59 protein-coding genes and 1 riboswitch (1 of these 60 cut by a window edge) are annotated in these 53,671 nt (G+C 67.1%); of the genes, 32 read left to right on the forward strand and 27 right to left on the reverse strand.

Translation table 11 applies throughout. From position 1 onward, the window contains the following. Positions 1-39 precede the first annotated feature (39 nt). Positions 40-396 carry a VOC family protein gene (locus AC3WJI_RS10410; RefSeq protein ID WP_492757194.1) on the reverse strand — a complete coding sequence of 119 codons (357 nt, stop codon included), beginning with the start codon at positions 394-396 and terminating at the stop codon, positions 40-42. Between the two features lie 140 nt (positions 397-536). Here AC3WJI_RS10410 and AC3WJI_RS10415 point away from each other — a divergent pair, with 140 nt between their 5' ends. Further along, entirely contained in the window at positions 537-1,049 is a 513-nt protein-coding gene (locus AC3WJI_RS10415) for a TetR/AcrR family transcriptional regulator (protein WP_492757195.1), read from the forward strand. A gap of 26 nt (positions 1,050-1,075) precedes the next feature. On the opposite strand, the gene AC3WJI_RS10420 is transcribed toward AC3WJI_RS10415, so the two are convergent. Genes AC3WJI_RS10420 through AC3WJI_RS10430 form a run of 3 tightly spaced genes read right to left on the reverse strand, consistent with a single transcriptional unit; the run spans position 1,076 to position 4,843 of the window. Further along, on the reverse strand, positions 1,076-1,882 hold the full coding sequence (locus tag AC3WJI_RS10420; protein ID WP_492757196.1) for an EamA family transporter: 807 nt from the start codon (positions 1,880-1,882) through the stop codon (positions 1,076-1,078). 23 nt (positions 1,883-1,905) lie between these two features. After that, positions 1,906-3,201 carry a metal-dependent hydrolase family protein gene (locus AC3WJI_RS10425; protein ID WP_492757197.1) on the reverse strand — a complete coding sequence of 432 codons (1,296 nt, stop codon included), beginning with the start codon at positions 3,199-3,201 and terminating at the stop codon, positions 1,906-1,908. A gap of 58 nt (positions 3,202-3,259) precedes the next feature. Next, a complete protein-coding gene (locus AC3WJI_RS10430; protein WP_492757257.1) occupies positions 3,260-4,843 on the reverse strand; it encodes a cisplatin damage response ATP-dependent DNA ligase in 1,584 nt (527 codons plus the stop codon). 106 nt (positions 4,844-4,949) lie between these two features. On the opposite strand from AC3WJI_RS10430, the gene AC3WJI_RS10435 reads away from it, so the two are divergent. The 3 genes from AC3WJI_RS10435 (at position 4,950) to AC3WJI_RS10445 (ending at position 6,624) form a co-directional block, all read left to right on the forward strand. Then, a complete protein-coding gene (locus AC3WJI_RS10435; RefSeq protein ID WP_492757198.1) occupies positions 4,950-5,621 on the forward strand; it encodes a hypothetical protein in 672 nt (223 codons plus the stop codon). Between the two features lie 33 nt (positions 5,622-5,654). Further along, positions 5,655-6,191 (forward strand): hypothetical protein, encoded by a 537-nt coding sequence (locus AC3WJI_RS10440; RefSeq protein WP_492757199.1) that lies wholly within the window; start codon positions 5,655-5,657, stop codon positions 6,189-6,191. 124 nt (positions 6,192-6,315) lie between these two features. Continuing rightward, positions 6,316-6,624 carry a hypothetical protein gene (locus AC3WJI_RS10445; RefSeq protein WP_492757200.1) on the forward strand — a complete coding sequence of 103 codons (309 nt, stop codon included), beginning with the start codon at positions 6,316-6,318 and terminating at the stop codon, positions 6,622-6,624. Between the two features lie 252 nt (positions 6,625-6,876). On the opposite strand, the gene AC3WJI_RS10450 is transcribed toward AC3WJI_RS10445, so the two are convergent. Together AC3WJI_RS10450 and AC3WJI_RS10455 are read right to left on the reverse strand one after the other, a co-directional pair. Next, positions 6,877-7,371, reverse strand: coding sequence for a Dps family protein (locus AC3WJI_RS10450; RefSeq protein ID WP_492757201.1), 495 nt, complete (start codon positions 7,369-7,371; stop codon positions 6,877-6,879). A 103-nt stretch (positions 7,372-7,474) separates the two neighbouring features. Further along, the gene (locus AC3WJI_RS10455; protein ID WP_492757202.1) at positions 7,475-8,041 is read right to left on the reverse strand and encodes a TMEM165/GDT1 family protein; all 567 of its coding nucleotides are present in this window, start codon (positions 8,039-8,041) and stop codon (positions 7,475-7,477) included. A 73-nt stretch (positions 8,042-8,114) separates the two neighbouring features. On the opposite strand from AC3WJI_RS10455, the gene AC3WJI_RS10460 reads away from it, so the two are divergent. The 3 genes from AC3WJI_RS10460 (at position 8,115) to AC3WJI_RS10470 (ending at position 9,375) form a co-directional block, all read left to right on the forward strand. Next, positions 8,115-8,693: a DUF2059 domain-containing protein gene (locus AC3WJI_RS10460; RefSeq protein ID WP_492757203.1), complete on the forward strand. Its 579-nt coding sequence runs from the start codon at positions 8,115-8,117 to the stop codon at positions 8,691-8,693. Positions 8,694-8,816: 123 nt separating this feature from the next. Then, entirely contained in the window at positions 8,817-8,984 is a 168-nt protein-coding gene (gene rpmG / locus AC3WJI_RS10465) for a 50S ribosomal protein L33 (RefSeq protein ID WP_025560997.1), read from the forward strand. Between the two features lie 100 nt (positions 8,985-9,084). Next, positions 9,085-9,375, forward strand: a complete 291-nt coding sequence (locus AC3WJI_RS10470; protein WP_492757204.1) for a hypothetical protein — start codon at positions 9,085-9,087, stop codon at positions 9,373-9,375. Positions 9,376-9,433: 58 nt separating this feature from the next. Here AC3WJI_RS10470 and AC3WJI_RS10475 read toward each other — a convergent pair whose 3' ends face one another. Next, a complete protein-coding gene (locus AC3WJI_RS10475; protein ID WP_492757205.1) occupies positions 9,434-10,693 on the reverse strand; it encodes a hypothetical protein in 1,260 nt (419 codons plus the stop codon). Positions 10,694-10,812: 119 nt separating this feature from the next. Beyond that, positions 10,813-10,923, forward strand: a riboswitch (TPP riboswitch). Positions 10,924-10,958: 35 nt separating this feature from the next. On the opposite strand from AC3WJI_RS10475, the gene thiC reads away from it, so the two are divergent. The 3 genes from thiC (at position 10,959) to AC3WJI_RS10490 (ending at position 14,591) form a co-directional block, all read left to right on the forward strand. Beyond that, positions 10,959-12,893 carry a phosphomethylpyrimidine synthase ThiC gene (gene thiC / locus AC3WJI_RS10480; RefSeq protein WP_492757206.1) on the forward strand — a complete coding sequence of 645 codons (1,935 nt, stop codon included), beginning with the start codon at positions 10,959-10,961 and terminating at the stop codon, positions 12,891-12,893. Positions 12,894-12,962: 69 nt separating this feature from the next. After that, a complete protein-coding gene (locus AC3WJI_RS10485; RefSeq protein WP_492757207.1) occupies positions 12,963-13,328 on the forward strand; it encodes a hypothetical protein in 366 nt (121 codons plus the stop codon). Between the two features lie 375 nt (positions 13,329-13,703). Continuing rightward, a complete protein-coding gene (locus AC3WJI_RS10490) occupies positions 13,704-14,591 on the forward strand; it encodes a hypothetical protein (protein WP_492757208.1) in 888 nt (295 codons plus the stop codon). A 54-nt stretch (positions 14,592-14,645) separates the two neighbouring features. Here AC3WJI_RS10490 and AC3WJI_RS10495 read toward each other — a convergent pair whose 3' ends face one another. Then, the gene (locus AC3WJI_RS10495; protein ID WP_492757209.1) at positions 14,646-14,918 is read right to left on the reverse strand and encodes a hypothetical protein; all 273 of its coding nucleotides are present in this window, start codon (positions 14,916-14,918) and stop codon (positions 14,646-14,648) included. A 393-nt stretch (positions 14,919-15,311) separates the two neighbouring features. Between AC3WJI_RS10495 and AC3WJI_RS10500 the strand changes: the two genes are divergently transcribed. The 6 genes from AC3WJI_RS10500 (at position 15,312) to AC3WJI_RS10525 (ending at position 18,113) form a co-directional block, all read left to right on the forward strand. Then, positions 15,312-15,839 carry a hypothetical protein gene (locus tag AC3WJI_RS10500; protein ID WP_492757210.1) on the forward strand — a complete coding sequence of 176 codons (528 nt, stop codon included), beginning with the start codon at positions 15,312-15,314 and terminating at the stop codon, positions 15,837-15,839. Between the two features lie 102 nt (positions 15,840-15,941). Beyond that, positions 15,942-16,196: a DUF5654 family protein gene (locus tag AC3WJI_RS10505; protein WP_492757211.1), complete on the forward strand. Its 255-nt coding sequence runs from the start codon at positions 15,942-15,944 to the stop codon at positions 16,194-16,196. Positions 16,197-16,217: 21 nt separating this feature from the next. After that, complete coding sequence (locus AC3WJI_RS10510) at positions 16,218-16,724, forward strand: 2'-5' RNA ligase family protein (protein WP_492757212.1); 507 nt, start codon at positions 16,218-16,220, stop codon at positions 16,722-16,724. A gap of 68 nt (positions 16,725-16,792) precedes the next feature. Continuing rightward, positions 16,793-17,269 (forward strand): DUF1579 domain-containing protein, encoded by a 477-nt coding sequence (locus AC3WJI_RS10515; protein WP_492757213.1) that lies wholly within the window; start codon positions 16,793-16,795, stop codon positions 17,267-17,269. A gap of 76 nt (positions 17,270-17,345) precedes the next feature. Further along, positions 17,346-17,738: a DUF6632 domain-containing protein gene (locus AC3WJI_RS10520; protein ID WP_492757214.1), complete on the forward strand. Its 393-nt coding sequence runs from the start codon at positions 17,346-17,348 to the stop codon at positions 17,736-17,738. A 42-nt stretch (positions 17,739-17,780) separates the two neighbouring features. Then, on the forward strand, positions 17,781-18,113 hold the full coding sequence (locus tag AC3WJI_RS10525) for a LysR family transcriptional regulator (protein ID WP_492757215.1): 333 nt from the start codon (positions 17,781-17,783) through the stop codon (positions 18,111-18,113). A 263-nt stretch (positions 18,114-18,376) separates the two neighbouring features. Here AC3WJI_RS10525 and AC3WJI_RS10530 read toward each other — a convergent pair whose 3' ends face one another. The 5 genes from AC3WJI_RS10530 to AC3WJI_RS10550 all read right to left on the reverse strand — a co-directional run bounded on the left by AC3WJI_RS10530 (position 18,377) and on the right by AC3WJI_RS10550 (position 21,211). Continuing rightward, positions 18,377-18,784, reverse strand: coding sequence for a hypothetical protein (locus AC3WJI_RS10530; protein ID WP_492757216.1), 408 nt, complete (start codon positions 18,782-18,784; stop codon positions 18,377-18,379). Between the two features lie 108 nt (positions 18,785-18,892). After that, positions 18,893-19,270, reverse strand: coding sequence for a DUF2141 domain-containing protein (locus AC3WJI_RS10535; protein WP_492757217.1), 378 nt, complete (start codon positions 19,268-19,270; stop codon positions 18,893-18,895). Next, positions 19,251-20,027 carry a sterol desaturase family protein gene (locus AC3WJI_RS10540; protein WP_492757218.1) on the reverse strand — a complete coding sequence of 259 codons (777 nt, stop codon included), beginning with the start codon at positions 20,025-20,027 and terminating at the stop codon, positions 19,251-19,253. The genes AC3WJI_RS10535 and AC3WJI_RS10540 overlap by 20 nt, the downstream gene beginning before the upstream one ends. 30 nt (positions 20,028-20,057) lie before the next feature. Then, positions 20,058-20,609, reverse strand: coding sequence for a DUF2585 domain-containing protein (locus AC3WJI_RS10545; protein WP_492757219.1), 552 nt, complete (start codon positions 20,607-20,609; stop codon positions 20,058-20,060). Between the two features lie 11 nt (positions 20,610-20,620). Further along, positions 20,621-21,211 carry a TetR/AcrR family transcriptional regulator gene (locus AC3WJI_RS10550; RefSeq protein WP_492757220.1) on the reverse strand — a complete coding sequence of 197 codons (591 nt, stop codon included), beginning with the start codon at positions 21,209-21,211 and terminating at the stop codon, positions 20,621-20,623. Positions 21,212-21,288: 77 nt separating this feature from the next. Here AC3WJI_RS10550 and AC3WJI_RS10555 point away from each other — a divergent pair, with 77 nt between their 5' ends. The 5 genes from AC3WJI_RS10555 to AC3WJI_RS10575 all read left to right on the forward strand — a co-directional run bounded on the left by AC3WJI_RS10555 (position 21,289) and on the right by AC3WJI_RS10575 (position 26,160). Beyond that, positions 21,289-21,903, forward strand: coding sequence for a glutathione S-transferase family protein (locus AC3WJI_RS10555; protein ID WP_492757221.1), 615 nt, complete (start codon positions 21,289-21,291; stop codon positions 21,901-21,903). 111 nt (positions 21,904-22,014) lie between these two features. After that, on the forward strand, positions 22,015-23,175 hold the full coding sequence (gene crtY, locus AC3WJI_RS10560; RefSeq protein ID WP_492757222.1) for a lycopene beta-cyclase CrtY: 1,161 nt from the start codon (positions 22,015-22,017) through the stop codon (positions 23,173-23,175). Next, on the forward strand, positions 23,172-24,650 hold the full coding sequence (locus tag AC3WJI_RS10565; protein WP_492757223.1) for a phytoene desaturase: 1,479 nt from the start codon (positions 23,172-23,174) through the stop codon (positions 24,648-24,650). Before crtY ends, AC3WJI_RS10565 begins: the two co-directional genes overlap by 4 nt. Continuing rightward, a complete protein-coding gene (locus tag AC3WJI_RS10570; RefSeq protein WP_492757224.1) occupies positions 24,647-25,228 on the forward strand; it encodes an LOG family protein in 582 nt (193 codons plus the stop codon). The genes AC3WJI_RS10565 and AC3WJI_RS10570 overlap by 4 nt, the downstream gene beginning before the upstream one ends. Next, a complete protein-coding gene (locus tag AC3WJI_RS10575; RefSeq protein WP_492757225.1) occupies positions 25,225-26,160 on the forward strand; it encodes a phytoene/squalene synthase family protein in 936 nt (311 codons plus the stop codon). Before AC3WJI_RS10570 ends, AC3WJI_RS10575 begins: the two co-directional genes overlap by 4 nt. A 130-nt stretch (positions 26,161-26,290) precedes the next feature. Here the strand turns inward: AC3WJI_RS10575 and AC3WJI_RS10580 are convergent, their stop codons facing one another. Continuing rightward, positions 26,291-26,530 carry a hypothetical protein gene (locus AC3WJI_RS10580; protein ID WP_492757226.1) on the reverse strand — a complete coding sequence of 80 codons (240 nt, stop codon included), beginning with the start codon at positions 26,528-26,530 and terminating at the stop codon, positions 26,291-26,293. A 94-nt stretch (positions 26,531-26,624) separates the two neighbouring features. On the opposite strand from AC3WJI_RS10580, the gene AC3WJI_RS10585 reads away from it, so the two are divergent. Then, positions 26,625-28,445, forward strand: a complete 1,821-nt coding sequence (locus tag AC3WJI_RS10585; protein WP_492757227.1) for an ABCB family ABC transporter ATP-binding protein/permease — start codon at positions 26,625-26,627, stop codon at positions 28,443-28,445. 147 nt (positions 28,446-28,592) lie between these two features. On the opposite strand, the gene AC3WJI_RS10590 is transcribed toward AC3WJI_RS10585, so the two are convergent. Continuing rightward, positions 28,593-28,865 (reverse strand): GNAT family N-acetyltransferase, encoded by a 273-nt coding sequence (locus AC3WJI_RS10590; RefSeq protein ID WP_492757228.1) that lies wholly within the window; start codon positions 28,863-28,865, stop codon positions 28,593-28,595. A 38-nt stretch (positions 28,866-28,903) separates the two neighbouring features. On the opposite strand from AC3WJI_RS10590, the gene AC3WJI_RS10595 reads away from it, so the two are divergent. After that, entirely contained in the window at positions 28,904-29,854 is a 951-nt protein-coding gene (locus AC3WJI_RS10595; RefSeq protein ID WP_492757229.1) for an alpha/beta fold hydrolase, read from the forward strand. Here AC3WJI_RS10595 and AC3WJI_RS10600 read toward each other — a convergent pair. Together AC3WJI_RS10600 and AC3WJI_RS10605 are read right to left on the reverse strand one after the other, a co-directional pair. Continuing rightward, a complete protein-coding gene (locus tag AC3WJI_RS10600; RefSeq protein WP_492757230.1) occupies positions 29,832-30,446 on the reverse strand; it encodes a hypothetical protein in 615 nt (204 codons plus the stop codon). The two genes, AC3WJI_RS10595 and AC3WJI_RS10600, sit on opposite strands and share 23 nt — an antisense overlap. Positions 30,447-30,508: 62 nt before the next feature. Continuing rightward, positions 30,509-31,960, reverse strand: coding sequence for an ATP-binding protein (locus tag AC3WJI_RS10605; RefSeq protein WP_492757231.1), 1,452 nt, complete (start codon positions 31,958-31,960; stop codon positions 30,509-30,511). A 148-nt stretch (positions 31,961-32,108) separates the two neighbouring features. Here AC3WJI_RS10605 and recQ point away from each other — a divergent pair, with 148 nt between their 5' ends. The 5 genes from recQ to AC3WJI_RS10630 all read left to right on the forward strand — a co-directional run bounded on the left by recQ (position 32,109) and on the right by AC3WJI_RS10630 (position 37,305). After that, the gene (recQ, locus tag AC3WJI_RS10610) at positions 32,109-33,884 is read left to right on the forward strand and encodes a DNA helicase RecQ (protein ID WP_492757232.1); all 1,776 of its coding nucleotides are present in this window, start codon (positions 32,109-32,111) and stop codon (positions 33,882-33,884) included. 34 nt (positions 33,885-33,918) lie between these two features. Beyond that, positions 33,919-34,350, forward strand: coding sequence for a protein tyrosine phosphatase family protein (locus AC3WJI_RS10615; RefSeq protein ID WP_492757233.1), 432 nt, complete (start codon positions 33,919-33,921; stop codon positions 34,348-34,350). Beyond that, positions 34,347-34,736: a hypothetical protein gene (locus AC3WJI_RS10620; protein ID WP_492757234.1), complete on the forward strand. Its 390-nt coding sequence runs from the start codon at positions 34,347-34,349 to the stop codon at positions 34,734-34,736. Before AC3WJI_RS10615 ends, AC3WJI_RS10620 begins: the two co-directional genes overlap by 4 nt. A gap of 92 nt (positions 34,737-34,828) precedes the next feature. Continuing rightward, complete coding sequence (locus AC3WJI_RS10625; protein WP_492757235.1) at positions 34,829-35,794, forward strand: sterol desaturase family protein; 966 nt, start codon at positions 34,829-34,831, stop codon at positions 35,792-35,794. Continuing rightward, entirely contained in the window at positions 35,728-37,305 is a 1,578-nt protein-coding gene (locus AC3WJI_RS10630) for a GMC family oxidoreductase (RefSeq protein WP_492757236.1), read from the forward strand. The genes AC3WJI_RS10625 and AC3WJI_RS10630 overlap by 67 nt, the downstream gene beginning before the upstream one ends. A gap of 284 nt (positions 37,306-37,589) precedes the next feature. Here AC3WJI_RS10630 and AC3WJI_RS10635 read toward each other — a convergent pair whose 3' ends face one another. The 6 genes from AC3WJI_RS10635 to AC3WJI_RS10660 all read right to left on the reverse strand — a co-directional run bounded on the left by AC3WJI_RS10635 (position 37,590) and on the right by AC3WJI_RS10660 (position 44,971). Beyond that, positions 37,590-39,014 (reverse strand): ammonium transporter, encoded by a 1,425-nt coding sequence (locus AC3WJI_RS10635; RefSeq protein ID WP_492757237.1) that lies wholly within the window; start codon positions 39,012-39,014, stop codon positions 37,590-37,592. Between the two features lie 8 nt (positions 39,015-39,022). After that, positions 39,023-39,361 (reverse strand): P-II family nitrogen regulator, encoded by a 339-nt coding sequence (locus AC3WJI_RS10640; protein ID WP_492757238.1) that lies wholly within the window; start codon positions 39,359-39,361, stop codon positions 39,023-39,025. A gap of 152 nt (positions 39,362-39,513) precedes the next feature. Continuing rightward, positions 39,514-40,212 carry an aldo/keto reductase gene (locus AC3WJI_RS10645; protein ID WP_492757239.1) on the reverse strand — a complete coding sequence of 233 codons (699 nt, stop codon included), beginning with the start codon at positions 40,210-40,212 and terminating at the stop codon, positions 39,514-39,516. Positions 40,213-40,292: 80 nt separating this feature from the next. After that, a complete protein-coding gene (locus AC3WJI_RS10650) occupies positions 40,293-40,445 on the reverse strand; it encodes a hypothetical protein (RefSeq protein ID WP_492757240.1) in 153 nt (50 codons plus the stop codon). Next, on the reverse strand, positions 40,445-41,236 hold the full coding sequence (locus AC3WJI_RS10655; protein ID WP_492757241.1) for a hypothetical protein: 792 nt from the start codon (positions 41,234-41,236) through the stop codon (positions 40,445-40,447). Before AC3WJI_RS10655 ends, AC3WJI_RS10650 begins: the two co-directional genes overlap by 1 nt. Positions 41,237-41,281: 45 nt before the next feature. Continuing rightward, positions 41,282-44,971, reverse strand: a complete 3,690-nt coding sequence (locus AC3WJI_RS10660; protein WP_492757242.1) for a TonB-dependent receptor — start codon at positions 44,969-44,971, stop codon at positions 41,282-41,284. Positions 44,972-45,336: 365 nt separating this feature from the next. Here AC3WJI_RS10660 and AC3WJI_RS10665 point away from each other — a divergent pair, with 365 nt between their 5' ends. Then, positions 45,337-48,363, forward strand: coding sequence for a glycoside hydrolase family 2 protein (locus tag AC3WJI_RS10665; RefSeq protein ID WP_492757243.1), 3,027 nt, complete (start codon positions 45,337-45,339; stop codon positions 48,361-48,363). 594 nt (positions 48,364-48,957) lie between these two features. Here AC3WJI_RS10665 and AC3WJI_RS10670 read toward each other — a convergent pair. Beyond that, on the reverse strand, positions 48,958-49,155 hold the full coding sequence (locus tag AC3WJI_RS10670) for a putative signal transducing protein (protein WP_492757244.1): 198 nt from the start codon (positions 49,153-49,155) through the stop codon (positions 48,958-48,960). Then, entirely contained in the window at positions 49,155-50,078 is a 924-nt protein-coding gene (locus tag AC3WJI_RS10675) for a LysR substrate-binding domain-containing protein (protein WP_492757245.1), read from the reverse strand. The genes AC3WJI_RS10670 and AC3WJI_RS10675 overlap by 1 nt, the downstream gene beginning before the upstream one ends. 90 nt (positions 50,079-50,168) lie before the next feature. Here AC3WJI_RS10675 and AC3WJI_RS10680 point away from each other — a divergent pair, with 90 nt between their 5' ends. Together AC3WJI_RS10680 and AC3WJI_RS10685 are read left to right on the forward strand one after the other, a co-directional pair. Next, complete coding sequence (locus tag AC3WJI_RS10680; RefSeq protein WP_492757246.1) at positions 50,169-51,236, forward strand: hypothetical protein; 1,068 nt, start codon at positions 50,169-50,171, stop codon at positions 51,234-51,236. Positions 51,237-51,929: 693 nt separating this feature from the next. Next, positions 51,930-52,160 carry a hypothetical protein gene (locus AC3WJI_RS10685; RefSeq protein WP_492757247.1) on the forward strand — a complete coding sequence of 77 codons (231 nt, stop codon included), beginning with the start codon at positions 51,930-51,932 and terminating at the stop codon, positions 52,158-52,160. A 113-nt stretch (positions 52,161-52,273) separates the two neighbouring features. Here the strand turns inward: AC3WJI_RS10685 and AC3WJI_RS10690 are convergent, their stop codons facing one another. Continuing rightward, positions 52,274-52,735: a hypothetical protein gene (locus AC3WJI_RS10690; RefSeq protein WP_492757248.1), complete on the reverse strand. Its 462-nt coding sequence runs from the start codon at positions 52,733-52,735 to the stop codon at positions 52,274-52,276. A gap of 163 nt (positions 52,736-52,898) precedes the next feature. On the opposite strand from AC3WJI_RS10690, the gene AC3WJI_RS10695 reads away from it, so the two are divergent. Next, positions 52,899-53,288 (forward strand): group III truncated hemoglobin, encoded by a 390-nt coding sequence (locus tag AC3WJI_RS10695; RefSeq protein ID WP_492757249.1) that lies wholly within the window; start codon positions 52,899-52,901, stop codon positions 53,286-53,288. 43 nt (positions 53,289-53,331) lie between these two features. On the opposite strand, the gene AC3WJI_RS10700 is transcribed toward AC3WJI_RS10695, so the two are convergent. Further along, positions 53,332-53,671 carry the final stretch of an autotransporter family protein gene (locus tag AC3WJI_RS10700; protein WP_492757250.1) on the reverse strand. It continues 2,840 nt past the right edge of the window, so the window shows 340 of its 3,180 coding nt (coding positions 2,841-3,180); its start codon lies beyond the right edge, outside the window; its stop codon occupies positions 53,332-53,334.

Consider the following 53,671-nt stretch of genomic DNA (forward strand, 5'->3'; position numbering starts at 1 on the left):
CCCCAACCCCTCCCCTGAAGGGGAGGGGCTTACGACCTACTACTCCAGCACGCGCCCCACCCGCACCAAAGTCCCGCTCGGATCGCTCACTGCGAACTCGTACACGCCCCAGGGTTTGCGCTCGGGCGCGCCGGGCGCGAGGATCAACTCGCGCACCTTGTCGGCGACCGCGTCGACATCCTCGACATACAGATACAGCCCGATCGGATTGTCCTCGACATTGCCCGGCCAGCCGCGCACCCGGTTGAGATGGAGATGCCAGCCGCGCCCGTCGGCGAGGATGCGGTAATGGCCATGATCGCTGACCACGTCGAACCCGAGCCGCGCGTAGAACGCCTCGCTCGCGTCGAGATCGTCGCTCGGCAGGATCGCTGCCACATAATGCGCATCGCTCATCGTCCACTCCTCGGTTTGCCGCCGCACCCTGCCTCGCGCCCGGCGGCCGCGCGAGAGCGAAACCGACGCGCGCGGCGGCTTCCGGACGAAGCGGCGCAAAAGTCCGGTGCGGCTGCGCGGCGCTGCGCTACAAACTCAATATGGCGGAGCCCACCGACCCGCGCGCCCAGCGCACCCGCGAGGCGATCCTGCGCGCGTTCACCGAGCTCGCGCGCGCCCGCCGCTACGACGCGATCCGCACCGCCGAGCTGATCGCCGCCGCCGGGGTCGGCCGCTCGACCTTCTACGAGCATTTCCGCAGCAAGGAGGACGTGCTGGTCGCCGCGGTCGAGCCGATCCTCCACACGCTCGCCAGCGCCGCACTCGGCCGGGCGAGCCCCGTCCAGGTCCGCGCGATGCTCGAGCATGTCTGGGACCAGCGCGGCGTTGCGCGCTTGCTGTTCGACGGCCGCACCGGCGACCGGCTCCAGCGCCGCATCGCCGTTTTGATCACCGCACGACGCGGCACCGCGGCGACTCTCCCGGCAATGGCCGCCGCCGCCGCACAGCGGACGATGCTCCAAACATGGCTGCGCGGCGAAGTCGCCTGTCCCGCCAAGGACCTCGCCGTCCACATCCTCGCCTGCCGCGCGCTGCTCAGCGATCCGGCCTAGTGCTCCTGCGAAAGCAGCAGCACGATTCACCGCGTCAGGATCAACACCGCCCCACCCAATATCCCGAGCACGCCGACCGCGCGCCCGGCGGTCACGCGCTCCTTGAGCACGAAGGTCGCGATCAGCAGCGCGGTGACCATTCCCGTTTCGCGCAGCGCCGCGAGCGGCGCGGTCGGTCCCAGCGCGAAGGCACTGAGCGCCAGACCGTAGGTCAGGATCGACAGCGCCCCCGCCACCGCGCCGGCGCGCCACTGGGTCCGCGCCGAGGCGAAGATCCGCCCGCGCGACAGGCCCGCGAACATCGTCACGGTCAGGCTGCCCATCAGCACGAACATCCACACGATGAAGCTCGCCGGCGTCGGCGCCGCGCGCACCCCGTGCGCGTCGATTACCGTATAGGCGGCGATGGTAACGCCGGTGAACAACGCCCAGCCGAGCCCTTCGCGGCTGATGTGCCGCCCGCTGACCATCACGAACATCGCCGCGCCGATCAATGCGATTCCCGCTAGCTCGCGCGCACGCGCCGCCTCGCCGAACACGCCGATCGCCAGCGCCGCGGTGACCAGCGGCGCGGTGCCGCGCAGGATCGGATAGGCCGCCGAGAAGTCGCTGGTCTCGAAGGCACGGACCAGTGCGTAGAGATAGGCGCAGTGCAGCAACGCCGTCGCCGCGAGCCAGCCCCACGCCCCCGCAGGCAGCGGCACCAGCAGAGTCGCCGGCAGCAGCAACACCGCGCTCGATCCGTCGATCAGCGCGCGCCCGGCCATCTTGTCCTTGCCGCCCTTGAGCACGGCATTGACCACCGCGTGGATCGACCCCGAGGCGAGCATCATCGCTGGGGCAAGCGTCTCGGGCCTCACTGCATCGGGATCGGCTTGCCCGCGGCCATGACGTAGCCGACATGGAGCAATGCGGCGGGATCGCTCAGCGGATCGCCGTCGACCGCGATCAGGTCGGCCGACTTGCCGGCGTCGAGCGTCCCCGTCTCCGCCGCCAGCCCGAGCAGGTCGGCGCCACCCTTGGTCGCCGCGATCAGCGCATCGCGCGGAGTCATCCCCGCCTTGGTGACCATCAGCCCAACCTCCTCGGCGTTGCGGCCGTGCGGATAGACCGCGGCGTCGGTGCCGAGCGCGATCTTGACCCCCGCCTTGTACGCACGCCCGAGCGCCTTGCCCCATTGGTCGAGCGTCTGGCGCGCCTTCACTTCGCTCGCGGGCGCGAAGATGCCCTTGCCGAGATACATGTCGAGCCCGCTGAACGCCATCAGCGTGGCCGAGAAGTACGTTCCGCGCGCCTTCATCAGCTGCACATCGGTATCGTCGGCAAAGGTGCCGTGCTCGATCGAATCGACTCCGGCGCGCACCGCCGCCTCGATCCCGCGCGCGCCATGCGCATGTGCCGCGCATTTGCGGTGCATCTCGTGCGCGGTGTCGCAGATCGCCTTCATCTCTTCGTCGGTGAAGTGCTGCTCGAGCCCCATCGCGCCCGGATCGAGCACCCCGCCGGTGGCGTGGAACTTGATCGCGTCGACGCCCGCCGCGGCGAGCCGGCGCACCGCCTTGGCGCATTCGGCCGCGCCGGTGCACACCCAGAATTGCACGCCCTCGTGGTCGATCGCCTGGCGCAATTCGGGCGACAGTCCCGCGGTCATGTCGCCATGCCCGCCGATGATCGACAGCGCCGGCCCGGACACCTGGATCCGCGGCCCGGGAAAGCCCCCCTCGGCGATCGCGTCGCGCATCGCCAGGCTGGCATCGAGGCCGCCGCCGAGATCGCGCACCGTGGTGAAGCCCGCACGCGCCGTGATCAGCGCATTCCTGAGGCCGACCGTGGTCGAATAGGCCTCCGAATATTTGGTGGTCATTCCCTGATACCAGGGCTCGCCGGCGTTCATCGTCAGGTGGACATGGACGTCGATCAGCCCCGGCAGCACGGTCTTGCCGCGCATATCGACCACCGTCGCGCCGGCGGGCGCGGTGGCGCCGTCCTCGATGCGGAGGATCCGCCCCTTGTCGACGATCACCGTCGAAGGGCCGCGTGCCGGCTTGGCCGCATCGGTGATCAGACGCCCGGCCTGGATCGCATAGGTCTGCGCGAACGCAGACGGCGCCAGCGCGAGCATGGCAGTGGCGGCAAGCAGCGTGCGGATCATGTAGCGTCTCCCCCTGTTTTCGCCGAGCTTATTGCAAGGCGCCACGAAGTCGAGGGGGTCAGGTCGCCAGCTTGCGCAGCGTCTCGATCGTGTCGGCTTCGCGCGCCGGCTTGTCGTTGCGGATCCGGCTGATCCGCGGGAAGCGCATCGCCAGCCCCGATTTGTGCCGCTTCGATTCGTGGATCGAATCGAACGCCACCTCCAGCACCAGCGACTTGTCGGTCTCGCGCACCGGGCCGAACCGCTTGACCGTGTGATTGCGGACATGATGGTCGAGCCATTTCAGCTCCTCGTCGGTGAAGCCGAAATAGGCCTTGCCGACCGGCAGCAATTCGCCCTCGGGCGTCCAGGCCCCGAAGGTGAAGTCCGAATAAAAGGAGCTGCGCTTTCCGCTGCCGCGCTGGGCGTACATCAGCACGCAATCGGCGGTCAGCGGATCGCGCTTCCATTTGTACCAAAGCCCGACGCGCCGCCCGCCGACATAAGGCGAATCGCGGCGCTTGAGCATCACCCCCTCGATCGCCGCGTCGCGTGCGCCGGCGCGGATCTCCTCGAGCCCGGCAAAGTCCGCCGCTTCGATCACCGCCGAGATATCGAACCGCTCGGGATCGAGACGCGCGGCGAATCCCTCGAGCCGCACCCGCCGCTCGGACCAAGGCAGCGCGCGCAGATCCTCCAGCCCGTCGAACAAAATGTCGTAGAGCCGCACGAACGCCGGATATTCGGCCAGCGTCTTGGCCGGCACCACCTTGCGCCCCAGCCGCTGCTGGAGCGCGTTGAAGCTCGCCGCGCCCCCCTCGCCGCCCTGCGCGCTGCCCTTGACCAGCAATTCGCCGTCGAGCACCCCCGGCGTCGCGAAGGCCTGGGCGACCTCCGGAAAGCTGTGCGTGATGTCGTCGCCCGCGCGGCTGTACAGCCTTGTTTCGCCCGCGACATGGACGAGCTGGACGCGGATCCCGTCCCATTTCCACTCGGCGGCATAGTCGTCGAGACTGACCTGCGTCTCCTCGAGCGGATGCGCGAGCATGAACGGACGGAAGACGGGCACATTGTCTGGCGTCGGCTGAGTGCCCCGCCCCTCGGCCCAGTCGAACAGCGGCGCATAAGGCGGCGCCAGCCCGTGCCACACTTCCTCCACGGCATCGACATCGAGCCCGAACGCCTGCGCCAGCGCGGTCTTGGCCAGCCGCGCCGACACACCGACGCGCAGCGCCCCCATCGCCAGCTTGAGCAGGGCGAAGCGCTCATCGGCCTCGAGCCGGTCGAGCATCCCCGCCAGCGCCGCCGGCGCATCGGACTTGGAGATCGTGCCGAGCACGCGCACCACTTCGGACAGGGTCAGCGGCTCGCTGGTCGGCGGGGGCACGTCGGGGGTCGGCCATAACAAGGCGATCGTCTCGGCCGAATCGCCGACGAAATCGCGGCTCAGCGCATAGAGCACCGGATCGACGCGCGTCTCGATCAGCGCCCGGACCAGCGCCGGCTTGACCGCGGGCAAATCGAGCGTCCCGGTCAGCGCCGCCATCGCCCAGCCGCGATCGGGATCGGGGGCGCTCGCCAGATAATCGCCGATCAGCCGCAATTTGGCGTTGCGCGAGCGGGTATAGATCAGGGCGTCGAGCAGATCGGCGAAGGCGCGCATGGTCGCGCAACGCATGATGCCGCCGATGCGCTCCCGTCACGATTCAGCGCCGAGCCGGTCAAAGCGCGGGATTGCGGCGCATGGCGTCCCAACGCATCATGGCCGCATGGACTTCATGAAGTGGCTAAACTCGCTCGACGAGCTTCTCTACGAAGTGATGAGCTGGCTGCTTTTCTTTCCGCTCACCTTGGCGCGCGCAGCACTTCGTCCATTCGGTGTGATGGAAGAGGTCGCGAGAGAATCGCTGCTTCCGCAAGACGAGCAATATGCCTCGGTGCTCAGTCCGCCGCTCTTCCTCGCTTTGGCGTTGCTGCTCGCCCATACGGTCGCCACCGCGCTTGGTCAGACCGACGCGATCATTGCCAATCGCCACGGCCTCGCCGGCCTCGTCAACGACAATGCCAGTGCGCTGGCGCTGCGCATGGTGGTGTTCGCGTCATTCGCCTTGTTTCTCGCAGCCCGCCTTGTCCGCGCGTCCGGCCAGGCGCTGGACCGACGCTCATTGCGCCTGCCCTTCTACGAGCAATGCTATCCCACCGCCGTGTTCGCCCTCGGGCTCAGCCTGGGCACCAGTCTCGCGATCGTGCCGCATCCAGCGATTCGGACCGCCGGCATCGCATTGCTGGGTGCGACCACGATCAATTTCCTGCTGCTGGAGATTCGCTGGTTTTCCCGGACGCTCGCCAAGGGATATGTCGGCGCTGCGGCAAGCGTGCTAGTCGGGCTCTTCGAGGGGGTGGCCTTCCTCGTCCTGATTGGCTTCCTCTTCACGCGTTAGCTACCTCATGTGCTCAGCGAGGAGGATCATTCCATGCGTTTCGCACTCTTCTTGGCCGGCATTGCCGCCACCCTTCCTCTCTCTGCATCGGCACAGACGCCTGGCGACGTCGCCGACCTCGTCGGTGCGCGCGCTGCCGGCGGCGAAACGCAGATGGAGTCGCGCGGCTGGGTGCACATCAAAACCGAAAAGGGCGACGACCGGGCGTGGAGCTATTGGTGGAACCCGGCGCAGCGACAATGCGTGAGCATCGCGGTGGTCGAAGGCAGGTTCGACGCGATCACCAGAACGCTGGCCCCCGATTGCAACCAAGCTTCCGAATCAAGCTATTCCGGCGAGCGGGCGCCAACCCGCGGTTCCGTCCCCCTGAACGACCTTGTGACGATGCGTGCGTCGAGCGCCGATGTCGAGCTGCAGCGCCGAGGGTTCAAGACGCTTCGCGCCTATCAGGCGGGTGAGAGCGCATATACGATCCGGTCGAACGACGCGACGGGCCAATGCGTGCAAGTTGCGGTCACCGATGGCCGTATTCGCTATATCGCGCCGCTGGGGCGAAAAACCTGTCGGTGATCATCGCTCGACCAAGGCGGAGGCATCCGCTTCCGTGATCCCGCTCAGCCATGGCGATCCCGTAAAATTGCCGCTAGGTTCGCGCCGCCGGCAGCCTGCCGGTCCTTGGGAGGGTTCCGCTCACATGAAGTTCATCGTTCCGGCTGCCGCCGCGCTCGCCTGCCTCGCACCCGCCGCCTTTGCCCAGACCGCGCCCGCACCGGCCGCACCCGCTGCCGCCGCCAAGTTCAACCTCGATACGCCGATCGAGGCGATCGTCGCCGACGCCCAGGCCAAGGCCGTGCTCGACGCCGACCTTCCCGGCGTCAGCACCCATCCGTCCTACGACATGTTCAAGGGCATGAGCCTGCGCGCGGTCCAGCCGATGTCGAACGGCAAGCTCACCGACGAAGCGCTCAAGAAGGTCGAAACCGACCTCGCCGCGATCAAGTGATCCTTCTTCCCTCTCCCGTTGGGAGTGCGAGGTCGGATCGCGCCCCGCGCGATCCTAGATCATGGGGGGCATGATCTACCTCGCACTGGTTGCGCAGACTTGAGTCAAATTGACGTTCGACTCGGTGCGACGTTTATCCTCCCCCGCCAGGGGGAGGTGGCGACGGAGGGGGAGGACTCACTACGCTCGGTGATTCCTCCCCTCCGTCAGCTGCGCTGACACCTCCCCCTGGCGGGGGAGATCTTTAGGTGCTCACCCCTTGCGGCTGGCCTCGAACAGGAACCAGGCGCGCTCTTCGGCCTGGTCGGTCCATTCGTCGACGATGCCGCTGGTCGCATTGTCGCCGGCGTCCTCGGCGGCCTGCTTCACCGCGCGGAAGCTCTCGACCAGCTTGAGATTGTCGTCGCGCAGCTCGGCGAGCATGTCGCCCGGCGCCACGAAATCCGCATCATTGTCCTGGATCGTCTGGCGGCGCGCGATGTCGCCGATCGAGCGAATCGTGACGTTGCCAGTCTTGCGCACGCGCTCGGCGATCGCATCGGTGACGCCGTAGATCTGCGCTGCCTGGTCGTCGAGCAGCAGGTGATAGTCGCGGAAATGCGGGCCCGAGACGTGCCAATGGAAATTCTTGGTCTTGAAATAAAGCGTGAAGCAATCGGCCAGCGCGCTGTTGAGCGCATCGGCGACGCTCTTGGTGTCGTTGCGGTTGAGGTCGGTGGGCGTCTCTAGCGCCTTGGTGTCTGCCATCATTTCCTCCAAAAAACGATACGGTTGCCCAACGAGCGCGATATAGGGTTCGCTCCGCGCGCTGCCACGCGCAAATTTCGATGAGAGCGATCAGCCCCGTCGATCACCCTGTCAGCCGCAACGCCCCGAGCCCGATGACGATCCCCGCAACCAGGAACAGCGCCGATACGGTATAGCGCAGCCAGCGCAGCGGCAGCCGGCGCCACTCGGACTCACCCAGCACCGCCGCGACGATTCCCACCGCCAGCGCGCCGAGCGTGCTTCCTGCCGCCGCGAGCCAGGACGACCCGCCCGCCGCCAGCGCAAAGGTGAAGAACTGCGTCTGCTCGCCGAGCGCGAGCACGAAAATGCCGAGCAGCGGCGTGACCAGCGGCCCGAGACGCCAGCGCTCGAGCCGGCTCGGCAGCCTCGTGCGGATCAGCCCCGTCACCGCACCGGCAAGCAAGGCGACCGCGAGCAGCAGGGCACTCGCATCGGGCCGCAGCGTCGGGGCGACTGCCGCGCCGGCGATCGCGGCGAGCACGCTGCCCGCCCCATGCGCCAGTCCCGCCGCGAGCGCGACGACCAGCGGCCGCCGGAAGCGATCGGCGAGGATCGCAGTGAGCAATGCCGGCCGGTCGCTCGTCTGGGCGAGCAAGGCGAGCAGAAAGGCGGGGACGAGCACTTCCATCCCTGTCATATCGTCATATTGCGCAGGCATCGGCAATGCATACGCCGCGCCGCGCCAGATTTGAGGGACTCCGATGCTTCGATCGCTTGCCATCGCCGCCGCTCTTGCCACCGGTCTGCCGGCCTTGGCGCACGTCCAGACGGCACCGGCGGTCGCCGCTGCGCCCGATCCCGCCCGGCTTGCCGCGGCGCAGGCGCTGATGGAACGGGTGATGCCCGCCGACCGCCGCGACGCGATGGTCGAGCAGATGGTGCGCCCGATGATGCAGAATATCCGCGATACGATGCTCAACGGACCGCTTCTCGCGGAGGCCCGGACCGAGAATCCGAAAATGATGGCCACCTTCGACGGCTTCATGAAGGACGAGTTCGAGCGTTCGATCGCGACGCTCAAGAAGTCGATGCCGGCCATGTTCGACGCGATGGCCCGGGCCTATGCGCGGCGCTTCACGCTCGACCAGTTGCAGGCGATCGACACCTTCTTCCAGACGCCCGCGGGCCACGCCTATGTCGAACAGGCGCCGACGATCATGACCGATCCCGATCTGATGGCGGTGCAACGTTCGATGATGGCCAAGACGGCGACCGGGATGCAGCAGCGCATGGCCGCGCTCACCGACAAGCTCATGGCCGAAGCAAAGAAAAGCAACTAGTCGGCAGGCCGGTGACGGCGCCTTCTTGACTTTTCCCCCAGACTCGCGCATCCGCCCCGGCCTGACAGCGGTGCGCCTGCGCGCGCCGCTATTTCTTTTCGAACGATTCAAGGGTTTCGGGTCATGGCCAAGCCGACCACTGTCAAGATCAAGCTCGTCAGCACGGCGGACACGGGTTTCTTCTACGTTACGAAGAAGAACCCCCGCACCCAGACCGAGAAGTTCTCCTTCCGCAAGTATGATCCCGTCGTGCGCAAGCATGTCGAGTTCAAGGAAGCCAAGATCAAGTAAGCCGCGGGGCCGCCCCAGCCCTGCATCCGGAACCTAGTGCGGTTTCGGCGATTGGTGCGCGAGGCCCGAATCGGGCCCGCGAAACCATAAGGGGAACCCCATGAAGATTCTGCTCAAGGCGACCGTGGTCGCCGCCGGCCTGCTCGCGCTCGGCGCCTGCGGCAAGAATGCCGACGATCAGGCCGCGTCGAACATCGAATCGATGGCCGAGAACAAGTCCGACGCGCTCGAAGCGCAGGCCGATCAGGCCGCCGCCGCCGGCAACGACCAGCTCCACGATGCGCTCGAAGCCCAGGCCGACAATGTCGAGGACCGCGGCCACGACGCCGCCGACAAGGCCGATGACGACGACGACGCCCGCGTCGAGGACCAGGTCAAGAACACGCTGTAATCCGCCGGCAAGGCACGTGAGGGGCGCCCCGCCGCGAGGCCGGGCGCCCTTTTTGCATTCAGAGCCCTGCGGTCGTCGCCGCCGGCTGCGGCTCGGGCTCGGGCAGCGCCTCGGCGCCGGGCAGGTCCCAGCGGTCCATCGTGATCGCCGAGCAGGCATAGGTCGCACGGTTGCGCAAAGTCGCCGGCTTGAGCGCCGCGGCGAGGCCCGCCTGCTTGGCGGAGAGCACTTGCCGTGCATCCTCGGCATGCGCCGTCCAGGCGATCGCGTTGAGCTTGGCGCCGCTCGACATCCGCGCGTCCATATAGGGCACGAAGTCGCCTAGATAGGCGACTTCGCCCGCGCCGACATGGAAGGTCGGCGCGCCGAAGCAATAGCTGTTGGTCACCGGCAGCTTGCCCACCGCGCTGCCCATCAGCACGTAATCGCCCGGGGTCAGCCGCAGCACCTGCACCTCATAGCCCGCCTTGCGGTCCTTGCTCGCGACGTTCAGGCTGTAGGTCGTCTTGTCGCCCTTCTTCTTCCAGTCCTTCGGCCGGTAGACGAGGTCGCGCCCCGCCACGTCGTAGCGGGCGATGGCGAGGCTGCCCGATCGTCCCGCGCTGCCTTCGTCGGGGCGGCGGAAGCCGAGCACCAACGCCGCCTCGCCCGGCGCGAGCGCGAACGGCGCGGCGGGATCCACTTTCTTGCCCAGCCACAATTGCCCCGGCCCGGCGAGCGGCGCGTCGAGGCGGAGCTGCGGATCGGCGGGCAGCACGAAGCTGGTCCGCTCGGTCACTTCGCCCTCGACCTTCTCGGCGCCGACGATCGTGTCGAAATAGGCGCTGCGCTCGGCATCGGTCATCGCCGCGACCCGGACCGCGGTCGCGCTCGGCACCTCGACCAGCCGCCAGCCCTTGATCAGCAGGCACGAGCGACGATTGTCGCGGCGCTGCTGGCCCTGCTGGATCAGATTGGCGAACAATCCGCCCAGTCCCGCGCCGACCCCCGCCGCCACCGGCGAGATCACCGCCGGGTTGTAATAATAGGGAATCGTCCCCGACGGCGTGCGCGATCCGCGCGCGATCAGCCGGCAGGTCTGCCAGTCGGAATCATATTGCGCGCGCGTCGCGCCGGGCCGGTTGTAGAAGCGGCTGTCCTTGAGGTCGCGCGCCGCATCCTTGGCGATGTCCTCGGGACTATCGTCCGAGACCGGTTCCTGCGGTACCGCCGGCGCACTGCTGCCGGTCGGCACGAAGATCGTATTGCCTGCCTGCGCGAAAGCCGAGGCCGGCAAGCTGGTGGCGAGCAGAATGGCGGCAGAAAGCCGGTAGCGCATGAAATCCTCCCCTGTTGCGCGCAGAATGCGCGTCTTCCCCGCCGCAAAATCTAGCCGCCGGATCGCGTCCGTCCAGAGCAAATCCGCGCTTTCCCTCGTCGGGCCATGGGTCTAGGAGTCGGCCATCCCCGGGGGACCGCCGACGCAGCGGTTGAGAGGAGGGCCGCAGCCCTCGACCCGCTGAACCTGATCCGGCTGACACCGGCGTAGGGAGGGAGCGGCGCTTCACCCGAGGTCCGTTTTCTCCCGTCCAAGGAGAAGACGAATGGCCGACGTTGATTCGAAGATGGAACTGGGTTCCTCCGGAACCCAGCGGCCCGCCCGCACCGAGCTCCAGGTAACCACCGGCCCGATCCGCGGCTCGCGAAAGATCCATGTCGGCCCGCTCAAGGTCGCGATGCGCGAAATCGACCTCGAGCCCTCGTCGGGCGAACCGCCGATTCGCGTCTACGACACCTCGGGCCCCTACACCGATCCCCAGGCCCGGATCGACATCATGGCCGGCCTTCCCGAGTTGCGCGCCCCCTGGATCCGCGCCCGCGGCGATGTCGAGGAAGTCGCCCAGCGCGAAGTCCGCCCCGAGGATAACGGCCAGCTCGGCCCCGACCGCAGCGGCGGCGTCCAGCCCTTCCCGAACGTGCGCAAGCAGGTGCTGCGCGCCAAGCCCGGCGCCAATGTCAGCCAGATGCACTATGCCCGCCGCGGCATCGTCACCCCCGAGATGGAATATGTCGCGACCCGCGAGAATCTCGGCCGCGCCCGCCTCGCCGAATATGTCCGCGACGGCGAGAGCTTCGGCGCCTCGATCCCCGACTACGTCACCCCCGAATTCGTCCGCGACGAAGTCGCCCGCGGCCGCGCGATCATCCCCAACAACATCAACCACCCCGAGAGCGAGCCGATGGCGATCGGCCGCAACTTCCTGGTCAAGATCAACGCCAATATCGGCAACAGCGCGGTCGCCTCGAACGTCGCCTCCGAAGTCGACAAGATGGTCTGGTCGATCCGCTGGGGCGCCGACACGGTGATGGACCTCTCCACCGGGCGCAACATCCACGACACCCGCGAGTGGATTCTCCGCAATTCTCCCGTCCCGATCGGCACCGTCCCGATCTACCAGGCGCTCGAAAAGGTCGGCGGGATCGCCGAGGAGCTGACCTGGGAGATTTTCCGCGACACGCTGATCGAGCAGGCCGAGCAGGGCGTCGACTATTTCACCATCCATGCTGGCGTGCGGCTCGGCTACATCCCGATGGCCGCGAAGCGCGTCACCGGCATCGTCAGCCGCGGCGGCAGCATCATGGCGAAATGGTGCCTCGCCCACCACAAGGAGAGCTTCCTCTACGAGCGCTTCGACGAGATCACCGAAATCATGAAGGCGTACGACATCGCCTACAGCCTCGGCGACGGCCTGCGCCCCGGCTCAATCGCCGACGCCAATGACGAAGCCCAATTCAGCGAGCTCTACACGCTTGGCGAGCTCACCCACCGCGCCTGGAAGCAGGACGTCCAGGTGATGATCGAAGGCCCCGGCCATGTGCCGATGCACAAGATCAAGGAGAATATGGACAAGCAGCTCGAGGTCTGCGGCGAGGCGCCGTTCTACACGCTCGGGCCACTCACCACCGACATCGCGCCGGGCTATGACCATATCACCAGCGGCATCGGCGCCGCGATGATCGGCTGGTACGGCACCGCGATGCTCTGCTACGTCACGCCCAAGGAGCACCTTGGGCTGCCGGACCGCGACGACGTCAAGGTCGGCGTGGTGACCTACAAGCTCGCCGCCCACGCCGCCGATCTGGCCAAGGGTCACCCCGCCGCGCAGGTCCGCGACAATGCCCTGTCAAAGGCCCGCTTCGAGTTCCGCTGGCGCGACCAGTTCAACCTGTCGCTCGATCCCGACACCGCCGAGGAATATCACGACCAGACCCTGCCCGCGGAGGGCGCCAAGACCGCGCATTTCTGCTCGATGTGCGGCCCCAAATTCTGCTCGATGCAGATCAGCCAGGAAGTCCGCGCCTTCGCCAACAAGCAGAACCAAGGCGTCGAAGGCTTCCTCGCCACCGGCCCCAGTGGCGCGGAGGCCGCCGCCGCCAGCAAGGCCGCGGCGCTGGCCGGGATGGCGGAGATGAGCAAGGTGTTCAAGGAAACGGGGAGCGAGCTGTACATGGGCCAGGGCGACCGCGAGCACGATTGAACTGGATGCGTCGCTAACTTCACTGCAATCTTTTGAGCGTTAACTGCCGTCCAACAAGGGGGGTGTCTCATGCACGACAAGAAGACTGCGGCGCTGGGAGCGATTCTGCTGCTGATCGGCGGTTGCAACGCACCTGCGGGTAGCAAGGCGACGCTGCCAGCGGGCGAAACCGATCTGTCCTGCGCCGCATTGATCTTCGCCAGAACGAACCTGGTGGAAGACAAGGCCGTCTCCGGCGGAGGCTTCGGAGGCTATGTTGCGACCATGACAAAGTATACGAGCGCTTATGCGGCATCCAAGGGGATCGGCGCAGACGAGGCTCTCGGCCAAGTGAAGGTCGAAGCCTATCGAATGACCGGAAAGGTGCCCGGTGCCAGCGTGATCCTGTCGAGCGAAACCATCGACCGCCGGGCCAAGGCCTGCATGCCTTCGTAGGTCGGCCGGACCGAGATGGCGCACCGGGGCCGCGCCCGTTCCGCGGGCGCAGCCGGTTCAATCGGCCGCGCGATGTGCGGCCCGAAAATTCGCTCGACGCTTCAGCCAGGAAGCTTGAAATTTACTGCGTCTCGCGCAGCAAATAGCGACAGCTGTAGCAAGCCGCGATCCCTAACTCGCGGCCCTGGCCAACAAGCAGAACCAGAGTGTCGAAGGCAGCATTGCCACCGGCCCATCCGCGCGGAGATCGCCACCACCAGCAAGGTCGCGGCGCGGCCGGGATGGCGGAGATGAACAGGTGTTTAAGGAAGCGAGCGAGCTGTATATGGGGGCTGGGGGGACGGAGCATGGCTGAGCTTCGGGAAGGGTCAAATTATGACTGAAGATCAGGACAGGCAAAGAAAGAGGCGGTGTTTTGTCGTGACGCCTATCGGCGGCGATCATAGCACCGAACGTCGACATGCGAACATGGTTTCCGAAATCGCGCTAAAGCCTGTGCTGGAAAAGCGCGGGTACAGCCTCGAAAGAGCCGATCTGAGCACTAATCCTGGGCAAATTACTGCTGCTATATTTTCGGCCCTATATGAGTCAGAACTATGTATAGCCGATTTGACTTTCTTGAACGCCAATGTTATGTATGAGCTCGGCATTAGACATGCCCTGCAGAAGCCGGTTATTCAGATTGCGGAGAGTGGTACTCGTCTCCCCTTCGACACGGCAAATCAGCGCACTCTTTTCTTTGACCCCGGCGACGTTCACTCCTTACAAAAATTAGGATTGGATGTAATTGCTCAAATAGAATGGATTGAAAACCATCCGAACGACGTGTCGAACCCGCTTACTGCAGCGCTTGGGGTGTTTGCGAATGCCGTCACAGCCGACCCTCAAGCTGAAGTTATAAATCAGCTAGCCGGAAGAATTCAAGCTCTCGAAGGAAGCCTTGGGGGAACCGTGGCTCTGGGCATCATGGGGCAAGGCGATCTCGCGACGAAGAACACGGAAGAGGTAAGGCGACTCTGGCTCACCGATCAGAAAGCGCAATCACTCGACTGGGTTGCTAATGAAGACGGTCATCAGATCGCCAAGTATCGAGGTTTTGAGCTCAGGATTGCGCCGGAAAGCAAAGGGAGATGGTCTAGTTCGGCTCGTGACAGTGAGACAAACTACTCCGTACCATGGCCGATTTGGCAATCGTCGGCCGATGATGCCAAATCAACGATCGTTCGAGCCGTCGACGCCGCGCTTGCTGAAAAAGATATTTGATTGAAGCTTTCCGCAACCCCAGCACCGCGCTAATGCGCACTTTAGCGGGCAAACTTATCCCACTTGCAGCGCTTCCAGTACTCCCGGAAAGCGGATCAGCTTGGGATAGGCCCCGCCCACCTCCTCCGCCACACCCTGCGCGATCAACTCGTTGATGTTGTTCATCGCGCCGCCATAGGTCACCCCCAGCGCCTCGGCGAAGTCCGAGATCGAGCGCACCGGCCGCTCGAACGCCAAGTCGATGATCCGCAGCATCAGCGCCGATCGCCGTGCGGTCTGGAATCGTTCGCGATAGTTGCGCTGCAAGTCCTGCAGCCGCTCGACCACGGAAAATCGTTTCCGCGGCAGACGCCGCCACCGCCTCCAGGAAGAATGCGATCCAGTCTTCCCACGCGCCGTCGCGCGACACCGCGTAAATCAGGTCGATATAACGATCCTTGTGGCGCTCCAGATATGGGCTCATCTACAACAGCGGCAGCGGCAGCGGGCCCGGCCGTTGCCGTCGGCGAAGGGATGGATCGCTTCGAACTGGTAACTTCCCACCAGTTTCAACAAAACAGTGATTTCGTGAAAAGTGAGTGGCCCAGTTACGAATTCCGTACAAAGTCGCCCATGCCCCACCTCGCCCGCCAATCCTCTCCGAAACGGATGCGATTGCCTCCAATTCGCGTGGAAACGTCGATACCCTTCGCAGCGGCGTTCACATCCGGGAGGAGGGCGGTGCAAGAGCGGAGCGAGACTGCACGACAGCGCGGCGGCAGCATATTACGGCTGGCATTGGCCCTGCTCGCTCTGCCGCTCTCGCCGACACCGGTCGCCGTCGCCGGCCAGCGAGTCACCGTCCCGGCCCCGCCGCTCGCGCCCGATTTCGCCGCGGTGACGACCAAGCGCGAGGCCGCGAAGCTGGTGCGCAAGCATTTGCTCGTGAAGATCCACTTCTTCCCGGTTGAGCTCGGCGGTCCCAAGGCCGCGGTCAATATCGGCTATGTCACGCCGGAGGCCGCGGCGTCGCACGCGCTGCTGACCCAGATGCTGTCGGAATATGGCGAACGCGGCCTGATCGATCGGCTCGAGATCGTCCCCGAATATAAGGGGTCGAGCATCATCCCGTCGCGGCTTCGGATGAAGGCCTCGCACAGCCGCGGCGGCAAGAGCTTCGAGCGCGTTATCGAAATTTGGGACTGCGGCTTTTGCGCACCGCTCGACCCGCTGCCGGATCCCGATGCGCCCGGCGAAATCGTGGCCTGACTTGCGTGGGGAACGCCACCGTCCGCCCGCTTCCCCCATGCAATCTTGCGCCCGCGCGCGGCCTGCGTCAGTCTCGCCGCACACGAAGCGGAGGAAAGTGCCATGTCCAATCCCCGAGCCTTCATCCAGACCATGATCGCGCTCGCCTCGGCCAGCCTCGGCCTGGTCGCGGCGCTTGCCTGGAACGAGGCGATCAAGGCGACTTTGGCCAAGCTCGGCCTCGGCGACGACCTGACCGGCCTCTACACCTATGCCATCCTCGCGACCGTCATCGCAGTCGTCGTGCTGTCGCTGCTCGGCAAGGCCGCGGCGCGGATCGGCGGCGAAGCGGCGTTCGAGCGCGAAGCCGAAGGCTGAGCGGCGGCGCGGACGCTTCCGATGCGCGCGCGCAACCCGCTCTACATCCAGGCCAAGCCGCCGCCGGACGTGCAGGCGCAGATCACTGCGCTCGCCCGCAACGATCCCGGCCGCGGCCCCGAGCTGCTCCACGCCACGCTGGTATCGCTGTTCGACCTCCATCGCGCCCCGCCCGACTGGCTCCCGCGCACCGTCGCCGCGCTCGACAGCTTCGCCGCCAAGCCCTTCCCGCTCGCCTTCGATCGGATCGAGAACCGCAAGGCGGTTACCCTGCGCACCAAGGCGCCGCTTGCCGAGGCCCGCGCCTTCCAGGCCGCTTTGGTCCGCCACCTGGTCGAACAGAAAGCCCCGATGATGCTCGGCACCACGCCCGAGCCGCACGTCACGATCAACTATGCCGGCGATCGCCTCCGCGCCGAAAAGATCGCGGCCATAGGCTGGACGGTCGACGAGATCCTCCTGGTCGAGAGCTTGGTCGGCAAGGCCACCCATGTCGTGCACGGCCGCTGGCCGCTCCGCGCCGGTTGACGCGTTCCGCATCTGTTCCGCGCACCCTATCCCTGTTATGCCCTGCCGCTTTTCGCAGGAGACCAGGCATGCCCGACGCACCCCATTGTCCCGATTTCGATTTCCAGCAGGGCCGCTGGCAGGTGCGGCACCGCCGTCTCGAGGCCCGCCTCGCCGGCTGCCACGACTGGGAAGAATTCGACGGCGCCTGCGAGCAGCGCCCGATCCTCGCGGGCAACGGCAATGTCGAGGAGCATCTTCTCCATTTCCCCGCCGGCGCCTATCGCGCGATCGCGCTGCGCTCCTGGGACCCGGCGACGGCGCGCTGGGCGATCTGGTGGCTCGACAATCGCGCGCCGCACAGCCTCGACACGCCGGTGATCGGCAGCTTCGAAGACGGCGTCGGCACCTTCTACGCCGACGAAGTCCAGGACGGCCGCACCGTCCGCATGCGCTTCCTCTGGCTGCGCACCGACACGGATACGCCCCACTGGGAACAGGCGCTGTCCGCCGACGGCGGCGCGACATGGGAGACCAACTGGACGATGAATTTCGCGCGGGCGTGAGCCGCGCAGCACCCCCGATTTACCTGCACGATCGATGAGCTATAGTTGCCGCGTCCGCGTATCGGGGGAATTCGCCATGACCACGCACAAGCTGCTGCAAGCCGCGCTGCTCCTGTTCGGCGTGACTTGCTGCCTGCTCTATCCGCTCGCGATTCTCTGGCCGTCGGGCTGGGCGTGGCATGACGGCCCGCCCGCCGCGTCCAACTATTTCCTGATGATCGTCGGGCTCTACGTCACGCTCGGCATCTTCCTGATCCGTGCCGCCGCCGATCCGCGCGCGCATCGCTCGTTGATCCTGTTCGCGATCTGGTCGAGCCTGGTGCACGCCGTAATCATGGCGGTGCAGGCGTTCGCCGAGCCGATGCACAGGGCGCACCTCCCCGGCGATGTCGCCGCGCTGCTGGTCATGGCGGCGGTACTCGGCTGGCTGCTCCACGCCGATCGCGCGCTGGATAGCGCCGTCGCATGACCAGGCTTTCAATGTAGGATTTGATCTGCTCCATCCTGTTCGATGGAACAGCAGCAGCACCGCAACCCGCCGCCCGCCCGCACTGCCGTGCCGGCCGCTCCCCGCAACAAACCGCCGATCGAGCCGCCGCCCCGCGCGCAATGGACGCCGGCCAAGCAGCGGATCTTTCTCGCCGCCTTGCTCGAGACCGGCAGCGTCGCGCGCGCGGCGCGGGCCGCGGGCATGTCGCGGTCGAGCGCGCACCGCCTGCGTCGGCGTCTCGCCGGAACCCCCTTCGACCGGCACTGGACCCAGCTTCTCGCGCTCCACGCAGAGCGCATGACCGATCCGTTCGCGCCCGATGCCGCGCGGGTTGCGCCGCCGTTGCCGCGGTGACGCGGGGCGGTCGCCTCGCAGGCGCACCGGTGGCGCACGGCCGTCGCCTGGGTGTCGCGTCGGCGGCGCGTCGCCGTCGCGCTGGCGTGGCTTCGGTGGCGCGCGGCGGTGGCGCAGCTGTCGCGTTGGTGGCGCGCAGGTGTCGCCCCAGCGGCGCGGCATGGGCGCAATCCCGGCGCCAACCCGGCGCTTCGCAGGCGCATTTGCCACTTCACGGCGCCGGACGGACAATTTTGACAATGTCGCTGGCCGGCGGTCGCCTATCAGTGCGCGTCGGGATTGGGATCGAGCTGCGGCTCGCCCGGCTTGGTATAGACCGGCTCGCGCTCGGCCGCTTCCTCGGCTTCGATCTGGCTGTCTTCCAGCTCGCGCTCGCGGCGGACGATCGCGCGCGCCGCGGTAAGCTCGTCCGGCGTGACGGTCACGCTGTCCGCGCCATGGCCATAGGTCAGCTTTGCCCCGCCGCGGCCGGCCCCACGCGCCTGCACCTCGGCGATCGCGCGGCGCATCTCGGGGCTGGTCGGCGGCAAATCGCCGGGAAGAACGGCAGTGGGCTCCTCGATGAAACGCGGCGCCGGTGGGTGATCAGGGGCGAACAGACCCGCGACGACTCGCACCGTCACTGCCAGGCAGAAGATGAACCCCAGTCGCCACGCGATCCCCCTAAGCATGTCGCCGCCCCCTTCGTTGCGGGCACGATGAATAATCCAGCGGCGGTTAAGGATTGCCGAAGGCGGGGTGCTCGACCCGTGCGATTATCGCCTCAGTTGACGCACCGGTCAGAGCAGATAGCGCATCCGCACCTGCTGGCTCGCGCTCCCGCCTGCGGTGACGGCGAAGCGCGCTGCGTCGAAGCGCGGCGGCCCGAAGCGGATCGCCGGATCGCGCGAGAAACCGAAGCCTTCGCGCGGGATGCCGAGCATGGTGTCGAGCTTCGCATTGCCATTGGCGTCGTGGATCACCGCCACGGCATAGTCGCCCGGCGCCAGCCCTTCGAAGCGGATGCGCGGCGCGGCGGCGGGAAGCGTGCGCTTGATGCCGTGGCCGCCGGGCTTGCAGTCGGGAAAGGCGCCGGCATCGGCGGTCAGGCAGAGCTGGATCACGCCTTTGGCGGAGCGCAGTCCGACGATGTCGATCTCAAGGCTGGCGAGTGGCATCGCCCCGGGAAGCAGCGCGAGGCACAGCCCCGCGCCCAGGATGCGCGAAATCGCCGAGCCCCTTGTCGGTGCCGCACAGCCGGTCCCAGAAGCGAAAATAGAGACCATAATTGCATCCATAGAGTTGGTGGTGGCGCTGGTGATGGCTCGCCGTGATCAGCCAGGCCCCCAATGGCCCGCTATGCATGAACCGCGGGAAAATCTCCCAGCCCATGTGGTTGGTCACCCCCATCACGGTCATGATCGTCAGCACCAGAGCGAGCGCGCCGACATGGATGGGGATCACGAAGACGAGCAAAGGGATGACGATCGCGCCAGTCAGGGCCTCCACAGGGTGGAAGCTCATCGCCGCCCAGGCGGTCGGCGGGCGGCTGGCGTGGTGCACGGCATGGGCGATGCGGAACCAGCGCGGGCGGTGCATCCAGCGGTGCGTCCAGTAGAACCAGGCGTCGTGCGCGAGCAAATAGAGCAGTATCGAGACGGGCAAATACCAGAGCGGCCATGCATCCAGATCGGTGTAGATCCGCGTCCAGCCGCGATTCTGCCAGCCCCAGGCGACCACGCCCGCGGGCACGCCATAGATCGCCGCCGAGGCGAGGCTCCAGCCCACTTCACGCCGCATCTGCCTATCGAGCCCGGCATACAGCCCGGGATGGCGCAGCCGCGTCGCCAGCGCGAACCCGCCAGAAGCGGCGAGATAGCGCAGTCCGACGATCACGGTCATCGCGATCGCGGAGAGGAGGATGGCGAGGGCCATGCCCCCGCCTACACCCGCCGCCTGCGCGCGTCACCCGCCTTGCCAGGCCTTGATCGCGTCGATCGGCCAGACCAGCATCAGCACGTTGAGCGTCAGATTGTCGCGGATCAACGCGAGCGTCATCAGCTCGAAGCCGATCGCCAGCGCGACCGTCGCCCAGGCCGGCAGCTTCGATGCGACCCAGAAGCCGAACGCCATCCAGCCGATATCGGCGAGCGAATTGACGATGCTGTCGCCCGAATAGCCGAGCGCGATCGTCGCCTCGCGATAGCGGTTGATGATGATCGGCGAATTTTCGAGCAGCTCCCAGCACCCTTCGACGATGACGGCGATCGGGAGCGCCCAATCGCGCACCCTCCCGCGCAAAGCGAAGTGCGCCGCGGCATAGAACAGGAAGCCGTGGATGACGTGGCTGAAGCTGTACCAATCGGCGAGATGCTGGCTGTTCTCGCTCGAATGGACCACGCCGTGCCACAGCTTGATCGTCCCGCACGGACAGATCGGCGGGCGCGCCATTGCGAGCAGGATGCCGCCGACCGCGAGGCCGAGCAGCAGCGCCGCGATCGCCGCCTTGCGCGGCACGCGCAGCGCGGTCAGTTGCCGCCTCCCGCGATCAGCGCGACGCAGTCGCGCGCGACTTGCTCGAGCTCTTCGCGCGGCGCACCGCCGCGTGCGCGAACGCTGAGCGAATGGAGCACCGAGGCGACCAGCCGCCCGTGCGCCTCGGGCGCCGGGCTCCCCGCCGCGGCGAGCAGTTCGGCGATACGCGCGTCCTCCATCGCAAGAAACGCAGTGAGCTTGTCGCGCACCGCGGGGTCCGATGCCGCCTGGGTCGCCGCGGTGTTGATCACCAGGCAGCCCTCGGGTCCCTCGGTGCCGGTCAGATACAGCCCGATCCCGCCGAACAAGATGCGCTCGACCAGTTCGCGCAAGGGGAGCTTCGCCTCGCCGAGGCGGATCAGCTGGCGCTCGATCCGCGCGGTCAGCCGGTCGATCGCGGCTATGTACAAAGCGCGCTTGTCGCCGAACGCCGCGGCGAGGCTCGGCCGCTTGAGCCCGGTCGCTTCGGACAATTCGTCAAGCGAGGTGCCCGCGAAGCCGTGCGTGCGAAACCGCTCGGTAGCCCGCACTAGCGCCGCGTCGGGATCGAAACTGCGCGGGCGTCCCCGGGCCTTGGTCGACATTTTATGCGAACCCGCAAATAATCTCTTGACCCCGTCATTTCTATGCGAGATCGTAAAGAAATCAAGGGAGGCCGGTCATGAAGCTCTATTTTCGTCCCTTCGCCTGTTCGCTAGCCGCGCGGATCGCGCTCGAGGAAGCCGAGCTCGACGCCGAGTTTGTCGCAGTGCCGCCGGACAGTCGGCTGCCCGATGGCCGTCATTTCAGCCAGGTCAGCCCGATGGGCACCGTGCCTGCGATCGAGACGCGTGGCGGTTTCGTGCTCACCGAAGGCCCGGCGGTGCTGACCTATATCGCCGAGCTCGCGCCCGAGGGGTCGCTGAGCTTCACCGGCTTTTCCGACGCGCATTACCGTATGCTCGCCTGGCTCAACTTCACCAGCACCGAGCTGCACAAGGCGGTGTTCCTGATCCTGCTCGGCAAGGCGGCGGGCCCCGAGGAGCGCGCCGCGGCGCTGGCCCGCGTCGTCAAGCCGTTCGACGTGCTGGCGCGCCACCTCGACGGCCGCGAATTCCTCGAGGAGCGCTTCACTGTCGCCGACGCCTATCTGCTGTCCGTGCTCAACTGGTGCGAGCATGCCGGCGTGGCGATCGCCGACTGGCCGGTGCTGCTCGCCTATCGCACGAAACTTCGCGCCCGCCCGTCGGTGGCAAAGGCGATGGCCGAGGAGTGGCCGCTGCTCAAGGCCGCCTGAACTCTCGGGGGCGAGCCGCATCGCTCCGCTCCCGCCACCCCTGCCCTCCCTGGCCCTGCGCCGGGGAGGGTTTTTGTTGGAACGCCTGTTCCACTCGGCTAGGCCGGGCCGATGTCGGCCACGATCAGCTGCGACCTAGCCATCGTCGGCGGCGGTCTTGCCGGGGGATTGATCGCGCGCGCCGTCCACCGGCGGCATCCCGGGGCCGAGATTCGCCTGATCGAGGCGGGGCCGCATCTCGGCGGCAACCATCTCTGGTCGTTCTTCGCCAGCGACGTGGTGCCCGCCGATCGCTGGCTGGTCGCGCCGCTGATCAGCCATCAATGGCCGCGCTACGACGTCGCCTTTCCGGGCCACGCCCGCACACTCGAATCGCCCTATCACTCGATCGAATCGCACCAATTCGAACGCGAGACGCTGGCGGCTTTGCCCGAGCGGGCGGTGCTGCGCGACCGCGCGGCAAGCGAAGTAACCGCCTCCGGCGTGCTGCTCGCCGATGGCGACCGGATCGAGGCCAAGGGCGTGATCGACTGCCGCGGCACCGGCGACCTCGCGACGCTCGAACTCGGCTGGCAGAAATTCCTCGGCCGCGAGCTCGTCCTGGCCCGCCCGCACGCTCTCGAACGCCCGGTGGTGATGGACGCCACCGTCGACCAGCACGACGGCTATCGCTTCGTCTATACGCTGCCCTTCGCCCCCGACCGGATTTTCGTCGAGGACACTTATTACAGCGACGAGCCCGCGATCGACGCGGACACGCTCGGCGGTAGGCTCGACGCCTATGCCGCAGCGCGCGGCTGGCAAGTCGTGGAAGCCGCGCGCGAGGAAAGCGGCGTGCTGCCCGTCGCGATCGGCGGCGACTTCGAAGGCTATTGGCGCTCGGGCGGCGCCGGGATCGCCAAGGCCGGAATGCGCGCCGGGCTGTTCCATCCGCTCACCAGCTATTCGCTTCCCGACGCGGTGCGCACCGCCGCGCTTATCGCCCAGGCCGGCAATTTCGACGGCGCCGCGCTCCACGACCTGCTCCACGCACACGCCGCGCGGACCTGGCGCAGCCGGCGCTTCTACCGGCTGCTCGCGGCGATGCTGTTCAAGGCCGCCGAGCCCGAGGAACGCTATCGCATCCTCGCGCGCTTCTATCGGCTGGACGAGGGACTGATCCGCCGCTTCTATGCGGCCAATTCGAACCTGGGCGACAAGATCCGGGTGATGACGGGCAAGCCGCCGGTGCCGATCGGGCGGGCGGTGCGCGCGATAATGGGGGTCGAATGAAGAAAGCGGCAGTGATCGGTGCAGGGATTGGCGGGCTCGCGCTCGCGATCCGGCTGCAATCGGCGGGGGTGGACACCACCATTCTCGAAGCGCGCGACAAGCCCGGCGGGCGCGCCTATTTCTGGGAGCGCGACGGCTTCGTCTTCGACGCCGGCCCCACCGTGATCACCGCGCCCGAAGCCCTGCAGGAACTGTGGCGGCTGTCGGGCCACGACATTTCCGAAGACGTCGATCTCGTTCCCGTCTCGCCCTTCTACCGGCTGTCCTGGCCCGACGGCACCGTTTTCGATTACGGCAATGACGACGCCCAGCTCCGCGCCGAGATCGCCCGGCTCAATCCCGAGGACGTCGCCGGCTACCGCCGCTTCCTCAAATATTCCGAGGGCGTCTATCGCGAGGGGTATCTCAAGCTCGGCCATGTCGCGTTCCTCGATTTCGGGTCGATGGTCCGCGCCGCGCCGGCGCTGATGAAATACCAGGCGTGGCGCTCGGTCTATTCGATGGTGTCGCATTTCGTGAAGAACGAGAAACTGCGCCAGGCTTTGAGCTTCCACACGCTTCTGGTCGGCGGCAATCCGACCACGACGAGCGCGATCTACGCGCTGATCCACAAGCTCGAGCGCGACGGCGGCGTCTGGTTCGCGCGCGGCGGCACCAACAAGCTCGTCGCCGGGATGGTCCGCCATTTCGAGCGGCTCGGCGGCGTGGTCAGGCTCGGCGACGCGGTCGCGGGGATCGAGACGCTCGGCGACCGCGCCACGGGGGTGCGCACCGCAAGCGGGTTCGCGCTTCAGGTCGACGCGATCGCCAGCAACGCCGACATCGTCCACAGCTACCGCGCGCTGCTCGAGGATTCGCGCAGCGCCCAGCGCTCGGCCGAGAAGCTCGAGCAGAAGCGCTTCTCGCCCTCGCTGTTCCTCGTTCATTTCGGCGTGCGCGGCACCTTTCCCGAGATCCCGCACCATTCGATCCTGTTCGGCCCGCGCTACCAGGGGCTGCTCGCCGACATCTACGATCACGGCGTGGTGAGCGAGGATTTCTCGCTCTATCTCCACCACCCGACCGCGACCGATCCCGCCATGGCGCCGGAGGGATGCTCGACCTTCTACGCGCTTGCCCCGGTGCCGCATCTCGGCAAATTCCCCGCCGACTGGAGCGAGATCGGCCCGGTGCTCGAAGAGCGCATCATTGCCGAAGTCGCCCGCCGGCTGATCCCCGACCTCAAGGACCGTATCGTGACCAAATTCTCCTACGCGCCGCCCGATTTCGCCACCGATCTGCGCGCGCATCTCGGTTCGGCCTTCAGCCTCGAGCCGATCCTCACCCAGAGCGCCTATTTCCGCGTCCACAATCGCGACGCCGACATCTCGAATCTCTATTTCGTCGGCGCGGGCACGCATCCGGGCGCCGGCATCCCCGGCGTGGTCGGGAGCGCCAAGGCGACCGCGGCGCTGATGCTGGGAGATTCCAAGTGAAGCGCGTCGCAGTCTATTGCGGGTCGGCGACGCCGGCCGATCCGGTCTATATCGACAGCGCCCGCGCGATCGGGCGCAGCCTCGCCGAGCAAGGCATCGGCGTGGTCTATGGCGGCGGTAAATTGGGGCTGATGGGCGCGATCGCCGATTCGGCGCTCGAAGCCGGCGGCGAAGTGATCGGCGTGATCCCCCAGGCCTTGGTCAATGCCGAGGTCGCGCATCGCGGGCTCAGCGAACTCCACGTCGTCGAGACGATGCACGAGCGCAAGGCGCGCTTCACCGAGCTGTCGGACGGATTCCTCACCATCCCCGGCGGCACCGGCACGATGGACGAGCTTTGGGAGGCGATGAGCTGGGCGCAGCTCGGCTATCATGCCAAGCCGGTCGGGCTGCTCAACGTCGCGGGCTTCTATGACGGTCTGCTCGAATTCGTCGGCAAGATGAGCGAGGTGGGCTTCCTGCGCCCGCAGCACCAGAACATCCTGCTCAGCGACGACGATCTGGCCCGGCTGCTCGACCGGATGCGGCGCTTCGAGCCGACCGTGCCGATCATCCGCATGACCCGCGACGAATTGTGAAACCGAGCCGCGACGCCATCGTCGCGACCGCGGGCGAATCGATCGGCCGCGGCTCGAAGAGCTTCGCCGCGGCGAGCCGGTTGTTCGACCGAGCGACGCGCGAGCGCGCCTGGCTGCTCTATGCCTGGTGCCGCGCCTGCGACGACCTGGCCGACGGGCAGGACCATGGCCATGGCATAATGGCGGTCGCCGATCCGGCGGCGCGGCTCGACGCGATCCGCGAGCGCACCGCCGCGGCGCTAGCCGGCCAATGGGTGGGCGACCCTGCCTTCGATGCGCTGCGAATCGTCGTGGCTGAGACCGCGATGCCGCACCGCTTCGTCTGGGACGTGGTCGAGGGCTTCGCGCTCGACGCCGCCGGCTGGCGCCCGCGCAGCGAGGCGGATCTGCTGCAATATTGCTACCATGTCGCCGGCGCGGTCGGGTGCATGATGGCGGTGGTGATGGGCGTGTCGCCTGGCGACGAAGACGTGCTCGACCGCGCCTGTGATCTCGGCCTCGCCTTCCAGCTCGCCAACATCGCCCGCGACCTGGGCGAGGATGCCGCCGCCGGGCGCTGTTATATCCCGCAGGACTGGCTCGCCAAAGCCGGGATCGCCGCCGATCGGGTGATGGAGGACCGCGACAAGCTGGCGACACTCGCACGCCGGCTGACCGATCGGGCCGCCGAATATGAGGCGCAGGCGCGGGGCGGCACGCCGGCGCTCTCGTTCCGCTCGGCCTGGGCGGTGCTGGCGGCGGCCGGAATCTATGGGGATATCGCGCGCAAGGTGGCGCAGCGGGGCCCGGCGGCTTGGGACTCTCGGGTCACGGTCTCAGGAGGCCAAAAGCTCAGCTGGATCGTCCGAGCCGCGTCGCAGGCGTTCGGCCGGAAGCGCCGCTATGCCGGCGTAGATATCGCGACGCATGTTTGGGTAAGAGAGCGCGACTGATAGTGTTCCCCGGCGAAGGCCGGGGCCCAGCTTCCGCGAAGTCGGCGCGTGCAGACCGACCTCTCCAATCCGTCGCAACTGGGCCCCGGCCTTCGCCGGGGAACATACGATTCAATACGCAAAGCCGGCCTCAGCTCCCGCGGCGCTGGGTCCTCACCGGCCGCGCATCGGCGACCTGGCCGCTCTGGCGCTGGCAGGCGGCGCTGATCACCGGGAAGTCGATATCGGTGTTGCGCTGGAGCGCGGCGGGCATCGCCTCTTGGCAGGCCTGGATCGACGTATAGTGCGCGGGCTCGACGCGCGCCTGCTGGCACGTCGCGGAATCGTCGCCGCACCCCATGATCGCCAGCACGTAAAGCACCTGGTCCATCGCTCTTCCTTCCGCCCTTCAAAACGAAGCGCGGCGGCCGCCGTTCCCGCCCAACGGTTGCAAGCGTGCGCCCGGCGCCCCAAATCGAGACTTGATGCCTCCGCAAAATTCTGAATCCGCGCCCGAGCGCCCCCTACTCGCGACGATGCAGCGCTTCCTGCCCTATCTCTGGCCGAAGGACGCGCCAGGGCTGCGCGCGCGCATCGTCATCGCGCTAGTACTCGTACTGTTCTCGAAGCTGGTCCAGGTCTATGGCGCGCCGTTCGCGCTGCAGGGCGCGATCGACGGGATGGCGAGCGGATCGCGCGACGGCGTCTGGCTCGTGACCGCGCTGGTCGTCGGCTATGCCGCGGCGCGCCTCGGCACCGTGCTGTTCGACAATCTGCGCAACGCCGTGTTCGAGCGGGTCGGACAGGATGCCACCCGGCGTCTCGCCTCCGACGTCTTCCGCCACCTCCACGGCCTGTCGCTGCGCTTCCATTTGGAACGCCGCACCGGCGCGATCACCAAGGTCGTCGAGCGCGGCACCAAGAGCATCGACACGATGCTCTATTTCCTGCTGTTCAACATCGCCCCGACGATCCTCGAGCTCGCCTTGGTGATTGGCATCTTCTGGACGCGCTTCGGGATCTGGCTGGTGGCGGGCACCGTGGTGATGGTGGTGGTCTATATCGCCTTTACCCGCTGGGTGACCGACTGGCGCTCGAAGCTGCGCGAGCAGATGAACGATCTCGACACCGGCGCGGTGGCGCACGCGGTCGATTCGCTGCTCAACTTCGAAACGGTCAAATATTTCAACGCCGAGGCCCGCGAGAGCGCCCGCTACGACAAGGCGATGACCTCGTACATGAACGCGGCGGTGACCAGCGAGAACTCGCTTGCCTGGCTCAATATCGGCCAGGCGGTGATCACCAACCTGATGCTCGGCGCGGGGATGGCGCTCGTCGTGTTCGGGTGGAGTTCCGGCCGCTTCACCGCGGGGGATGTCGTTCTGGTCTCGACGCTGCTCAGCCAGCTGTTCCGCCCGCTCGACATGCTCGGCTGGGTCTATCGCACGATCCGCCAGGGCGTGATCGACATGGGCAGCATGTTCGACCTGATCGACACCCATGCCGAGATCGTCGATGCGCCCGGCGCGCCGGCGCTGGCGATCGGCCAGGGCCATGTCCGCTTCGAGAATGTCGAATTCGGCTACGATCCCGATCGTCAGATCCTCAAGGGCATCGACCTCGACATCCCGGCGGGCGCGACCGTCGCGGTGGTTGGCCCGTCGGGTGCTGGCAAATCGACGCTCGCGCGGCTGATCTACCGCTTCTACGACGTCACCGGCGGGCGGATCACGATCGACGGCCAGGATATTCGCGACGTGACGCAAAGCTCGCTGCGCGGCGCGATCGGCATCGTGCCGCAGGACACCGTGCTGTTCAACGACACGATCGGCTACAACATCGCCTACGGCCGCGAAGGCGCGCGCCCCGACGAAGTCGCCGCGGCGGCGCGCGGTGCGGCAATCGCCGGATTCATCCAGGCGCTCCCCGAGGGTTTCGACACGCGCGTCGGCGAGCGCGGGCTCAAGCTGTCGGGCGGCGAGAAGCAGCGCGTCGCGATCGCGCGAACTTTGGTCAAGAATCCGCCGATCCTGATCCTCGACGAGGCGACCAGCGCGCTCGACAGCCGCACCGAAGCCGACATTCAGGCGACCTTGGAGGCGATCGAGCGCGGCCGCACCACGATCGTCATCGCGCACCGGCTGTCGACGGTGGTCCATGCCGACCGCATCATCGTGCTCGAGGCCGGCCGCGTCGCCGAGCAGGGCACGCATGCCGAACTGCTCCGCCGGGGCGGGATCTATGCCGAGATGTGGGCGCGCCAGGCGCAGGAGCGCGAGGACGGCGAGGAACTCGCGGCGGAATAGGCCAGCGCCTTAAGCAGGAGGATCGGCACATACCTCCGTTCGCCCTGAGCCTGTCGAAGGGCCGTTCCTCTAAGCTCTACGGCAGAAAAACACGGTGCTTCGACAAGCTCGGCACGAACGGGAAGAAGTGATCCCGTTTAGCGAACTCTAAGCCCGCAAATCCTGCCATTCGGGATGCTTGGCGAGATAGGCTGCGACGAAGGTGCAGGTCGCGCGCACCTTGAGTCCACGGGCGCGCACGTCGGTCAGCGCGCCGTGGATCAGCCGGCTGCCCACCCCCATTCCCTGCAGCGCCGAAGGCACCACCGTGTGGGTGAAGGTGATGACATCGCCTTCGAGCGTATATTCGGCGAAGGCTAGGTGCCCCTGCTCGACCAGCTCGAACCGGCTGCGTTCCTGATTGTTGTGCACATCGGACATGCCTAGGCTTTAGCCGCGGACGGCAAGGGAGGGAAGCGATGCTGATACCGTTGGGCGTGGCAGGCGTGTTTGGGCTCGGGCTCGCGGGCTGGTCGGCCTATCTCGGGCGCAGGGCCGAGGAAATGGTTCCGGTCGAGGGCAAGTTCGCCGAAGTGCCCGGCGCGCATCTCCATTATGTCGAGCTCAATCCTGACGCCGAGGGGCCCGCGATCGTGATGGTCCACGGTCTGATGGGGCAATTGCGCAACTTCTCGCATTCGCTCGCCGGCGCGCTTGCCGCCGACCACCGCGTGATCCTGGTCGACCGCCCCGGCTGGGGCCACTCGCAGCTCACCGGGCCGCGCCCCGGGATCGCCGCGCAGGCCGGGATGATCGCCGCGCTGATCGAGCAGCTCGGCCTCGACCGGCCGGTGCTCGTCGGCCATTCGCTGGGCGGCGCGGTCAGCCTCGCGCTGGCGCTCGACCGGCCCGAGCTGGTCCGCGGGCTCGCCTTGATCGCACCGCTGACGCAGGTGATCGATACCGTTCCCGCCCCCTTCAAGGGCCTGCTCGCGCCGCCTGCGCTGCGCCCGTTGCTCGCCTGGACCGTCGCGGTGCCGGTGGGCGTGCGCAGCGGCCCCGCGACCGCCGCGGCGATCTTCGCTCCCGATCCGGTGCCCGAGGATTTCGCGCTCGCCGGCGGCGGCGCGCTCGCGCTACGGCCGAAGAGCTATATGGCCGGGTCGTTCGAGGTCCGCGCCGCACCCGCCGAAGTGGCGCGTCTGGTTGCACGCTATGGCGCGATCGGCGTGCCCGTGGCGATCCTGTACGGCCGCGAGGATGCAGTGCTCGACCCGCAGCTTCACGGCGCGAAGACTGCCGCCGAAATCCCCGGCGCGACGATCGAGCTGGTCGATGGCGGCCATATGCTGCTGGTCACGCGCCCGGCCGAGACCGAGGCATGGCTGCGCCGCGTCCTGTCCGGGCTCACGCAACCGGTGGCGCGCTGACCGATACCGTCTGCCCGCCGGGCAGCTTGACCGATCCGCCGACGGCGCCCGCCTGCTTCTGGACGAACGATCCGATGAATGCACCGAGCGTAAGCTTAGCCAGGTCCATGAACGCGGGAAAGCGGATCGCGAGCAGCGAGAAGAACAGCGTAAGCCCGATCGTCGCAAGCGGCAGGCCGGTCAGCCCCAGCTTGGTGAAAGTGCCGGTAAACCCGCTCAGGCTGGTCAGGCGAATATATTGCGTGACGGCGTCTTCCTGCCCTCCTTTGACCTGGTCGCAGATCGCCGCCCATTCCTCGCTGTTGATCACGCGCCCCGGCTGCTGGCCGCGCGAAATGCCGACCGAGCGCAGCAGCTGGATGCCCAGCACTGCACCGACGATACCGATGGAGCTGAGGATCAGTTCGGGAGTGAAGTCGGCGAGCGTCGTCGCGCGCTCGCTGGCCTTGGTGTCGTCCTGCACCAGCATGTAACAAACGAAGCCGAACAGCGCCACGGCGCCGTAGATCAAGCCTATTCCGGCCACAGCCAGCGAACTACGACCCAAGATGAAGCCGCGCGATTGATTCGAGTCGTCCAGCTCGTTGTTCATGGCCGATCCCCCCTGTTGGCGATCGAGCCTAACATGACATCGCGCTATTGTTGAAGCGGCGATCACCCCACTTCGGCGGGTTGCGTCGTCCAGCCGAGCTGCGGGATCGTGATCGAGCGTTTACCGGCAAGATCGACGCGGGTGACGAACAGCTCCTTGCTCTCGATATAGGTAAGCAGCCGCCGCACCCGCCCGAGCGAGCTGGTACCGTAGGTCGCGGCGAGCTCGGTATCGCTTGGACAGGGCAGCCCCTCGCGCGCGGCGCGGGCGACGAGCAGGAACGGCCCGAGCATGTCGTCGGGCAGCGCGCGCGCCGCGTCGAGCGCCTGCGCCCAATCGCTATCGGGGTCGCCATGGATTCCCGCGCGCGCGGCCGACAGCCGGCGGACGAAGCCGGAGAGATCGAGTGGCGGCCGGGCAAGCCCGACCATCCGGCAGCGCACGAGGAAGTCCTGGTAGAGCACCGCGGGCGAGCGATAGGTCGATTCGGGATCCTCGACGATGTCGCGCAGTACCTCGGCGATGCGCTCTGCCGCCTCTTCGGGATCGACCGCCGCTTCCTCGACCGACGCGGGAGTCGAGCGCGCGAGCGCCTCGATCAGCCGCTCCGACGGCATCTGCGTGGGCATCGGCGCGGGTGCAGGCGGGGTCCATTCGGGCTCGACCGGCGCGAGCAGCAGGTCCTTCATGTCCTCCGCGGGCGCCTGGGGCAGCGGAGTCAGCTTGGGGCTCGAACTGCGCGCGCTGGTCTCGACCGCGCCGATCTGGATCGCCACCGGGCGCCGCGCCACCGCCGGGCCAAGCGCGAGGAAATGCCCACGCTGCAAGTCGCGGATCGCCTCCGCCTGGCGGCGCTCCATGCCCAAGAGGTCGGCGGCGCGCGCCATGTCGATGTCGAGAAAGGTGCGCCCCATCAGGAAGTTCGACGCCTCGGCGGCGACGTTCTTGGCGAGCTTGGCGAGCCGCTGGGTGGCGATCACTCCGGCAAGGCCGCGCTTGCGCCCGCGGCACATCAAATTGGTCATCGCCGAGAGCGACGCGCGGCGCACTTCCTCTGCCACCTCGCCGCCGCCCGCCGGCGCGAAAAGCTGCGCCTCGTCGACCACCACCAAAGCCGGATACCAATGGTCACGCGGCGCATCGAACATGCCGTTGAGGAAGGCGGCGGCGCATTTCATCTGCCCCTCGGCCTCGAGTCCCTCGAGGCTGAGCACCACCGAGGCGCGATGCTCGCGGATCCGCGCCGCGAAGCGCGCGACGTCGCGCTCGCTATGCTCCGAGGCCTCGATCGCGATATGGCCGTAACGATCGCCCAAAGTGACGAAATCGCCCTCGGGATCGATCACCACCTGCTGGACCTGCCCGGCGCATTGCTCGAGCAGCCGGCGCAGCAGATGCGACTTTCCCGACCCCGAATTGCCCTGGACGAGCAGACGCGTGGCGAGGAGCTCCTCGAGATCCATCGACACAGGCGCCCCGCTTGTGTCTTTCCCCATTTCCACGCGAACCGTCATTCGCATCCGCTTTGCCGGATTGGCACGCCGGGGAACAGGCGTAACGATCGGTTGTCCACAGCTTGTGCAAGGCGGCCCGTCGACCCGGAGTCGTCCGGCGCGACGCAAGGTCTCGACACCGCCCCCTCCCGGCTCCTAACTCGCTGTCGTGACCGATCCCCTCGACATCCTGCGCACCACTTTCGGCTTCGCGGACTTCCGCGGGGTCCAGCGTCAGGTGGTCGATCGCGTGCTGGCGGGGCAGAATACCCTAGCGGTGATGCCGACCGGCGCGGGCAAGTCGCTCTGCTACCAGGTACCGAGCCTCGCGCTCGACGGCACCTGCGTCGTCGTCTCGCCGCTGATCGCCTTGATGCACGACCAGCTCCGCGCCGCCGAAGCCGTCGGCATCCGCGCCGCCACCCTCACCAGCGTCGACGAGAATCGCGAGGAGACGATTGCGCGCTTCCGCGCCGGCGAGCTCGACCTGCTCTACGTTGCGCCGGAGCGCGCTTCGAACGAGAGCTTCCGCAATCTGCTGAGCCAAGCGCGGCTCAGCCTCTTCGCGATCGACGAGGCGCATTGCGTCTCCGAATGGGGGCACGACTTCCGCCCGGATTACCGCCTGCTCCGCCCGCTGCTCGACCGCTTCGGCCAGGTGCCGCGGCTCGCGCTCACCGCCACCGCCGACGCGCATACCCGCGCCGACATCTGCGAGCAGCTCGGCATCCCGCTCGACGGCATGATCGTCGCCGGGTTCGACCGGCCCAACATCCGCTACACGATTCAGCCGCGCGAGAACACGACACGCCAGATCGTTGACCTGATCGCCGAGCAGCCCGGCCCCGGCATCGTCTATGCCCAGACCCGCGCCGGCGTCGAGAAGCTGGCCGCCAAGCTCGCTGAGAGCGGGCGCAGCGTGCTGCCCTATCATGCCGGGCTCGACCCCGCCGTCCGCCGCCGCAACCAGGCGGCGTTCGTCGCCTCCGAGGACATGGTCGTCGTCGCCACCGTCGCGTTCGGCATGGGGATCGACAAGCCCGACGTCCGCTTCGTCGCGCATGCCGGGCTGCCCAAGTCGATCGAGGCCTATTACCAGGAAACCGGCCGCGCCGGCCGCGACGGCGACCCCGCGGTCGCGCATCTCTTCTGGGGCGCCGAGGATTTCGCCAAGGCTCGCCAGCGGATCGGCGAAGTCGAACCCGGGCGCCAGCCCGGCGAGCGCGTCCGCCTCACCGCGCTCGGCGCGCTGGTCGAGACCGCTGGGTGCCGCCGCCGCATCCTGCTCAAGCATTTCGGCGAGACCGACGCACCCGAGACCTGTGGCAATTGCGACAATTGCCTGAACCCGCCCGCCGCGATCGACGCCACCGTCACCGCGCAGAAATTCCTCTCGGCGGTGTTCCGCACCGGCATGATGTTCGGGGTCGGCTATATCGAGAGCGTGCTGCTTGGGGTATCGAGCGAGCGCAGCCTGATGAACGGGCACGAGCAGCTCTCGGTGTTCGGGATCGTCGATGGCGATGAAGCGGCGCTGCTCAAGCCGGTGGCGCGCGCGCTTTTGCTGCGCGACGCGCTCCGGACCAATGCGCATGGCGGGCTCGAATTCGGCCCCGGCGCCAAGCCGATCCTCAAGGGCGGCGCCGAGCTCAAGCTCGTCCTGCCGCCCAAGCGCGAGCGGCGCGCCAAGCGCGGGCGGACGAGCGACGGCGGCGTCAATCCGGTCGGCAATCCGCTGTTCGAGGCACTGCGCGCCAAGCGCCGCGAGATCGCGATGGAAGCGGGCCTGCCACCCTATGTCATCTTCCACGATTCGGTGCTGCGCGACATGGCGCTGGCCCGCCCCGACACACTCTCGCGCATGGGCGCGATCTCGGGCGTTGGCGCGCGCAAGCTCGAAGCTTATGGTGATGCTTTCCTGCAAGTGATCCGCGAGGCAGCATGAGGCAATTCGCGTTCGACGACAGAGAGGGACGTTCATGAACCTGCGCCGGATCGACGACAACATCTCGGTCGCCCCACAGATCCTCCCTGAGGAAGTTGCGGACATTGCCGCCGCCGGGTTCAAGGCGATCGTCAACAACCGGCCCGAGGGCGAGGAGCTCGGCCAGCCGTCCGGCGAGGCGGTGCGCGCCGCCGCCGAAGCTGCCGGCCTGGCCTATGCCGAGATCCCGGTGACGCATGCCGGCTTCTCGGCGAAGCAGGTCGAGGCGATGGCCAGGGCGATCGAGGGCGCCGGCGGACCGGTGCTGGCCTATTGCCGCTCGGGAACGCGCTCGTGCAATTTGTGGGCGCTGGCCGAGGCGAGCCGCGGCGGCGATCCCGCCGCGCTGACCGGCAAAGCCGCGGGCGCGGGCTACGACATTTCGGGGATCCGCCCGCTGCTCGACGCGCTCGCCGGACGCGCATGAACTGGGTCCAGCTCGGCGGATCGGCCGCCGCGGTCCTGATCCTCGTGCTGATCTCATGGCTGCTCAAGCTTGGCGAGAGCCGCATCGCCGATGGCGAGACCGCGCGGCGGATGGCCGAGGAATCGCTGAGCGGCTTCGTCGCGCGGGCCGCGCTCGTCGGCACCAACGGCGCGGCAGCCTTGGTGCTCGGCACCGACAGCATCGCCTTGCTCAAGCGCCACGGCGCCAAGGTCGCGGCGCGGCGGCTCGGCCGCCCGCTCTGGCGCCGGCCGTCCCCTGAGGGCGTGACGATAGAAACCGGCGAACGCATGTTCGGCCCGGTGCTGCTCTACGGCGTGCTCCCCGAGGATGTCGACAGGCTGGAAGCGCAACTGACGCCGCACTGACCTCGCTAAGACCGGCTAGCCAGTCCAACTCGCAGCGGACCGTGCTGCACCGCGGCGTGACTTGCTACTTACACCAAGGTAAGCAAGCCGGGATGTCCACTCTGCCCGATCCCGTGACGCTGGCGATCCCTGGCTTCGTACTGCTGGTGCTGGCCGAGATGGTCGTTGCGCGAATCAAGGACCGGACGCGCTACGAGCCGCGCGACACCCTCACTTCGCTGGCGCTCGGCACCGGCAGCACCGTCGCCGGCGTGCTGTCGGGCGGTGCGGTGTTCGCGCTGGCGACCTGGGTCTCCCAGTTTCGCCTCTTCCCTATCGATTATGCCTGGTACTGGTTCGTCCTCGCTTTCGTGCTCGACGATTTCGCCTATTATGTCTTCCACCGCTCGGCGCACCGTGTCCGCTGGTTCTGGGCGAGCCACGTCATCCACCATTCGAGCCAGCATTATAATCTGTCGACGGCGCTGCGGCAGACCTGGACCGGCTTTTTCAGCCTGGGCTTCCTGTTCCGCCTGCCCTTGTTCCTGATCGGCTTCCCGCCGGCTATGGTGTTCTTCGTGGCGGGGCTGAACCTGGTTTACCAGTTCTGGATTCATACCGAGGCGATCGGCCGGATGCCGCGCTGGTTCGAGGCGGTGATGAACACGCCGTCGCACCACCGCGTCCACCACGCCACCAACCCGCGCTATCTCGACCGCAATTATGCCGGCGTGTTCATCGTCTGGGACCGGATGTTCGGCAGTTTCGAACCCGAGCGCGACGACGACCTGCCGCGCTATGGCATCGTCAAGGATCTCGGCAGCTTCAACATCCTGTGGGCGGCGACGCATGAATGGATTGGCATCGCCAAGGACGTCTGGCACGCGCCCGACTGGGGGGCGCGGTTCAACTACATGATCCGGCCGCCCGGCTGGAGCCACGACGGCAGCCGGGACACGTCGGAAACGATCAAGGCGCGCTGGGAAGCAGCCCGCCAGGAACGGGGGGATGCGTGGAAGAAGCCGACATCGTCGTCATCGGATGCGGATCGGGCGGAAGCGCCGTCGCGGGCCGCCTGAGCGAAAGCGGCAAGTACCAGGTCGCGGTGCTCGAGGCAGGCGGGCGCAACACCAGCCTCAAGACGATCATGCCCGGCATGATGCCGTTCCAGACCGACAGGACCAATTGGCGCTTCGAGACCGTGCCGCAGCCCGGCCTCGGCGGCCGCCGCGGATACCAGCCCCGCGGCAAAGGGCTGGGCGGCTCGAGCGCGATCAACGCCATGCTCTACATCCGCGGCCACCCGCAGGATTATGACGAGTGGCGCGAACTCGGCTGTACCGGCTGGGGTTGGGACGATGTCCTACCCTGGTTCCGCCGCGCCGAGCACAACACCCGCGGCGCCGACGCCTTCCACGGCGATGCAGGGCCGCTTTGTGTCAGCGACCAGGAGTTCGCACATCCCGGCAGCCGCGCCTTTATCGAAGCGGCGTCGCGGCTGCAGATTCCGGTCAATCCCGACTTCAACGGCGAGCGGCAGGACGGCGTCGGGCTCTATCAGGTAACGCAGAGGAAAGGCGAACGCTGGACCGCCGCGCGCGCCTATCTGCCCACCGCCAAGCGCGACAATCTCGAAATCATTTGCGATGCCTTGGTCGATCGGATCCAGTTCGAGGATGGCCGCGCCGCCGGCGTCGTCTATCGCAAGGACGGGCAGGCACGCACGATCCGGGCGCGGCGCGCGGTGGTGCTCGCCGCCGGCGCGTTCCAGACCCCGCAATTGCTGATGCTGTCGGGGATCGGCCCCGGCGTGCACCTCGCCGAAATGGGCTTGCCGGTGCAGGTCGATCGGCCCGCGGTGGGCGCCGACCTCCAGGACCATATCGATTACACCGCGGCATTCGAGACCCCAGGCAGCCTGTTCCTCGGCCGCTCGCGGATGGGCACGCTCAAGTCGCTTGGCGCCCTGCTCCGATGGCTGCTCACCCGCGGCGGCGCGATGACCTCGCCTTATGCCGAGGCCGGCGGCTTCCTGCGCACCGCGCTCGCCGGCGAACGCCCCGACGTCCAGCTCCATTTCCTGATCGCGATCGTCGAGGATCACGGCCGGACCAAGGTAAAAGGACACGGCTATAGCTGCCACGCCTGCGTGCTCCGCCCCGAGAGCCGCGGCACCGTCCGGCTCCAGTCCCCCGACGCCGCCAATGCGCCGCTGATCGACCCTGCTTTTCTCTCGGACCCGCGCGACATGGAAACGCTCAAAGCCGGCGTCCGCGCTATGTACCGCATCCTCGATACCCCGCCGCTCGCCGATTATAAGGGCCGCGACCGCTATCCGGTCGACCTGGCCGACGACGCCGCGCTCGAGGCGCTGATCCGCGCCCGCGCCGACACCGTCTATCACCCGGTCGGCACCGCAAGGATGGGATCGAATGCGGACGCCGTGGTCGATCCGCGGCTCAAGGTCCGCGGCGTCGACGGCCTCTACCTCGCCGACGCCTCGGTGATGCCGCGACTGATCGGCGGCAACACCAACGCGCCCAGCATCATGATCGGCGAGCGCGCCGCCGCGTTCATTATGGAAGATTAAGGGCGACTTGCAGGATAGGAAAGTCGGCGCTTAACTTCGCATTTTTCACGTGATTCTTGAATGAAAATTACCGGATTACGTAAGAAGATTACGCATCGGGAGCATGCGTTCAACAGTTTCAAAGAGCCACGGGCGCAGGGCTGACAGAGCTAATCCTATTTTGAAAGCACCGCCCCGCGCTAAAAAGAGGGCCGGCGATCCGAAGATCACCGGCCCAGTCGTCCGCAGGAGGAACCTCGGGTGGAGCGCCGCGCGATGGCAGGAGAGTGCGCGGCGCCCCGAACTCAGTAATTATAGGCGCGCTCGCCATGCTCGTTGATGTCGAGCCCTTCGAGCTCGACTTCGACGCTCGGCCGCAGCCCGATAGTGTGCTTGAGTGCCAGGAACAGGATCGCCGAGACGCCGCCCGAAAGCAGAAGCGTCACGCCGACCGCCTTGGCCTGGGTCAGCAGTTGCGCGCCCATGTCATAAGTGCCGGCGACTGCGGGGATCACGTTGAAGTCCATGAAGCCTTGTCCGCCGAGCGCCGGGTTGGCGACGATCGCGGTACCGATCGCGCCGACGATTCCGCCGACGCAGTGGACGCCGAACACGTCGAGCGTGTCGTCATATTTGAACTTGTTCTTCACCGTGGTGACGAAGAAGAAGCACACGCCCGAGGCGACCGCGCCGAGCACGATTGAAGTCATCGGGTGCGCGAAGCCGGCGGCCGGAGTGATCGCCACCAGCCCGGCGACGACGCCTGATGCCGCGCCGAGCAGCGACGGCTTCTTGTGGATGACCTGCTCGATGATCGCCCAGACCGCGCCGGCGGCGGCGGTGGCCGTCATCGTGTTGACGAAGGCCAAGGCGGCGAACTTGTTCGCCTCGAGATTGGAGCCGGCGTTGAAGCCGAACCAGCCCACCCACAGCAGGGCAGCGCCGATCATGGTCATGGTCAGCGAGTGCGGCGGCATCGGATCGCTCTTGTAGCCGGTGCGCTTGCCGATCACGAGGCAGCCGACCAGGCCGGCGATGCCCGCATTGATGTGCACCACGGTGCCGCCGGCGAAGTCGAGCGCGCCGAGGCCCCAGAGATAGCCGTGATCGTCGGGCAGGCCGGGCTGGAAGTCCGGACCGGGCCAGTACCAGACCATGTGCGCCATCGGGAAATAGACCAGGGTCAGCCACGCGACGACGAAGAGGATCAGCGGGGTGAACTTGATGCGCTCGGCGAACGCACCGACGATCAGCGCGGGGGTGATCATCGCGAAGGTCATCTGGAAGACGACGAACACGGTCTCCGGCAGGTAGACGCCGTTGGAAAAGGTCGCCGCGAAGGTGTTGGCGTCGACGCCCTTGAGCAACACCTTCGAGAAGCCGCCGACGAAGCTGTTGAGCGACCCGCCGTTGGTGAAAGCCATCGAATAGCCCCAGGCGCACCAGACCAGGCCGGCGACGCAGACGATGGTCAGCACCTGCATCAGCACCGACAGCATGTTCTTGGTGCGGACCAGGCCGCCATAGAAGAGCGCGAGGCCGGGGACCGACATCATCAGCACGAATGCCGCCGAGACGAGCATCCAGGCGACGTCGCCCTTGTTGACCATTGCGTCGGTCGGAACGACCGGAACGGCAACGGGCGCCGCGGCCTCCTGTGCCCAGGCGGGCAGAGCCGCGAACAAGGCGAGCCCGGCGCCCGCGGCCATCTTGGTTGTCAGCTTCATCATTCCCCCCTTCACAGCGCGGTCTCGTCGGTCTCGCCGGTGCGGATTCGCACCGCCTGGCCGAGATCGAGGACGAAAATCTTGCCGTCGCCGATCGCGCCAGTGCTCGCCGCGGCCTGGATCGCCTCCACTGCGCGGTCGACCAGGTCGCTGCCGCAGGCGATCTCCAGCTTGATCTTGGGCACCATGTTGGTGCTGTACTCGGCGCCGCGGTAAATCTCGGTCTGGCCCTTCTGGCGGCCGAAACCCTTGACCTCGGTGACGGTCATCCCCGCGATTCCCACCTGCGTGAGCGCCTCGCGCACCTCGTCGAGCTTGAACGGTTTTATGATGGCGATGATGAGCTTCATGTCGCCCCCTCTTGGCGTTTTACCCGAGGGACCCGGGAGCAAGGGGCGTGCCAAGCGCCAGTAGGCGCGTTTCCGCGGCGCTGCAGCGTGAAGGGAGGTGTCTCCAAGTTAAATTTTCGTGCACCTGCGAAGGACTGCTTAAAAAATGGGCATCAGCCGCACAGCCATTTATGCGCCGCCAGCGCCGCGACCTGATCGTCTTCCAGTGGCCCATGGGCCGAAGCTTCGAGCGCATCGAGCAGATGCCTAGGGCGGCGCATGCCCAAAGCGACGGTCGCCACCGCAGGGGCCGCGAGCGCGAAGCGCAGCGCCAGATCGGCAACCGAGCGATTGGGCGCCGTGACACTATTGGCGAGGCGGTCAGTGCGCTCTGCGGTCTCGCGACGATGCGCATCATAGAAATAGCCGCGGCGCCAATCGCCTTCCCCGAACCGCCGTTCGCCGAACCCGGGCGTCAGCGCCCCATAATAAAGCGGCGACCGCACTACGACCGCGACGCCCTGTGCCGCGCAGCGCGGCAGCAATGCGGCGGCGGCGCCCTGGTCGAAGATATTGTACATCAGCTGCACTGCGTCGATCGCACCGCTCTCGACGATCTCCAGCCCGGCGTCCACGTCATGGTCGAACAGCGACACGCCGAAGCCGGCGATCTTGCCCTCGCTGCGCAGCCGTTCGAGCGTGTCGAGCCAGTCTCCCTCGCCCAGCCATTCGGGGCACCAGGCGTGCAGCTGGACCAAGGCTAGCCGCTCGACGTCCAGCGCGACGAGCAGCCGCTCGATCTCGGCGCGCAGACGGCTGCCCGGATAGGCCGATCCCGCATGGACGTGGGGCGAAGGCAAGTCGAACGGCATCAGCGAGGTCGGCCGGGCAATGACCTGCAGGTCGCGGCGACCGGCATCGATGAGCGCGTCGCGGAGCAGCGCGGTCCCCGCTACATCGCCCGCATCGAGCGTCGCCGCGTTGACGCCGCGCCCAGCGCCAGCACCAGGGTCTCGCGCGCCTCCCGCGGCTCGCCTCCGGACGAAACGGCAATCGCCAGCTCGGAGATCTCCACGCTGGTCCGGCCGAGAGGGCGTAGCCGCATCAGGACGCATCCGCCGCGGCGGTGATCACCAATTGCAGCCCGGGCGAATGGCGATTGGCCCACGCAGAACGGTGGAGCGTGCCGGGGGTCGTAGCGGTCTCGACGCGGTGAATGCTGGCGCCGCCGGGCGTTACCTCCAGCTCACTGGCAGGATCGAGGATGAACGGAAAGCGCCCCGATCGCATCGCCTCGAGCTGCGCCGGCCGATGCGCCCAAAGCGTCTCGACCGCCGCGCCGGTGCGCAACGTCCGCGTGTCGAGCGCGGTGAGCAGGGGATGCTCGCGATGCTGGAAGGCGCGGAACAGCTCGAGATCCACATTAATGCGGGCCGTCACCCGCATTCCGGCCGGACGCCCGATCGGCCACAACAAGCGGAACGCCGCCGCGGCGGCGATGCGGTCGACATGCCACACCGTGTCGCCGGGCATGAAGCAGCTGCGCAGCGACACCGCCGCGCGTGCGCCGACCAATCCCCCGGCGAACGCCGCGAGCATGGCGATCTCCCCGGCCAACGCCGCGCGCTCGCGCACGAAGGCGCCGGCACCCAGCAACCGATCGCAGACCAAGTCGAGCGCCGCGTCGGGCGCCAGCCGGTTGAAGTCGAGCTTGAACCCCGGCCGGGCCAGCAACGCGCGAACCAGCCCACGATACGCAAGGTCGTCGAGCGCCGGCCGCACCAGCTCGACCGCACCGATTTCCGAGCAGTCGAGCCGGTTGCGCACCGCCGCGACGGGCTGATCGAGCGAAACCTGCTCGATCCGCCCGCGCGCTGGATCATTGACCTGGTTCATCAAGCCTCTAGCACCGAACCCGCACCGCGGCTCCGATGCACTTGCTCAATTGCCGAACTGGACGCGGACGCCGCTCATGATCCGGCGGCCGCTATAATACAGGCGCATGATCTTGGGCGTACCGTCGGCAAAGTCGGTATAGCCTCCGGTTGAAGCGGTCTGCGCCTCACGCCGGATGTTGCGGCCCTCCAGATAGACCTGGAAATTGCGCGTCACATTGTACGAAATCTTGGCGTCGATGAAGGTGCTTCCGTCGTCGAAGCGCGGCACACCGGGATTGTAGCCCGGCGCGACGAGGCGGACATTGGCCCATTGCTCGCCGGGATAATTGATGTCGCCGGTGTTGTTGCCCGGGCACGGCGTGATGCACGAGAAGCGCGAGCTGCGCTTCTGATACGCCACGCGCATGTTGAGCTTGCCGTCGTCATACCAGAGCGACGCGTTGGTATAATATTTCGATTCGCCCACCGGCAGCATGACATCGCCACTCAGCGGGTCCTGCTGGCCGATGGTGACTGCCGAGGCGAGGATCGAGAAATTGGCGTCCGCACCGATATGCTTGAAGAACCAGGGCAGGAAGGTGAACGCAGTCTTGGCGCTGAATTCCCAGATGTCGCGCTTGTAGCCCGGCCCGTTGGCATAGGAAGGAACGGAGAAGGTATAGTCCGCGAGCGACGCGCCGGTTGCGGGATCGGTCTGGCTGCTGCCCGCGAAGGGCGTAAAGTTGCGGGTAACCTGGATCGGATTGCCGATCTTCACATCGAGCTTGCCATAGGCCACCGAAAACACCGTATCGGCATTGGGATACCATTCGAGTGCGGCGTTGTAGCTCCACGCAGTGAACGGCTTGAGGTCGGGATTGCCGACGCGCCCGGTGCAGCCGAATATGTCTTCACCGGGGGCATCGATCGCGCGCTGATCGATCGTGCAGGATCCTGCCGCGATCAGGTTGGTGACGTTGGGGCGCGCGACGGTCTTGCCACCATAGGCGCGCAGCACGAGCGTGTCATGGAACGCCCAGAGATTGGCATTGAAGCTCGGCAGCCAGTCGCGGCTGGTGCCGTTGAGCGTCGAATTCTGAATGTAGGTAACCGTATTGATGCCGGCCGCATTGTTGGGGTCGTTCGGATTGAAATTGGCGTTCGGCTGGATCGAAATGAGCGTGAGCAGCCCCGAACCTTCGACCGTGGTGAACACCCCGCGCACACCGGCATTGCCGGTGAAGCGCAGGCCCCAGGGCAGGCGCTGCTCGAAGTCGAACATGCCGTAGACGTTCTTGATCGTCTCCTTGGTGCGCGTGACCGGCTGGGCATATTGGTTGCCGTCGCTGCCGGTGCACACCTTTAGGCAATCGAAGTTCATGAACTGCGACGCACCGAGCTGGGCGAAGAGCTCGTCGGTGCGGATGCCCTGCCACGCGGGGGGCAGGGAACCGCGATTGGGCAGGTCGCCGAAATAGTCCGAGTCGCTGGGGTCGAGTGTCTGGGAAAACAGGTCGCGCAGTTCCTGCGGCGTCAACGTGTCGACGCCCGAGCGGATGTTCGACAAGTTGGTCGCGGGTACGAAGCCATAATTGCACGACACGGTGGAGGTTGCCGTCGGCTGGCAGGCGCGCAGCGTGCCGCGCACGTTCGCAGTCGGCACAACCACCGGGGGAACGTAGCCTGCTGTTCCGAAGGTGCCGAGCGCACTCTTGGCGATATACCCGCCGCCGCCCCAGCGATCGATCTTGTTCTGGCGGAACATCGCGCCCGCCGAGAAGCGCGTCACGAAGGGCACCAGATCCTCGAGATTGTGGCGTACGTCGAACTTGGCGATCTTCTCCGACGATTCACCGAGCTGGGGCGAATAGGAAACCCCGAAGCTCGGCGTGGTCAGCGGCAACTGGCCGACAGTGTAGAGCGGCGTGGCCGGATTGTTGACGGTGGCCCCGACCGCCGCCTGCCCGGTACAGGTCGGCGCAGTGCCCCCGCCGATGCACGGCGGCGGGTTGAGCTGGACGAAGTTGGCGGGATTGGTGTCGTCATAGTTGCTGGGCAGTTCGATATCCCACAGCCCATTGGGCTGGAGCGTCAGCGCGGCATCGCCATAGGCGTAGGAGCGTGAAGTCCGCATGTCGCCGCGGCTCGCGGTGGCGGTGGTGATACCCGCCATGAAATCCATCTCGACGCGTTCGCCGCGATATTCCGCGCCGATCTGCGCGTAACGGCTCTTATTGTCGATATTGTTTTCGATCTGATCGATGTTCACCGAATTGTTGGTGAGCGTCATCGCCGTGACGTTGTGCGCTTCGTCGACCTTCACGCTGCTCGGAACGATGTTCAGGACCTGCCCGGCAGTGGGGATGGTGATCGCATTGTTGCCCGTGCCGGTGGTCACCGCATTGAGGCCGTATACCGGGTCGAACAGATAATAGCCCGCCGGCCGGTTGGGGTTCAGGGTGCGGGTGGCGCGCGTGCCGTTGGCCAGCGGCCCGCTCAGCGTGTCGGTGAAGGTGCCGTTGACGTTCTGGCTGTACATCGTCAGCGGGTTGCGGCTGCGATTCTGGTCATGCACCTGGCGGGACGACAGGGTGCCCTTGGCGAACACGGTCAGTTCGTCGGTCATCCGATAATCGACCCGCGCATCGATCGAATAACGCTTGTCGGTCTGGGTGTTCATGAAGTTGCGGATCAGCGACGGCGTATAGTCGTTCCACTGGTTGAGGCAGGTCTGCTGCTCCAGCGTGCGCTGCTGGATGCGCGCGGCCGAATTGCCGGTGCCGAGATACGGGAAGATGGTGAGGCATTGCGCCTTGCTCGTCGCCCCCGCCGCAAGCGTCACCAGTTCGCGCGGCGTCAGCGTCGTGCCGTCGGGCGCCGTGCTGTTGGCAAAGGCGACGTCGGCGGCGTCGGTGCCCACCGTCGCAGGGTTGAGGCTGAAGGTCTTCTCGGGCGAATTGTCGAAGTCGAACAGGCGCGAATAGCCGCGATTGCCACTGGTGGTGTTCTCATAGCCGTGCGCGTTGCTCTGCAACTTCGAATAGGTGCCGCTGACGATCACACCCACGCGATCGTTGAACAGCTTGGTCGCGGCCACGCCGTTGAAATCGGGGGTCCAGTCCTTGCCCAGCGAGTTCTGCCCGGCGCCTGCGCGCAGCGAGATATAGGGCTTCTTGAAGTCGAGGCCGGTGCGCGTCTTGACCTGGATGGTGCCGCCCAGCGAGCCTTCGGTCATGTCGGCGGTGGAGCCCTTGACCACGTCGACGCTCTTGACGAGCTCGGCGGGCAATTCGCGCAGATCGGCGCTTCGGCCATTGCCGGCGCTCAACGCGAGGCCGGTGGTGCTCTGCACGCCGATGCCGTCGAGTTCGACGCGGGTCAGGTCGGGACCGTTGCCGCGTACCGCTACGCCATCGCCTTCGCCGAAGTCGTTGCGGCTCAGCGCGACGCCCGGGATGCGCGAGATCGCCTCCGCGACGTTGCGATCAGGGAAGGAGCCGATGTCGTCGGCGACGATCGAATCGGTGGCGGTGCGCGCATTCTTCTTGCGGGAATTCGCCGATTGCTGGCTGGCGCGCGAGCCAACGACGAGCACTTCCTCGGCGTCGTCGCTTGCCGCAGGCGAACCGGCCTGGTCGCCGGCCGCAGGCACGGACTGCGCCATTGCCTCGCCCCCGCAGGCAAGCAGCAGCCCCAATACCATCCACGAGGCGCTCGCCCCCATGCGGACGCGCGACGTCGATCGATCAAGCATGATTTTCCCCTCTCCCACCGTGTTGTGCACGCACTCGCCCGGCGCGAATCCAGGATTTCCCTGTTGTCCCCGCGACGGACACCTCTGCTGTAAGACCCGCGCTCTTCTGCGCGATCTCTCACATATTGAGACACAGATTCAGGTTTTAAAATTATCAGCTTTTTGTTGGCTTGCAACTGATTTGTCATACCAAGGATGGGACAGGTGCAGCTCGCGCTACGCCAGCGCGGCGTTGGTAAGGCCAAATGGAAATCCGCCGCAGCGATTGGCTTGACCGCTAAAACCCATATATCCTATCGACGTTTCAAATAATGAAACGCGGGAGAAGTGCGTTGCGATGGCATCGGATCCGACTGGCCGCGGCCATGGGCTGCCTCTTGGCGACACCCGCCGCCGCGCACGATGCCTCGACCGCGGTGGCATCGCCGCGCGCGACGTGGAACCTCAATCCCGACTGGCAAATGACGACCGGCGAGCAGCAGGGTGCCGAGCGCGACGGATTCGACGATCGTGGCTGGCAGCGGGTGACGCTGCCGCACGCCTTCAACGAGAAGGAGGCGTTTGCGCGGGACATCAAGAAGCTGTCGACCGGCATCACCTGGTATCGCAAGCACATCGTCCTGCCGGCGCGGCCCGAGGGCGGGCGCGCGTTTCTGGAGTTCGAAGGCGTGCGTCAGGCCGCGGAAGTCTGGGTCAATGGCCGTTCGGTCGCTTTGTCCGAAAACGGGGTCAGCGCGTTCGGCGCGGACATCACCGCGGCGCTGCGCCCCGGCGACAACCTGATCGCCGTGCGCGTCGACAATGACTGGAAGTACAAGGAGCGCGCGACCGGCAGCGGCTTCCAGTGGAACAACGACAATTTCAATGTCAATTATGGCGGGATCACCCGCAACGTCCGGCTACACCTGACCGAGCCGGTGTTCCAGACCCTGCCGCTCCAAAACGGGCTCGGCACGACCGGACAATATGTCTGGGCGGACGCTTTCGACCTGAAGCGCCGCGCCGCCATGATCCATGCCTCGACGGAGATCCGCAACGCCAGCGGCGCGCCGCGCGAAATCGGCTACCGCGCCGAGATACGCGACCGCGACGGCCGCGTCGTGCGCCGGCTCGACGGCGGCACCGCGACTCTGGCACCCGGCGAGACGCGCCAACTCACCGCCGCAGGGACGATGCAGGGGCTCCATTGGTGGAGCTGGGGCTATGGCTATCTCTACACCGTCACCACGATCCTGACCGAGAAGGGCAAGGTGATCGACAGCGTCGATACCCGCACCGGCTTCCGCCAGACCAGGTTCGCCAACGGGATGGTCACGCTCAACGGCCGCGTGATCCAGATGCACGGCTATGCCCAGCGCACCTCGAACGAATGGCCTGCGATCGGCGTGTCGATCCCACCCTGGCTGAGCGACTATTCTAACGCATTGATGGTCGAGAGCGGCGGCAACCTCGTGCGCTGGATGCACATCTCGCCGTCGAAGCAGGACGTAGAATCCGCCGATCGCGTCGGGCTGATTCAGGCGATGCCCGCCGGCGACGCCGAGAGCGACGTGACCGGCCGGCGCTGGGAGCAGCGCAAGGAAGCGATGCAGGCGGCGATCGTCTACAATCGCAACAACCCGTCGATCCTGTTCTACGAGGGCGGCAACGAGAATATCAGCGAGGCGCACATGGCCGAGCTGAAGGCGATCCGCGACCGCTTCGATCCGCATGGCGGCCGCGCGATCGGATCGCGCGAGATGCTCGACAGCAAGACGGCCGAATATGGCGGCGAGATGCTCTACATCAACAAGAGCGCGACCAAGCCGGTCTGGGCGATGGAATATTCGCGCGACGAGGCGGCGCGGCTCTACCAGGACGAAGCGACGCCGCCGTTCCACAAGGATTCGCCCGACTATAACCGCAACCAGGACAGCCATGCGATCGAGGACGTCAAGCGCTGGTGGGACTATTACCGCGTGCGTCCGGGGACCGGGAAGCGGGTGAGCTCGGGCGGGGTGAACATCATCTTCTCGGATTCGAACACCCATTACCGCGGCGACAACAATTATCGTCGCTCGGGCGAAGTCGATGCGATGCGCCTGCCGAAGGAAGGTTTCTACGCGCACCAGGTGATGTGGAGCGACTGGGTCGACAGCGTCACCCCGCGCACGCATATCATCGGCCATTGGAACTACGCGCCCGGCACGCGCAAGGACGTCACCGTGGTGTCGAATGGCACACGCGTCGAGCTGTTCCTGGGCGGGAAATCGCTCGGCACGCGCATGCCGAGCGACGGCTTCCTGTTCCGCTGGGCGGATGTCGCCTGGGCGCCCGGGATCTTGCGCGCGGTTGCGACGCATGCCGATGGACGGCGGTCCGAATATCACCTGGAGACCGTCGGCGCGCCGGTGGCCCTGCGGCTCACCCCGCATGCCTCGCCGCGCGGCTTCGTGATGGACGGGGCCGATGTCGCCCTGGTCGATGTCGAAGTGGTCGACGCGCAGGGCCGGCGCGTACCGACCGCCAATGACAAGGTTGCGTTCACCCTCGACGGCCCCGTCGAATGGCGCGGCGGGATCGCGCAGGGAGATTCCTCGGGCAAGCCGCGCGCCGCAATCGCCGCCGGATCGGCCGAGCCGATCAAGCCCGCCGGTGCCGACCAGACCACGCAATATGCCGGCACCGCGCGCGAGGAGGACAATTACATCCTGTCGCGGACGCTGCCGGTCGAGGCCGGGGTCAATCGCGTACTGCTGCGCGCAGGCAATAGCACCGGCACGGTGCGCATCACCGCGAGCGCAGCGGGGCTCAAGGGCGCGACGCTGGCGATCCCGACGATACGGGTAACGCCCGCGGCGGGTGGACTATCGGCGGACTTCCCCGAGGATCGCCAGCCCGGGCTGCTCACGCGGGGGCCGACGCCGTCGGGGCCGTCGTTCATGCCGAGCCGAACCACGGTCGAGGCCGCGACAGTCGTCGCGGGGTCGAATCAGGGTGACGCGGCGAACAGCGTGGACGACAACGAGCTGTCGCGCTGGACCAGCGACGGCCGGCCCGGCGGTGCATGGATCGAATATCGCTTCGCCGCGCCCGCGACGCTGAGCGAAATCGACCTCAAGCTCGTCGGCTGGCGCTCGCGCAGCTATATGCTGCGGATCACGCTGGACGGCAGAACGGTGTGGCAGGGCGAGACCGAGCGCCAGCTCGGCTATGCCCACCTTGCCTTCGCGCCCGCACGCGGCAGCGTGCTACGCATAGCCCAGACCGGCCCCGTCGAGGACCGCGACGCCTTCGGCAAGGTCGTCGAGCTCGACACCGCGCGCAAGGCGGGCGACACCGGTGCGGACGCGGTACCGCCGGGTTGGCGGTTGGGTGTGGTCGAAGCTGAGTTCCATGGCCCGGTCCACTGAGCCGACGCCCAGGCCGCGAAGGTGGGAGCGACGCTGCCGGCATCGTGCAAGCGGGCATTCCGCCTGCAGATCGCTAGCGGCTGGGAACGGGCGAAAGCCGCCATTGAAAGAGTGGCTGTGTCCTGCCAGCCTGCTCAAATGAGACACCGCTCAAATCCCGCGGGGCGGCGGACAAGGATGTTTGGCATCCTCGCGCTCATCCTGGCGATGCCAGCATGCAGCGACGACAGCAGCGACCTCATAATCAGGAATGGCACGAGACATCGCGTCGCGAATGTATCAATCACCGACGGTCGAAAGACTTGGGAGCTTGGAAGCTTGCCTCCAGGAACACAGGTCCTTTTTGAGGACCCGCTATACGGTGAGGCCCAAGCTGTTCTCTCATGGTCGTTCCAAGGCAAACGCCATTCAGCGGAAGGATGCTACTATACCGGTGGCATGCCATTGCGGGGCATGATCACTATCACAGGCACGCGCGTGGACTATCTCTGCTAGGTACTGACCTGTTGCCGCCATGTCGACGATCGGGGCGTCGGCTGCCGTTCCCAAGCCAGACGGACAATTGATGCCATCCGCCTGCCGGCGGGCCCTTACCTAAGGATCGAGCAGTGCCCGTGCGGCCTCGACATCCTCGTCGTCGACCATCACCCGGACCGGGATGAGCAGCCAGCTGCCATCGGCGATGCTCGTCCCGGCATCGAAGACGAAGCTTGGAATGTCTTCGCTCTCGAGCCGGCTCTGGACGATATACGCCTCCTGGCGATCGAAACGGCCGAGTTCCACCAGCGCCATCATCCACCTCCATCGACAATCGGTCGGGCAGCCTCGCGTGCCGCGGCCGCCTCCTCGCACAACCAGTCGCGGAACAGCGCGATCTTGCGGCTGTGCCGGCGCGCCACCGGATAGGCCAGCCAGAAGGATCGGCGTGCCGGCACGACCCGCGGGTGCGCGGCGACCAGCCGGCCCGAATCGAGCTCGGCCTGGAACAGGATCGGCGAGGCGATCACCACGCCGTGCCCCGCCAAAGCCGCGGCAACGTCGAGATATTCGGTCGCGAGGCTGGTGCCGAAGCGCGACGGCGGCGGCCCCTCCGCCCATCCGAGCGCCCGGTACCAGGCCGCCCACCAGTCCGGCCGCCCGAGTAGCGGCACGGCAAGCGCGGTGCGCGGATCCGCTATCCCCGCCGCCGCGGCCTTCAGCTCGGGCACGCACAGCGGCATGAACAGGCTGGGGAACAATTCCACGGTGCGCAGCCCCGGCCATTGGCCGTCGCCGTTGCGGATCGCGACGTCGTAGCGCCCCCCGGCAAGGTCCTCGGCCGCGTCGGACACGTCGAGCTGGAGGACGATGTCGGGGTGGAGCGCGCGAAACCGGCCGAGCCGCGGCGTCAGCCAGCTCGACCCGAAGGTGGGCAGGCAGGTCAGCGACAGCCGCCCTTCCTCGAGCTCGGCCGCGCGGGCGAAGCTGGCGCGGAGCCCGGCGAACGCCTTCTCGGCCTCCGCCGCGATCAGCGCCCCCGCCTCGCTCAGCTCGACACGGTGCGGGTGCCGCCGGAACAAGGTGACCCCGAGCTGCGCCTCCAGCTGGCGGACATGGTAGCTGACCGATGCCGAGGATGTGCCGAGCTCGCCGCCTGCCTGGGTGAAGCTGCCGTGCCGCGCCGCCGCCTCGAAGGCGCGGATCGCGGCGAGCGACGGAAGCGGCCGGTCGAGCATAAGTCCAGTTTAGCCTCCAGCGCGAAGCTTCGCATAGCCAAAAGCGTGCGCGTGCGATCTTCTTGGTTCGGAGATCGAGGAGGCGGGCAGATGCGCATACAGGCTTCGCGACGCGAGTGGATCGCCGGCATGACCGCCGCGGCAGCACTGGCGCACCCGCTGCGCGCAGTGGCGGCGACAGATCCCGCCGCGCGGGCGCACGACTGGGACTGGCTGGTCGGCGAATGGGACGTGTGGCACCGTCGGCTCGAACAGCGGCTGGCGAACAACCATGACTGGCGGGAATTCGGCGGCAAGAGCGTGCTGTGGCTGGCGCTCGGCGGGCTGGCGACGATCGACGACAACATCGTCGACATCCCGAGCGGCACCTATCGCGGGCTCACCGTACGGGCATGGGATCCGCGGACCGACCGCTGGGCGATCTGGTGGATCGACGGCCGCAACCCGAGCGTGATCGACCCGCCCGTCCGCGGTGGCTTCGCCGGCGACGCGGGCGTCTTCGCGGGACCCGACATGTTCAAGGGCACCCCGGTGACGGTGCGCTTCCGCTGGCTCGATATCCATAGCCGCCGTCCCCATTGGGAGCAGGCGATGTCGACCGACGGCGGCAAGAGTTGGGAGGTCAATTGGGAGAATTTCTTCACCCGCACCGCCCCGGTCGCGACCACGCTGCCGATGATCGCGGGTCATCCGCGCGACTTCGACTTCATTCATGGCAGCTGGGCGGTGCGGCATCGCCGGCTGCGCAAGCGGCTCGCCGGGAGCAGCGACTGGGAGCGCTTCACCGGCACCTTGGTCAATCGTCCGGCGCTCGGCGGGCACGCCAATATCGGTGACAATCGCTTCGATCGGGCCGGCGGCGCGCAGACCGGAATCGGACTGCGCAGCTTCGACCCGAAGACCGGCGAATGGCTGAGCTGGTGGCTCGACGGCCGCGACCCGACCGGGTTCGGGACGCCGCTGCGCGGCCGCTTCGCCGACGGCGTCGGCAGCTTCGAGAGCACGGACATGCTCGACGGCCGCCCGGTTCTCACCCGCGTCCGCTGGTCGGCGATCACCGCGAACAGCGCTCGCTGGGAGCAAGCCATGTCGGCCGACGGCGGCACCAGCTGGGAGACCAACTGGGTCAGCGAATTCGAGCGCGGGGGATGCCGGTGAAGTTGCGCAAGTTGCCGGCCTGGCAGCATGAAGCGGCCAATGCGCCCGCGAAGCGACGGGTTTGCGCCTGCGAAGCGACCGTTGCGCGACACTGACGCGCCACCCACGCGACACCGACGCGCCAATCGCGCGACGGCAACGCGATGCCGACGCGCCGGCAAGGCCGCAGCGACGCGACACCGACGCGCCGGCAAGGCCACAGCGACGCGACACCGAGGCGACTGCGACGCGACCGCCGCGGGATCCGGCGCGAACGGATTGATCAGGCGCCGGGCGTGAACGGCGAGGGCCTGGTCCCAGTCGCGGTCGAACGGTCCCGGCGAGGCGACAACGCAACCGATGCGCGCTCGACCGCGACATCCCCGCAACCCGCGCCGCGCGCGCGACGATACAGCGCGGGCTGGCAGAGTCATGGACGGCACAGGCACGGCATATGCCGAGGCCTGCATGGCGGGCGTCGAGGTGCGATTCCATCTAACAGTATGGAGCAGATCAAATCCTACATTTAAAGGGCCGCACCATGGTTGGCGCGCAGGCGGGCCGGTGCGGCGCGGGGGCACGACTTGCTCACCGCGCGGCGAAGCGGCGCCGGCTTCGCGTCCGCGCGACCGCTGCCCGGCGCGGTCAACACAGCCGCGAACGCGTTCGACGCCAGCTTCCTGCGCGACGGCACGACGATCGGGTTCGCGCGCGATGGGCTTCCGCACCGACACGGTGATGCTGTTCCACGCTACGCGCGGCGCGCAGGGTCATGACGGCGGAACGCCCCTTCCCGCATCGATCGACAATGGCGCCGACCCCTATGGCGCGCCGCTCGACTGGTCGGACCGCGACGGGCTGACCTTCTCCCGGCAAAGCGCGCAAGGTGGCATGGACCTGTATCGGATCCGCTATCGCCTCTTCCGGGGCAATTCTCATCGCTGAGCTGTTCCCCGGCGAAGGCCGGGGCCAGTTGCACACGCTCTCGACGGCGCTGCGCCCTATCGTCTTCGCCGAAGCTGGGCCCCGGCCTTCGCCGGGGAACAAGTAAGGCTATCCTATTCCCGATGCCGCCTGACTCGCGCACCCAGGATCAGCGCGATCGGAACGCCGACCAGCAGGATATGGACCGCAAGCGGCAGCGCGATCCCGACGAGACCGTTGGTGGCGCGCGCGGTCCCCGGCCAGCGCAGCGGCACCACGATCCAGTACATGATCAGATACAGCAAGGCGCCATAGCCGACCCCATAGGCCAGCCGGAACCTGCCGAGCCGCGGCAGCCGCGGCGCGGCCAGCGCGAACGCCGCCACCATGATCGTCATCAGCGCATAATGGACGACGAGCCCCGCGGACGCTCCCCTCCAGCCCTGCGCGAGCGGCCAGTCGCCGAGCGGCCCCGACGCGACGCGCTGGAGCATGGCGTCGACCGGCTTGCCTCGGGCCGACGCGATCACGACCGCCGACAGGATGTCGAGCGTACCCGCGACCAGAGTCGTCACGGCGATGGATTTCCCCCGCATGCCCCCTCCTTGGTTCGCGCGATTGTGCGCCCGCGCACTCGGGCGCGCCAGACAATTTGTCCAAGCGCGCCGACCTTGAAGATCGGCTATGGCCCGCCAGGTTGGAGGCGCGTTCCGACCCGATGGGATCGGGCAACCACGCGCCCGCAAATTTGAGACTGCCATGACGCTCGAGCTTACCGAAGATGATCTCGCCCGGGTGGTGGATGCCTTCTACGCCCGTGTCCGCAGCGACGAACTGCTCGGGCCGATCTTCAACGGCGCGATCCACGACTGGCCGGGGCATCTGGAGACGCTCCAGGCATTCTGGTCCTCGGTGATGCTGACAAGCGGGCGCTACAAGGGCCAGCCGATGGTGGCGCATGCGCGGCATGCGACCCAGCTGACCCCGGCGACTTTCGAGCGATGGCTGGCGCTGTGGCGCGAGACCACCGACGCGTTGCTGCCCGCCGAGGGCGCGGCGGCGATGCAGGAAAAGGCTGCGCGGATCGCCGAGAGCCTGATGCTGGGAATCGATTTCTATCGGAACCGCGCGCTCGGCATGCGCGGCTGAAATGGACACGGCGCCGGGATCTCTCCCGGCCCCGTGCCTCTGGTCAGAAGCGGAAGCTGGCGTCCACCACCGCGCGATCGTCGCGGTAGAGCGCATGCCCGATCCGCCGCTCCACGCCTGCGCCGAACGCGACCGGACCGTTGACCAGGCGGAAGCCGCCGCGAACCTCGCCATAGGTCGCGTCGCCGTTCATCAGCGGCAGCAGCATCGCGACGTCGGGCGCCGCGGCGAAGCGGACCAGCATCGACCCGCGATTGCCCGCGAGCGTGTGGACCATGTCCGCAGTCATCTGCGGCACCAGAGTCCAGCTGCCCATCTTCGCCGATCCGCCGAACTGCAGCCCGGCGCGCCCGTCGAAGGTCGACGCGCTCATCCGGTCGACC

The sequence above is a fragment of the Sphingomonas sp. FW306-1B-B10E genome (assembly GCF_058782005.1).

Excerpts from the sequence above, each read along its gene's own strand:
- AC3WJI_RS10410 (WP_492757194.1), bottom strand. The coding sequence starts at position 396 with ATGAGCGATGCGCATTATGTGGCAGCGATCCTGCCGAGCGACGATCTC.
- AC3WJI_RS10415 (WP_492757195.1), top strand. The coding sequence starts at position 537 with ATGGCGGAGCCCACCGACCCGCGCGCCCAGCGCACCCGCGAGGCGATC.
- AC3WJI_RS10420 (WP_492757196.1), bottom strand. The coding sequence starts at position 1,882 with ATGATGCTCGCCTCGGGGTCGATCCACGCGGTGGTCAATGCCGTGCTC.
- AC3WJI_RS10425 (WP_492757197.1), bottom strand. The coding sequence starts at position 3,201 with ATGATCCGCACGCTGCTTGCCGCCACTGCCATGCTCGCGCTGGCGCCG.
- AC3WJI_RS10430 (WP_492757257.1), bottom strand. The coding sequence starts at position 4,843 with ATGCGCGCCTTCGCCGATCTGCTCGACGCCCTGATCTATACCCGCTCG.
- AC3WJI_RS10435 (WP_492757198.1), top strand. The coding sequence starts at position 4,950 with ATGGACTTCATGAAGTGGCTAAACTCGCTCGACGAGCTTCTCTACGAA.
- AC3WJI_RS10440 (WP_492757199.1), top strand. The coding sequence starts at position 5,655 with ATGCGTTTCGCACTCTTCTTGGCCGGCATTGCCGCCACCCTTCCTCTC.
- AC3WJI_RS10445 (WP_492757200.1), top strand. The coding sequence starts at position 6,316 with ATGAAGTTCATCGTTCCGGCTGCCGCCGCGCTCGCCTGCCTCGCACCC.
- AC3WJI_RS10450 (WP_492757201.1), bottom strand. The coding sequence starts at position 7,371 with ATGGCAGACACCAAGGCGCTAGAGACGCCCACCGACCTCAACCGCAAC.
- AC3WJI_RS10455 (WP_492757202.1), bottom strand. The coding sequence starts at position 8,041 with ATGGAAGTGCTCGTCCCCGCCTTTCTGCTCGCCTTGCTCGCCCAGACG.
- AC3WJI_RS10460 (WP_492757203.1), top strand. The coding sequence starts at position 8,115 with ATGCTTCGATCGCTTGCCATCGCCGCCGCTCTTGCCACCGGTCTGCCG.
- rpmG (WP_025560997.1), top strand. The coding sequence starts at position 8,817 with ATGGCCAAGCCGACCACTGTCAAGATCAAGCTCGTCAGCACGGCGGAC.
- AC3WJI_RS10470 (WP_492757204.1), top strand. The coding sequence starts at position 9,085 with ATGAAGATTCTGCTCAAGGCGACCGTGGTCGCCGCCGGCCTGCTCGCG.
- AC3WJI_RS10475 (WP_492757205.1), bottom strand. The coding sequence starts at position 10,693 with ATGCGCTACCGGCTTTCTGCCGCCATTCTGCTCGCCACCAGCTTGCCG.
- thiC (WP_492757206.1), top strand. The coding sequence starts at position 10,959 with ATGGCCGACGTTGATTCGAAGATGGAACTGGGTTCCTCCGGAACCCAG.
- AC3WJI_RS10485 (WP_492757207.1), top strand. The coding sequence starts at position 12,963 with ATGCACGACAAGAAGACTGCGGCGCTGGGAGCGATTCTGCTGCTGATC.
- AC3WJI_RS10490 (WP_492757208.1), top strand. The coding sequence starts at position 13,704 with ATGACTGAAGATCAGGACAGGCAAAGAAAGAGGCGGTGTTTTGTCGTG.
- AC3WJI_RS10505 (WP_492757211.1), top strand. The coding sequence starts at position 15,942 with ATGTCCAATCCCCGAGCCTTCATCCAGACCATGATCGCGCTCGCCTCG.
- AC3WJI_RS10510 (WP_492757212.1), top strand. The coding sequence starts at position 16,218 with ATGCGCGCGCGCAACCCGCTCTACATCCAGGCCAAGCCGCCGCCGGAC.
- AC3WJI_RS10515 (WP_492757213.1), top strand. The coding sequence starts at position 16,793 with ATGCCCGACGCACCCCATTGTCCCGATTTCGATTTCCAGCAGGGCCGC.
- AC3WJI_RS10520 (WP_492757214.1), top strand. The coding sequence starts at position 17,346 with ATGACCACGCACAAGCTGCTGCAAGCCGCGCTGCTCCTGTTCGGCGTG.
- AC3WJI_RS10525 (WP_492757215.1), top strand. The coding sequence starts at position 17,781 with ATGGAACAGCAGCAGCACCGCAACCCGCCGCCCGCCCGCACTGCCGTG.
- AC3WJI_RS10530 (WP_492757216.1), bottom strand. The coding sequence starts at position 18,784 with ATGCTTAGGGGGATCGCGTGGCGACTGGGGTTCATCTTCTGCCTGGCA.
- AC3WJI_RS10535 (WP_492757217.1), bottom strand. The coding sequence starts at position 19,270 with ATGCCACTCGCCAGCCTTGAGATCGACATCGTCGGACTGCGCTCCGCC.
- AC3WJI_RS10540 (WP_492757218.1), bottom strand. The coding sequence starts at position 20,027 with ATGGCCCTCGCCATCCTCCTCTCCGCGATCGCGATGACCGTGATCGTC.
- AC3WJI_RS10550 (WP_492757220.1), bottom strand. The coding sequence starts at position 21,211 with ATGTCGACCAAGGCCCGGGGACGCCCGCGCAGTTTCGATCCCGACGCG.
- AC3WJI_RS10555 (WP_492757221.1), top strand. The coding sequence starts at position 21,289 with ATGAAGCTCTATTTTCGTCCCTTCGCCTGTTCGCTAGCCGCGCGGATC.
- crtY (WP_492757222.1), top strand. The coding sequence starts at position 22,015 with ATGTCGGCCACGATCAGCTGCGACCTAGCCATCGTCGGCGGCGGTCTT.
- AC3WJI_RS10565 (WP_492757223.1), top strand. The coding sequence starts at position 23,172 with ATGAAGAAAGCGGCAGTGATCGGTGCAGGGATTGGCGGGCTCGCGCTC.
- AC3WJI_RS10580 (WP_492757226.1), bottom strand. The coding sequence starts at position 26,530 with ATGGACCAGGTGCTTTACGTGCTGGCGATCATGGGGTGCGGCGACGAT.
- AC3WJI_RS10585 (WP_492757227.1), top strand. The coding sequence starts at position 26,625 with ATGCCTCCGCAAAATTCTGAATCCGCGCCCGAGCGCCCCCTACTCGCG.
- AC3WJI_RS10590 (WP_492757228.1), bottom strand. The coding sequence starts at position 28,865 with ATGTCCGATGTGCACAACAATCAGGAACGCAGCCGGTTCGAGCTGGTC.
- AC3WJI_RS10595 (WP_492757229.1), top strand. The coding sequence starts at position 28,904 with ATGCTGATACCGTTGGGCGTGGCAGGCGTGTTTGGGCTCGGGCTCGCG.
- AC3WJI_RS10600 (WP_492757230.1), bottom strand. The coding sequence starts at position 30,446 with ATGAACAACGAGCTGGACGACTCGAATCAATCGCGCGGCTTCATCTTG.
- AC3WJI_RS10605 (WP_492757231.1), bottom strand. The coding sequence starts at position 31,960 with ATGACGGTTCGCGTGGAAATGGGGAAAGACACAAGCGGGGCGCCTGTG.
- AC3WJI_RS10615 (WP_492757233.1), top strand. The coding sequence starts at position 33,919 with ATGAACCTGCGCCGGATCGACGACAACATCTCGGTCGCCCCACAGATC.
- AC3WJI_RS10620 (WP_492757234.1), top strand. The coding sequence starts at position 34,347 with ATGAACTGGGTCCAGCTCGGCGGATCGGCCGCCGCGGTCCTGATCCTC.
- AC3WJI_RS10625 (WP_492757235.1), top strand. The coding sequence starts at position 34,829 with ATGTCCACTCTGCCCGATCCCGTGACGCTGGCGATCCCTGGCTTCGTA.
- AC3WJI_RS10635 (WP_492757237.1), bottom strand. The coding sequence starts at position 39,014 with ATGATGAAGCTGACAACCAAGATGGCCGCGGGCGCCGGGCTCGCCTTG.
- AC3WJI_RS10640 (WP_492757238.1), bottom strand. The coding sequence starts at position 39,361 with ATGAAGCTCATCATCGCCATCATAAAACCGTTCAAGCTCGACGAGGTG.
- AC3WJI_RS10645 (WP_492757239.1), bottom strand. The coding sequence starts at position 40,212 with ATGCCGTTCGACTTGCCTTCGCCCCACGTCCATGCGGGATCGGCCTAT.
- AC3WJI_RS10650 (WP_492757240.1), bottom strand. The coding sequence starts at position 40,445 with ATGCGGCTACGCCCTCTCGGCCGGACCAGCGTGGAGATCTCCGAGCTG.
- AC3WJI_RS10655 (WP_492757241.1), bottom strand. The coding sequence starts at position 41,236 with ATGAACCAGGTCAATGATCCAGCGCGCGGGCGGATCGAGCAGGTTTCG.
- AC3WJI_RS10660 (WP_492757242.1), bottom strand. The coding sequence starts at position 44,971 with ATGCTTGATCGATCGACGTCGCGCGTCCGCATGGGGGCGAGCGCCTCG.
- AC3WJI_RS10665 (WP_492757243.1), top strand. The coding sequence starts at position 45,337 with ATGGGCTGCCTCTTGGCGACACCCGCCGCCGCGCACGATGCCTCGACC.
- AC3WJI_RS10670 (WP_492757244.1), bottom strand. The coding sequence starts at position 49,155 with ATGGCGCTGGTGGAACTCGGCCGTTTCGATCGCCAGGAGGCGTATATC.
- AC3WJI_RS10675 (WP_492757245.1), bottom strand. The coding sequence starts at position 50,078 with ATGCTCGACCGGCCGCTTCCGTCGCTCGCCGCGATCCGCGCCTTCGAG.
- AC3WJI_RS10680 (WP_492757246.1), top strand. The coding sequence starts at position 50,169 with ATGCGCATACAGGCTTCGCGACGCGAGTGGATCGCCGGCATGACCGCC.
- AC3WJI_RS10685 (WP_492757247.1), top strand. The coding sequence starts at position 51,930 with ATGGGCTTCCGCACCGACACGGTGATGCTGTTCCACGCTACGCGCGGC.
- AC3WJI_RS10690 (WP_492757248.1), bottom strand. The coding sequence starts at position 52,735 with ATGCGGGGGAAATCCATCGCCGTGACGACTCTGGTCGCGGGTACGCTC.
- AC3WJI_RS10695 (WP_492757249.1), top strand. The coding sequence starts at position 52,899 with ATGACGCTCGAGCTTACCGAAGATGATCTCGCCCGGGTGGTGGATGCC.